The following is a 54,961-nucleotide window of genomic DNA, read 5'->3' as shown; positions in this document are numbered from 1 at the left end:
AACTCGGGTTGACCGGCCACATCCTCGATGGCGCCTACGCGAATTTCGCTGAGTCCGATTTCCGCCGACTCGTGCAATGCGTCAGCCTTCAGCTTCCGCCCGTCGCGGTAGTGCTGCACCTTTCGGACTTCGTATCCGTCGTCACCGATCTCGTTGAACAGGGTTGTGGGCTCTGACTGGAAATCGTGCAACCAGTCGACCTTCCAGTACTCCACGATCCAGCTCTTTCTTGTCCCTGCTCGCAGAGGGGTGTCTGACTTGCGGGAGTGGTCTCAGGACTGACCGGGCACTACTGGTCCTTCGTCTCCCAGACGATCACCTTGGCCGTGCCGGCGGTGAAGACATCGCCCATGGAGGTGATCGTCAGGGCGGCGACGCGGCCGGTGCGCGTCCTGACGCACAGGACGCTCTCGGTCGCCGCCTGGGCCATGAAGCCGCCGTGGGTGGCGAGCTGATCGGCGCACTGCTTCCTGCTCGGCGTTCCGGGGCCGGGCCACGCCGCCACGTCGGGAGCGCCGGATCGATTCGTCATCAGTGCGTCGCTGCTGCTGTACAGCGCGGCGTCGTAGGAGTCGTCGGTGCTCTGGGACGGGGGGAGGGAGTCGAGGTCCACTCCCGCCATGCCGATGTTGATCTCCCCCTGCCACCGTACCGGGCCGGCGGCAGCCGCCGCTGTCGTCGGTGAGGAGACGGCGGCCTGCTCCGAAGGGGAGTCCTGTGCCGGGGCGGTGACGTCGGGGCCCCTGCTCGCGATCGAGTCCGGGGGCGGTGCGGCGCCCTGCGCACTGCCCTTCCAGGGTGCGAGCGCCATGACCGCGAAGACCGCCCCTCCGACCAGCGCGGCGACGCAGACGGCCGGCAGCAGGAATCCCGATTGCCGGATGTTGATGTTGGGATTGGCGTTGAACTGCTGGCCGTTCGGCCCGACCTGCACGCCGGAAGGCCCGTGAAGGTGGTTGTGGTCGAATCTGCCGGGACCGTCCCCGCCGCCTTGTCCGAGGTCGGTCATCTGGGCGTCCCGAAGTTGTTGACCTGGTGGCCGTTGTCCCCGACCTGGACGGCCGTGTCGCCATGGAAGACATTGCCTTGCAGGGCGTTCGCGCCCTGGGCGGCGTGTTCGGGCCGGGCTGGAAGCTGGTCCAGCGCGTCCCGGAGCGACGCGGCGAAGGCCTCGTCGTGGTCGATCGCGTCCTTCAAAACGATCTGGAGCCACTGGCGGGTCTCGGGCGTAGGTTCACCGCGACCGGCCGCGGCCTCCTCGTCGAGGCGGGTCAGGGCCGTCTCCTGCCCGAGCTTCGCGCTGACCACCTCGTGCACCCGGTCCATCGCCGCGTCCAGGGCGCGGTCCGCCTCCTGGTCGGCCCGGGCCCCCACCCGGCGCGCTTTGCGAGCCGCCCATGCGAACAGGCAGCCGATCGCGATCTCCACGCCTGTCATCCCGCTCCCCCAAAAACTCCGGCTGACGACAGATCAGACCGTACTACCGGCGGGGTCGCAGACACAGGCATATGACAGAAATCGCCCGCCCTGACGGACCGCCGGCGCGGACCGATCCGAGAGCCCGACTCCGCGAGCGCTCAAGACGCTCACCAAGGCAGCGGATCGGGGCGGCGGTCCCACCACCAGCCGCGCCCCGGCGCGATGCCCCGCGCGCGGGCGAGCTCTCGGCACACCTGGTCGGTGTCCTCCACCGTCATCCGCGTGAAGAGGGTGTCCAGGGGCGCAAGAGCGTTCCCGAGCAGCGCGGTAACCGACTCGGGGAGTTGGTCACTTACCTGATCCAGTTCGTCCCTCGCCTCGAGACGTTCGAGATACAGGTCGGACGGAAACCAGCCGCCCGGCGCCCAACCGGCCTCCATCTGCCGGACGAGCTTTTCCCAGGCGCCTAGTCGGTTGCTCGCGTACCAGTGAGGCGTTCCAGGGGCTTTGGCCTCCTCCGGAAAGAGGCGTTGCACGTGTGCGGCGAAGGCGGCGCCTACAGGCGTCGCGACCTGCTGCTCGCGCACCACTTCGGCAATGCGATCGACAGGGACGTGGGGCAGTTCAGCCACCGGGGCCTCGACCACATCGATCGTGTAGCGGGGCTGCTCGTCGTCAGAGGAGTTCAGTCGTGCGCGCGTGATCACCCCGTCCTCTGCGGCCAGCCAGTAAGCGCTCGGCATGGCTTCCTCGGCAGGGAAGAGCACCGCGGATCGCGTTGCGCGGGCAAGCGCGGAGGCCAGTTCCCGCTCGCTCGGCTGCGGCTCCACGGACTCCTGGAGATAGATGTCCAGGGATGTGGACACGTCACCAAGGACCGTCTTCTTCTCGCAAAGCACCAGCGCATCCCAGTTCCGGAGGTCCTGATCGGTGGCCTCGTCGGCGACGTCCACATCCTGCACGCCCACGTGGAAGCACTGCGACAGGGCCAGCGTTACGCGGTCGAGAGACAAGGACTCCAGGATGAGGAGGTCGTACGTCATGGTGAATAGGTCCCGTTGTAGATATCCAGGGCCTTCTCTACGACCCCTGGGTTCCGTGTGAATCGTGGATTCCGCGTCAACTGGGGTGCGGCACTGATGTCACCCTTGGCCTTCACGATCTGCTGAAGAGCGGCGTACTCGTTTCGATCGAGCTTGGCGATTCCTGTGCCGCTGTCTGGATACACCCTCCCCGTGTCCTCCACGCCATAGGTGCGGCCGTTGATCTCATAGCGGTTCGATACCTTGTCGAAGTTTCCCTTGCCGGCGGCAATGTCGGCGACGTCCTGGTTGATTTCCTGTTCGTGGCCGCGAAGGACGACACTGTTGACCTCCTTGACCTCGCCGCTACCCGCTCCGGAGATCGTATGACGGGGGTGCGGGGGTTTGAGATCCTTACCTGCAGCCGGTCCCTTGATGTCGCTCGCCGCTGGCCATGGTCCCTTGCCTAGGCCCCCACTGGTGCCGCCTTCGCTGACTCTCATCGCGTGGGAGTCACCTGTCGCCAGATCACCGGTGACTCCCGAAAGATCACCAGTGACTCCTGCGAGGGCCACGCGCGGTCCAGCAAGATCGGTGTCGATCCCGTCGAAGAAGCTCGAAAGTCCCCCGCTTCGCGCCGCTCGGTAGGTCGCGCCCGCTCCTCCGAGGACGCCACCGGTGAGTGCACCGTACAGTCCCGCCTCACGGGCCTCATCGAGACTCAGCCCGTCCTTCTGCTCACCCAGGGCTATGGAAACCGGCTGGGTGACGGCGAGATCGACCGTGATGGACTCGACCCCGGCGAAGGCCGCCGTGGCCAGAGTGGTCCCTGCGATGGTGGCGATTTCCTCGGTCACCGCTATGCCCAGACCGGCGGCCAAGTCCGCGACCGTGACCGCCGCCGCCGCTGCCGCGCCCTCGGATATACCCGCTGTGAAGACGGCCAGGACGGTGCCGGCTACGACGGTGGCACCGACGATCTCCAACTCGTGTTCCAGCTTTTTCTTCGCCCCATGCACCACGTCGGCGTAGGCATCCAGGGCTTTGGCCATATCGCGCGCTGCATCGGCCAGGTCATGTAGCCACCCGTGCCCGCCGTGGTAATAGCGACGCCAGAACGGGTCGTCGAAGGCGGAGATGGCCTCGCCCTTGTTGTTCTCGATGAGGGAGCGTGCCGCTTTGTTGGCAGCGGATGTGACATCGTCGACATCATCGGCGAAGGATTTCCACGCCTTGGCGGCATCACGCAATCCGCCCTCGTCGGCGTCAGGCCACCACATGCCCGTCATGTCCTGGACGACCTTGCGGGCCTTGTCGGCGACGCTCACTGGCCGCTGTCCTTCGCGCCGTGAGCTACGTGGATCCGGCTGAACATGCCGCGGATCAGCTGCTCGTTGTCTATGTGCCCGTCAGCCATGTCGACCATGGCTTCATGGATGCTGGCCAGACCGTCGACCAGGATCTGGGTGGAGCGCTCGATGCGCTTGACGTGCGGGTCGTAGGCGTTGTGAAACTTTTCGCCCTGTTCGTCGTCCCCCCAAGGAGCGCCGGCTGCGGTCAGTCCTTGTCTCAGCCTACCGAGCGCCTTCGCAAGGGCAACGCTCTGGTGGTGGAAGTCGGGTGCTGTCGCCTTGATGTCGGCGATCTTGATTTCGAGTATCTCGGCGTCCGTACCCATGACTTGACCGGTTCCCCCGTCCGTTGACCGCCCGGACTTCCACCTTAGTAGTCGATCTTTAGTTCACTACTGCAGGACCGCAAAGGGGGAGTAAAGGTACGCCAAGTGGGCGTGATGTCGTTCACCCGCCCCTGAGGCACACACGGAAGCCCGGGCCCCCCGGACCCGGGCTTCCGTTCAGCCGGCGCTGATGTCACGGCATCGCGTGCACATGCGCCCCCACCGCGTTCGACCACGCGTTGCCGGACGAGGCGTCCCAGTTGGTGGACCAGGTCATCGCGCCGCGCAGGTCGGGGTAGGTCCTGGAGGGCTTGAAGGTGCCGCAGCCGGTGCCCTTGGAGAGGCAGTCCAGGGCGTTGTCGACGATCGTCGGGGACACGTAGCCGCTGCCCGCGCCGCTCGTCGAGGCCGGTACGCCGAGGCCGACCTGGGACGGGGAGAGGCCGCCCTCGAGCTGGATGCAGGCGAGGGCCGTCAGGAAGTCGACCGAGCCCTGGCTGTAGACCTTGCCGTCGCAGCCCAGCATGGAACCGCTGTTGTAGTACTGCATGTTGACGACCGTGAGGATGTCCTTGATGTTCAGGGCCGTCTGGAAGTAGGAGTTGGACGTCGACTGCATGTCGATCGTCTGCGGGGCCATCGTGATGACCAGCGACGAGCCCGCCTTCGAGGACAGGGAGCGCAGCGCCTGCGTCATGTACGTGGCGTTGAGACCGTTCTCCAGGTCGATGTCGACGCCGTCGAACCCGTAGGTCTGCATCAGGGAGTAGACGGAGTTCGCGAAGTTCGCCGCCGAGGCCGAGTCGCTGACCGACACCGTGCCGTTCTGGCCGCCGATGGAGACGATGACCTTCTTGCCCGCCGCCTGCTTGGCCTTGATGTCGGCCTTGAACTGGTCGACGGTGTAGCCGCCGAGGCCCGCCGAGTCCAGGTTGAAGGAGACCGCGCCGGGCGTGGTGGTGGCGTCGGCGAAGGCGACCGCGATGATGTCGTAGGCCGCCGGGACGTCGGAGATCTTCTGGACCTTCGCCCCGTTGTTGAAGTTCTGCCAGTACCCGGTCACGGCGTGCTTGGGCAGCGCACCGCCGCCGCCCCCACCCCCGCCGGTGGCCGCCGTCGTCGCCGTCACCGTGCCCGACTTCGCGGACTCGCCGGCCGAGTTGGTCGCGGTGACCTGGAAGGAGTACGAGGTCGACGCGGTGAGGCCGCTGATCGTCGCCGAGGCGCCCGTCACCGCCGTCACCTTCGTGCCGTTGCGGTACACGTTGTAGCCGGTGGCGCCGGACACGGCCGACCAGGACAGGGAGGCGGAGGAGGACGTCGTGCCGGAGACCGTCAGGCCGGAGGGTGCCGAGGGGACGGTGGGGGCCGGGTCGCCGCCACCGCCGCCGTCGGGGCCGTAGACGGAGATGTCGTCGGCGTAGTAGGGGGCCTGGCCGTACCAGCCGTGCGTGTACACCGTGACGGACGTCGTCGACGCGCCGGTGGTGAACGTCGTGGAGAGCTGCTTCCAGGACGCGGTGTCGGGGGTCCAGGTCGAGACGTCCGTCGTGCCCGTGCCGGTGACGCCCAGGTAGGTGTAGCCGCCCTGGACCCATCCGCTCAGCGAGTAGGTGGAGTTGGGCTTCACCGCCACCGACTGGGTGCACTGGGCGTTGTCCTGGCCGGCCGGGGTCGCCTTCAGGGCCGCGGCGCCGGAGTGGACGGGGGAGGAGACCGTCGTGCCGCTGGCGGCCGTACAGGTCCAGTTGCCCAGGCCCGACTCGAATCCGGCGTTGCGGGCGTTGTTGACGTCCGCGGCCGAGGCGGGGGCCGCGGCCAGGCCCGCTGCCGCGAGGGCGAGGGCGGTGGCGGCGGACCAGGTGCCGACGCGCGTGCGGCGTCTGCGTCCGGTCCGGTCCGAGGGCATGGCTGATGCACGGTCCACAGGGGCCTCCGGTGGGGGAGTCGGTGGGGAGGGTGGAGCGGGGGACGGTGGCCACCGTTGGCGTACAAGTTGGTCTAGGCCAATCCGGCTGTCAAGAGGTCCAGACCAAAACCGTCTCCGCTCGGAGGCTCAACCTGTCCGGTTTTGGCGTCACTTGTGCCCGATGAGTTCCACACGAGCTACACAAACGCTGTTCTCCGCTCATTGGGGCGTGGATACAGTGCTCAGGTAGTCACGCAATGAAGTCGTCCCGGCGCGTTGGAGTGACACCGACGAGCCGCGGTGGCGTGAAGGAGCGGGGAGCTGCGCGTGCCAACTGCCATTGCCGTGACCAGTGCCGACATGGCGCTGCCGGCGCAGGACGAACGGACCATGCCGGCCGTCGTGCTGCGCGACCTCGACCGGCGCCCGCTGGAGCAGACCCTCACCGAACTGCACGCGCTGACCGAGCAGTACGGGTACGTCGTCGTCGTGTGCTCGCAGGCCACCCCGGAGCCCGTCGTACGGCGGCTGCACACCCTCCGCTCGCTGCTGGAGAGCGACCGCGTCGCCGTCTTCCGGCCCGAACTCCCCCCGCTCGGCATCGCCGTCCTGGCCCGGCAGCTCAGGCAGCTCGCCTCCTGCGACCTCAGCCCCGGCGTGCTCGCCTCGGCCGGCCGGCTGCTCACCCACTACATCCACGCCGGCGCCGTCCTCGGCTCGGTCGCCCGCCTCGACCGGGTGCCGGTCGGGCTCAAGTCGCACGCCAAGTCCTGGGTGCCGGGCAGCCAGTTCGCCGTCGTCGCCCATCCCGAGCCGCAGCTCGTCCGGATCGCCCCCGGCGCCAGACTCAAGGGGCCCGAGTTCGGCACCTGGATGCTCGTCGCCAAGGGACAGCTGCAGAGCGACTGGATCACCGGGCTCGCCAAGGAGTGGACCGCGCACGCGCTGCGCGAGACCCCGCTGCCCGCCGAGTCGCCGCGCTGGTGGGGCACGGGCCGGATGATCGAGTTCTGCAGCTACCTCGCCGACCTGTCCGTCCTCTACCAACTGGTCACCTCGGTGCGGCAGTCCACCTGCCACTGGTGCGGCCTCGACGTCATCGGCGACCGCTGCGTGTTCTGCTCCGCCACCCCGCCCGGGCACGAGCCGCCCGCGCCGCGCGCCCTGGAGCAACGAACGCCCGCCTGACCAGCACGAACGCCAGATCACATCCCGCTCGACCGATTCCCCCAATGAGGTTGCACGGTTCATGAACTCCCGTCAGCGCCGCGGCGTGATACTCCTGATCCTGTCGGTCCTGTGCGCTCTCGGCGCGTTCGCCGGCGTGCTCTCCGTCGTCCACGACGTGAACTCCAAGGTCGGGCCCGAGGTGACCGCCTACCGGGTCAGGTCCGACGTGAAGCCGTACACCGCGCTGAACACGGGCCAGTTCGAGAAGACCGAGATGCCCAAGCGGTGGCTGTCCGGCAACGCCGTCACCGATCTGCGGCAGCTCCGCGGCAAGATCGCCGTGACCACCCTGCGGGCCGGTTCCCTGCTCCAGACCGACATGATCGTCGACCGGCCCGCCCTCCAGCCGGGCCAGCAGGAGGTCGCCATCATGATCGACGCGGCGACCGGCGTCGCCGGCAAGATCACGCCCGGCTCGCGCGTCAACGTCTATGCCACCTTCGAGGGAAAGAAGGAGGGCGACCCCGACCAGTCGAAGATCATCGTGACCAACGCCCGCGTCCTCGACGTCGGCCGGATCACCGCGCTCGAACCCGACACCGGCAGGGACCGGCAGCAGCCGACCGAGGCCGTCCCGATCACGTTCGCGCTGTCCACCCTCGACGCCCAGCGGATCACCTACGCCGAGTCCTTCGCCCAGCGGGTCCGGCTCGCCCTGGTGGCGCCCGGCGGCCAGACCGGGGTCCCGGACAAGGACCGCACGTACGAACTCGCGACGGACAAGTGAGAGGCGGTCCGCATGCCCACCAGGATCCTCCCGGCCGGCGCCGACCCCGACGCCGTCCGCTCCCTCGTGACGCTGCTCAGCCAGCTTCCCGACGCGGAACCGCAGCCGCCCGTCACCGACTCCACCCAGCTGGTCGACTCCCTCGCCCGGCTCGCCGCCGAGTCGGTCGACGAACTGCCCGAGGTCGTCGTCGTCCACGAACGCATCGGCCCGGTACCGGCGCTGGAGCTGATCCGCGAGGTCGCCCTGCGCTTCCCGGCCGTCGGCGTCATCCTCGTCACCACCGACGCGAGCCCCGGCCTGTTCGCCGCCGCCATGGACTCCGGCGCCCGGGGCCTCGTCCCGCTCCCGCTGTCGTACGAGGAACTCGCCAGCCGCGTCCAGGCCGTCGCCCAGTGGTCCACGGGCGTACGCCGCCACCTCGGGCACGGCGCCGAGACGCTCGGCGGGGCCGGCGGCACGGTCGTCACGGTCAGCGGCGCCAAGGGCGGGGTCGGCGCGACCCTCGTCGCCATCCAGCTCGCGCTCGCCGCCCAGGCCTCCGGCCGGCCCACCGCCCTGGTCGACCTCGACCTGCAGACCGGCGACATCGCCTCCTACCTGGACGTCCAGTTCCGCCGCTCGGTCGTGGACCTGGCCGCCATCAACGACATCTCCCCGCGCGTCCTCGCCGACGCCGTCTTCCGCCACGACACCGGACTCGCCCTGCTCCTCGCCCCCGCCGAGGGCGAACGCGGCGAGGAGGTCACCGACCGCGCCGCCCGCCAGGTCATCAGCGCCCTGCGCTCGCGCTACGAGGTCGTCGTCGTGGACTGCGGCGCCCAGCTCGGCGGGGCGAGCGCGGCGGCGGTGGAGACGGCCGACACCGCGCTGCTGGTGGCCACGCCCGACGTGGTCGCTGTGCGCGCCGCCAAGCGGACCGTGCGCATGTGGGACCGGCTGCAGATCCGCAAGGCGGAGGAGACGACGGTCGTCGTCAACCGGCACACGCGCGGCACGGAGATCCAGCCCCCGCTGGTGCAGCGCATCACCGGAACGGCGCTGGCGCGCACGGCCGTACCCGCCAACTTCAAGGAGCTGCAGGCGGTCGTCGACGCCGGCCGCGTCCACGAACTGGACGCCCGGAGCACCGTCAAGCAGGCCCTGTGGGCGCTCGCCGGGGAACTGGGCCTGGCGAAGGCCCCCGAGGGCCCGTCCCACCGCGGCGGCGGCCGGCCGCGCGGCGACCGCGGCCCGGTGAGCTTCCGGCGGCGGAAGGAGTGAGGGCCCCGATGAGACGCCTGCGCGGTGACGACCGGGGCCAGGTCGCCGTCGAGTTCTTGGGTATGACCCCGCTGATCGTGCTCACGCTGGTGCTGATGTGGCAGTGCGTGCTCGTGGGGTACGCCTACACGCTCGCGGGGAATGCTGCCGACGAGGGTGTGCGGGCGGGCACGGCGGCACACCGGGGTGAGCGCTTCGGCGCGTGCCGGCAGGCGGCGCTGAAGCACCTGTCGGGGGCCTGGCGGGAGGGCGCCGAGGTGACGCGGTGCGGCGGGGAGGGCTATGTGACCGCCGACGTGGCGCTGAAGGTCCCCGTCCTCTTCCCCGGCTCCATCGACTTCCCCGTCACGGTGCACGGCCACGCCGGAGCCGTCGAGGAGGTGAAGGACTGACATGCCACGCAGGGGACGCGACCTGGGCCAGGTGGCCATCGAGTACCTGGGGTTCATCCCCGTCCTGCTGGTCGTCGGCCTCGCCGGCTTCCAGATCGGGGCGATCGCCTACGCCGCCGAGCAGGCCGGCACCGCCGCGCGGGCCGGGGCGCGGGCCGAGTCGCTGGGGCAGTCCGCCCAGCAGGCGTGCGCGCGGGCCGTCAGCGGGGGACTGACCGTGACCTGCGGCGCGAGCGGGGGAGGAGCCGACTCGGTCACCGTCACCGCCTCCGTCTCCATCCCCTCGGTCGTCCCGGGCTGGCACTTCGACCCCGCCGAGAAGTCCGCCACCATGCCCCGCGACCACTGACCGAGGAGAGGCGAACCCATGAGCCTGCGGGCACGCATCAACTCCCCCGAGGAGCAGGGCACCCGGGGTGAGGACACGCATCTCGTCGCCTCCTACCGGGCCAAGCTGCTGGAGGAGATCGACCTCGCCGAGATGAGTTCGCTCGCCGCCGCCGAGCGCAGGGCGCGGCTCGAACGGGTGCTCGGGCACATCATCAGCCGCGAGGGCCCGGTGCTCTCCACCGCCGAGCGCTCCCAGCTCATCCGGCGGGTGGTGGACGAGGCGCTGGGCCTCGGCATCCTCGAACCCCTGCTGGAGGACGCCTCCATCACCGAGATCATGGTGAACGGCCCCGACGCGATCTTCGTCGAACGCGGCGGCCGCGTCGAGCAGCTCCCGCTGCGCTTCGCCTCCGCCGACCAGCTCATGCAGACCATCGAGCGGATCGTGTCGACGGTCAACCGCCGGGTGGACGAGTCCAACCCGATGGTGGACGCCCGGCTCCCCTCCGGCGAGCGGGTCAACGTCATCATCCCGCCGCTGTCCCTGACCGGCCCCACCCTCACCATCCGCCGCTTCCCGCGCTCCTTCACCCTCCAGGAGCTGATCGGCTTCGGCTCGCTCGACGAGCCCATGGTGTTCCTGCTGGCCGGACTGGTGCAGGCCAAGTTCAACATCATCGTCTCCGGGGCCACCGGCACCGGCAAGACCACCCTGCTCAACGCCCTGTCCGGGCTCATCCCGGCGCACGAGCGCATCATCACCATCGAGGACTCCGCCGAACTCCAGCTCCAGCAGACCCACGTGGTCCGGCTCGAGTCACGCCCGCCGAACGTCGAGGGCAAGGGCCAGGTCACCATCCGGGACCTGGTGCGCAACTCCCTGCGCATGCGGCCCGACCGCATCGTCGTCGGCGAGGTCCGCGGCGGCGAGTCCCTCGACATGCTCCAGGCCATGTCCACCGGCCACGACGGCTCGCTGGCCACCGTGCACGCCAACAGCGCGGAGGACGCCCTCACCCGGCTGCAGACCCTCGCCTCCATGTCCGACGTCGAGGTGCCCTTCGTCGCGCTGCACGACCAGATCAACAGCGCCGTCGACGTCATCGTCCAGCTCACCCGGGTCGCCGACGGCGCCCGCCGCATCACCGAGATCGCCCTGCTCGACAGCCACGGTGGCGACCCGTACCGGCTCGCCACCGCCGCCCGCTTCCACGCCCGGCCCATGACCGCCGAAGGCCGGGTGTACGGCGCCTTCGAGTACCACCCGCTGCCCCGCCGCGCCGCCGACCGCCTCCACATGGCCGGCCAGCCCATCCCGCAGGCCTTCGGCGTCGCCCACTCCGCGGAGCAGCTCGCCACCCGAGAAGCCAGGTAGGCCCCCATGGAACTCCACACGCTCGTACGGCTCACCACCGGTGTCGCCCTGCTGACCTGCGTCCTGGCCGTCGCCGGCATCCACACCTACGCCGCGGGCCGGGCCCAGCGCGCCGCCCTCGTCGACCGGCTCGCGCTCACCGGACCCGACTCCGCCCCCGGCCGCCGGCGCCGCTTCCACTCCCTGGACCGCCGGCTGCGCCGCACCGCACTCGGCCGGAAACTCGAACTGCGGCTGGCCGCGACCGGCCTGGACGTCACCCCGGGCGAGTTCTTCGCCTACATGCTCGCCACGGTCGCATCGCTCTGGCTCATCGGACAGGCCACCCTGGCCCCCTTCTTCGGCCCGCTCGCCGGCCTGCTCGGCATCTGGGCGGCCGTCCAGTTCCTCAACTGGCAGCGGCAGAAACGCATCGAGCGCTTCATCAACCAGCTCCCCGAACTGGCCCGCATCCTCGCCAACGCCACCCAGGCCGGCCTCGCGCTGCGCACCGCGATCGGCATGGCGGCGGAGGAACTGGAGGCGCCCGCGGGTGAGGAACTGGCCAAGGTCTCCGACCAGCTGGCCATCGGCCACTCCCTGGACGACGCCCTCGGCGAGCTCGCCGACCGGCTGCCCTCCCGCGAACTGGTCGTCCTCGTCACGACCCTGGTGCTGTCCAACCGGGCGGGCGGCCAGGTCGTCTCGGCCCTGCGCAACCTCACCGAGACCCTCGAGGAACGCAAGGAGACCCGGCGCGAGATCCGCACCCAGCTCTCCCAGGTGACGATGACGTCGTACGCCGTCCCCGTCCTCGGCATCGGCGCGCTGTTCCTGATGAACGGGGTGAAGGACGGCGCTCTGGACCGCATGACCGGCTCACCGGTCGGCCAGGCCTGCGTGATCATCGCGTTCGCCCTGTACGCCGTCGGCTTCGTCCTCATCCGCCGGATGAGCCGGATCGACGTGTGAGGGGGGCTGACCTGATGGCATACCTGCTGGCCCTGCTGATGGGCCTCGGCGTCTGGGGCGTCTTCGCCGGCGTCCGGATGTACCGCGCGGACGCGAAACTGCCCGGCGACCTCGCGCTGGCCCTGGAGGTCGGCGCCACCCGAACCGGCGCGGTGGACTCGGTGATCGACCGCATGGGCATGCGCTACGCCCCGGCCGTGCTGCGGCTGATGGGCCCGCGCCTGGTCGCCCGGTACCGCCGCAGGATCGACCTCGCGGGCAACCCCGGCGGCCTCACCATCGACCGCTACGCGGCCCGGCGCGCGGTGTACGGCGCGCTCGGCGGCGTCGGCTTCCTGGTCTTCCTGCTGCGCGGGCAGTGGTTCGTCGCCCTGCTCCTGCTGCTGTTCGGGGCGTTCTGGACGGAGGTCGGCATCTGGTCGGCGATCCGCGTCCGCAAGGACGTCATCGAGCGGACCCTGCCGGACTTCCTGGACGTGCTCGCGGTGGTGGTGAGCGCGGGGCTCGGCTTCCGCCAGGCGCTGGACCGGGTGGCCACCCGCTACGAGGGCCCCTGGGCGGACGAACTGCGCATCACGCTGCGCCAGATGGACCTCGGCATGAGCCGCCGCCAGGCCTTCGCGGAGCTGCGGCGCCGCAACGACTCCGAACAGGTGGCGATGTTCGTGACGGCACTGCAGCAGGGCGAGGAACTGGGCGCGCCGATCGTCGACACCCTCGTCTCCCTCGCCAAGGACATGCGCCGCACGGACGCCCAGAACGCCCGCCGCAAGGCCGCACGCGCGGTCCCCAAGGCCACCCTGATGATCACCACGTTCATGGTTCCGGCGACGATGCTGCTGCTGGGCGCTGGCCTGCTGCTTGGCTCCGGCGTCGACTTCGGCTCCCTGACGGGCGAGTAGGCGGGGGCGGGGTGACCACCATGACGCCGGCGAAGGGGACCACGGGCCGCCGGCACTGGCGCGGCCGGGCGGGAGCCGCGGGCCGCCCGTACCGGCGCGGCCGGGCGGAGGACGCGGGCCCGGGCGCCGGGGCCGGACGGCCCGCGGCGGGCGGTGACACCGGCCGCGGCCCCGCCGACGGCGCCGGCGGCGACGCGCACCCGGTGGGCGGCCGGGCGTACCCGCCCTCACCCGACCCCGAGAAGCTGCAGGTCCGCGCCCTGCAGGCGATGTGCAGGCAGGTCTTCGGGTTCCGCCTCGCCATGATCGTCCTCGCGGCCCCGGCCGCCCTGCTCAACGCGTCCCCCGGCCTGGGCGTCCGCCTGGTCGGCGCGGCCGTCGTCGTCACCTTCATGGTGTCCTACGTGCTGTTCCGCGACTGGGAACGCTTCGGACCCCTGCTGCTGCGCCACCCCAGCCTGCTGGCCGCCGACACCCTCTTCGGCTCCCTCCCGCTGGTCTCCGCGGGCCCGGACACCACCCTCGCCTACGTCAGCGTCTGCACCCCGCTGCTCGCCGGCCTGGTCTACGGCTGGCGGGGCGCGGCCTGCTTCGCCTCGCTCCAGTCCCTGATCCTGCTGCTGGTCCACGCCACCCTCCAGGCCGACCAGCGGGCGGGCGTCGCCGAGTCCCTGCTGCTGCCCGGCCTGTGCGTCGTCACCGGCGCGATGGGCTCGACCCTGCGCAACCTGATGCTCCGCTACGGCGCGGCGACGCAGGCGCTCACCGCGGTGCAGGCCCGCCTGGCGGCGACGGAGGCGGTGCACGCCGAACGTGCGCGGCTGGCACGCGAGATGCACGACTCGGTGGCCAAGACCCTGTACGGCGTTGCCCTCGCGGCCGACGGCCTGGCGGCGACCGCGTCGGCCGGCGCCCCGGACCCGGCCCGGGTCCGCCGCCAGGCCGACCTGGTGTCCCGCTCGGCCCGCAGGGCGGCGGCGGAGTCCCGGGAGCTCCTGGAGGACCTGCGCCGCGACGACTCCCCGGCGGCGCCGCGCACCGACCTCTGGGCCCAGGTGACGTCCCGCGCCACGGACTTCGCCGCCCGCACCGGCCTGCCGGTGACCTGCCGCCGGACGGACGACCCCCGGACCCCCCTCCCGCCCCTGGCCGCACCCCTCGCCCGCCACCTCCTCGCCATCGCAACGGAGGCGCTGGAGAACGCCCACCGCCACGCGTCGGCGACCCGCGTGGAGCTGACCGCGGGGGTCGAGGGCGATCTGCTCCGCCTGTCCGTCCACGACGACGGCGACGGCCTGCCCTCCGGCACGACACTGGACGCCCTGCGCCGCGCCGGCCACTTCGGCCTGCTCGGCATGGTCGAGCGCGCCGCCGCGGCGGGGGCCCGCATCCGCATCGGCCGCGGCGGCAACGCCCGCGGCACGGAGGTCAGGGTGGAACTGCCTCTGCGTCCGGCACAGTCGGCGGTGCCGGGGCAGGCGGCGCGGTCCGGGCAGCCAGCGGTGTCCGGGCAGCCGGCGCGGTCGGGGCAGCCGGTGCGGCCCGGGCAGCCAGCGGTGTCCGGGCAGCCGGCGGTACCGGGGCAGTCGGCGTTGTCGGGGCAGCCGGTGCGGTCCGGACAGCCAGCGGTGTCCGGCCTGCCGCCGCCGTCCGGGCAGCCGGTGCGACCCGCGCAGTCCGCTGGACCCGCGCAGCCCTCTGGGCCCGCGAGACCCGACGCCACACCCGAGAAAGCCTGAGTCCTTGAGCCCGAGAGGAGGCACCCGATGCAGCACCTGAACCCCGGCCCGGACTTCCCGCCGGGCACCGTCACGGCCCCCCTCCGCCTCGTGGTGGCCGACGACAACCCGGTCATCCGCGCGGGCCTCACCGCCCTCCTCTCCGACCGTGAGGACACCACGGTGGTGGCGGAGGCGGCGGACGGCCGCGAGGCGTACGAGGCGGCACTGGTCCACCGCCCCGACGTCGTCCTCCTGGACGTCCGCATGCCCGGAGTCGACGGAATCTCGGCATTGCCCCACCTGGTACGCCTGGCCCCGGTCATGATGCTGACGTACAGCCACGAGACGGAGACCGTACGGGAGGCGCTGCGGCTGGGGGCGGGGGGTTACCTGGTGCACGGTGAGTTCACGACGGAGCAACTGGTGAGGGCGGTGCGCGACGTACGCGAGGGACGGCCGCATGTGACGCCGGGAGCGGCGCGGGCGCTGGTGAACGGGGTGCGGGAGAGTGCACCTGCACATGCGAAGCCGGAACTGCCGCCTTTTCTGGGCCTCGTTCCACCCCAAAACCTTTCGCAACTGCAACCGGATGTGGGACAGTCTTATCGGTCGCGGTTCCAACTGAGCGGCAGGGAGGCGGAGATCATGGACCTCATCGCGTCCGGCATGACCAACCAGCAGATCGCTGCCGCCTGCTTCATCAGCGAGAAGACCGTCAAGAACCACATCAACCGCATCTTCGCCAAACTCCACAGCACGACGAGGTCCCAGGCGGCCGCCAAGTGGCTGGGGGTGGCCTGAAATGGCCGACCGGGGGCGGGGCTGGGCCCGGGAATGGGTCCTGGGGCCCTTAGAGGGGCACCTTGTCGGGGCTTACGTTTCCGGGGTCGGAAGCGAAGGCGGAGGGAAACACCGTGAGCGATCTGTTGCTGAAAACGGCTGTGGCGACCAAAGTGCGTGTGAACGGCTGGAAGAACACGACGGTCGCAGCGATTCAGCGACGGGCCGGGGACAAGGGACAGACGGCCGTCGAGTATCTGGGCATCATCGCGGTCGTGGTCGCGATCGTCTTGGCGATCACCGGTACGGATATCGGCAAGACGATTCTCGACAAGATCAAGACCAAGATCACGGAAATCACCTGATCGACCGGCGAGTCCACGGCGACTCAGGGCAGGCCTTCCCCATCTACATCACGGTGGTGGCAGGCCTGCTCTTTCTTGCGTTCGCCTACCTTGCGGTCGGTCAGGCCGCGGTGAACCGGGGCGGAGCCCAGACCGCAGCCGACGCGGCAGCGCTCGCAGCGGCTCAGGAGGCACGGGACCAGCTCGTCGGCATGTGGGTGGACGCCCTGTCGGACCCCACCAAGTGGGCGGACATCTTCGAGGGCAAAGGCGTCGACGATCCGTGCTGGCGAGCCGAACAACTGGCCGCGGAGAACGACGCCCACGTCAACTCCTGTGACCCCGAGCTGCTCCGATACACGGTCGAAGTCCAGACCGACAAGACGGTCGGAGACTCCGTCGTGCCCGGGACCGAGAACATCAAGTCGACCAAGTCCGCGACAGCGGTCATCGAGCCCCTGTGCGGGTTCGATCCTCCCGGTGAGGACGACACGACTGATGTGCTGCCCCGCCTCACCTGCAAGGGTGGGAAGGATTGGGAACCGGATCCGGACGACCGAGCGGGGCTGCCGAAACCCCAGGACCTCTTCGATGTTCACCTGGCCGACTGACAAGCGCACGACGATCGAGAAGGAAGCAGAGTCATGAGCATTCGGTTCGCTGCGCAGGCCCGCAGGGGGCTGTTCGCGCTCACCCTGTCGACCGGTCTGGTGCTCGGTGCGGCCGCCTGCGGTGGCAGTGGCGATGACGCCAAGCCGGATACTTCGACGTCCGCTTCAAAGAGCGGCGGTTCCCGGCCGAGTGCTCAGGAGGGCCAGTCCGCCGAGCCGTTGGCCGAGCTGCGAGGTCCGGACGGCTTGTCCTTGTCGATCACGTCGGCGGAGCGTGACGCCGGCGGCTTCGTCACCGTTAACGCGCAACTCAAGAACGACGGTGGTAAGGACGCGGTTCTCTCGTCACAACTCAGCGGCAACGAGACCGAGATCATGAAGAACGGCCAGTCCTTCGGCGGCGCCACGCTGGTGGACTCGAAGGGCAGGAAGCGGTACTACGTGCTCCGTGACACGGAAGGGCGCCCGCTGACCACGACCGGCGTGCAGACTGTCAAGAGTGGTGACACCGTCCCCATCTTCATGCAGTTCCCCGCACCACCTGCGGGCACAGCCCAGGTCAGCTTCCAGTTGCCGACCTTCTCCAGCGCCTCCATCCAGATCTCCGGGTGAGGCCGAAGTGACCACCACACCCCGCCTCACCCTCACCCTCACCACAGCCGTCCTCCTCGCCGCGGCCAACCTCTCGCTGGCCCGTGCCGACGACACCTCCCCCAGCGACCCCCCGGGCACGGAACCCTCCGCCACTGCGCCTGTGAAGGTGGACCCCACCGATCCGGATCTCAAGCTCCCCGAGGGGGCCACCCTCGCCGAGCCCAAGGTGCTGGACATCAAGTCGGTCGTGGAGGACCAGAGCGGGGACGAGCGGCGCGAGGACACCAACGCCGACGTCACCTTCGCTCTGCAGGCCGAGGTCCTCTTCGGCAAGGACAGCGCCAAGCTGAGCGGCGAGGCGAAGGCCCGTATCGCGACCATCGTCGACGAGATCGAGAAGCAGCACGCGACCCGGGTCCGCGTCTTCGGCTTCACCGACGACCTCGGCTCCTCCGCCCACGGCGACGTCCTGTCCCGGCAGCGCGCCAACGCCGTGCAGGCCGTGCTCGACCAGGACCTGAACGACCCGAACGTCACCTTCGAGGTGCGCGGCTACGGCGAGCAGTACCCGATCGCGGACAACTCGACCGAGGCGGGCAGGAAGAAGAACCGCCGCGTGGAGGTGTCCTTCCCCCGCACCGACGGCTGACAGGCCCCGCCCGGAACCCGAGACCCCGAACCGAGACCCCGCGCCTACGCCGGCTCCACCGCGATCTCGACCCGCGCCCCCGCCACCAGCCCCCACCCCGCCATGGCCCCCGCCTCCGCCTCCAGCACATGGCGGGACCGGAGCCGGGGCAGGCCCAGGCGGCCGGGGCTCATCGTGCGGACGGCCAGGACGGTGAGGCCGCGGTCGAGGTAGGCGACGTCGATGGGGAAGCGCATGCGGAAGGTGTGCACGCTGCTCGCGGGGGACAGCAGCATCGCCCCGGCGAGCGAGTCACGGCCCAGCAGCCCCCTCGTCCGCGCCCGGTAGGACGTCGCCGTCTCCAGCGGGACCGTGACCGCCGCCCCGCCCCCGGCCGGCCGGACCACCAGCCGCCCCCGCCCGTCCCGCCACCGCGTCATCCCGAGCCCACCTCCGCGGTGACCGTACCCGCCGGAGGACGGGCGAAGCGCTGACGGGCGCGCACGTGAAGGAGTCGTCCCGGCGGAGCCGCGGGAGGCGGACGGCGTTGTCAGTGGCGGCTGCCACACTGCACCGCATGACCGACGAACACAGCGATGTGAGGCACGGCGATGTGCGTCTGCGCGAGGTGGTGGACGACGACCTCCTCGTCCTGCACGCCTACGAGAACGACCCGGAGGCGGTCCGGCGGTCGAAGTTCACCCCCCGGCCGCTGGACGCCTTCCTGAAGCACTGGCGGGAGCGGATCCTCCGCGACCCCGACAGCCTGGTGCGCACGGTCACCGTCGACGGCGAGGTGGCCGGCAGCGTCGTCTCCTGGACCGCGAAGGACGGGCGCAGATTCGTCGGCTACTGGCTCGGCCGCCCGTACTGGGCGCGCGGGGTGGGGACGCGCGCCCTCGGCCTCTTCCTGGAGCTGGAGCGGGTCCGGCCGCTGTACGCCGACCCCTTCTCCGGGAACACCGCGTCCGTCCGCCTGCTGGAGAAGCACGGCTTCCAGCACGTCGGCACGGACCGGGACGGCGACGACGTGTTCGCCGTGCTCGCCCTCCGGAACCCTCCCGCGCAGGGCCGGTGACGGGACACCGCACCGGCCCCCGGTGGTCAGCCGGCCGCCGGGCGGTGGTCGCCCGTGGCCCCGTCGATCAGTTCCCGCATGATGTCCATGTGGCCGGCGTGCCGGGCTGTTTCCGTGGTCATGTGGACGAGGGTCCAGCGCAGGGAGACGGGCCGGTCCCGCCAGGCGGGGCGGCCCAGGGCGTCCAGGGGCAGCTCGGCGATCATCCGGTCGGCGGCGGTCCGGGCGCGGCCGTAGAAGTCGACGATGCGGCCCGTCGTCTCGTCGGGGGCGATCCGCAGGTCCTCGTCCGTGTACGGGTCGAACCACAGGGGTTCCACCTCGCCGCCGAACGTGCCCACGAACCAGCCGTACTCCACCGAGGCCAGATGCTTGACCAGGCCGAGCAGGGTGGTCCCGGTCGGTGTCATGGGGCGCCGCAGCTGTTCGTCGTCCAGGCCGTCGAGCTTCCAGAGCACGGCGTCCCGGTGGCGGTCCAGGCTCGCGCGCAGGATGTCCTTCTCTTCCGCGGGGCTGCCGGCGGGTGAGTTCGTCATGGACGCGGAAATTAGCAGGACCCCATGACAACGGGGCTGTCACGATGGCGTTCATGACAGAGAACCGCTCCGCCCGCTCGTTCGAGGACCTCGTGGCCGAGGGCGCGGCCGTGCCCACCGAGGGTTGGGACTTCTCCTGGTTCGAGGGGCGGGCCCGCGAGGCGCGGCCCTCCTGGGGGTACGCCCGTGCGGCGGGGGAGCGGCTGGGGCGGGCCGAGTCCGCGCTGGACCTCCAGACCGGGGGCGGGGAGGTGCTCGACTTCGCCCTGGCCGGTGCGGGGACGGGCCGGCCGCGTCTGGTCGCCGCCACGGAGGGGTGGCCGCCGAACGCGGCGAAGGCGACCGCCCTGCTGCGGCCGCGCGGCGTGGTCGTGGTGGCGGCCCCGGACGACGCGCCGCTGCCGTTCGCCGACGCGTCCTTCGACCTGGTGCTCAGCCGGCACCCGGTGACCCCGCACTGGGCGGAGATCGCGCGGGTGCTGCGGCCGGGCGGTACGTACTTCGCCCAGCATGTCGGACCCGGCAGCGCGTTCGAGCTGGTGGAGTACTTCCTCGGGCCGCAGCCGGAGTCCGTGCGCCGGGCCCGTGATCCCGAGGGCGAGCGGAAGGACGCGGAGGCGGCCGGGCTCGAGGTGGTGGATCTGCGGGCGGAGCGACTGCGGATGGAGTTCCACGACATCGCGGCCGTCGTGCACTTCCTGCGCAAGGTGGTCTGGATGGTCCCGGGCTTCACCGTCGAGGCGTACGAGCCCCAACTCCGCGCCCTGCACGAGCGGATCGGGAAGGAGGGGCCGTTCGTGGCGCACAGCGCCCGGCACCTCTTCGATGTCCGGAAGCCGGCCTCCTGAGAAACAGGGGAAACCGGGCTTTTCCGTCATCGGTTCACCCGCGCTTCGCCCGGGGTTTCCACATCGTTATCGGGGGCGGTTCACATGCGTCTCATCCGTCACGTAGGTTCAGGCCAAGGTAATTCGCGTCAGCAAAGCTGCGCGGGCGGCACCGCGCAGTGGAGGGGGCTGCGCGGTGCCGCGACGCCCGGCCGACGTGCCGCGGTGGCGTCAAGCCGCCGTTCGCTCGCGGGGTAGCCCGTCGGAGGGACCCCGGGACAACTCGCCGAACGTTCACCAAGACGGCCCAAACCCTCTTGATCTCGCCGATCGGCCCCGGATTTCCTGGGAATCCGCTGTGAACCGGCCATGGAACACCCCAGAATCCGGCGTTCCGCGCACACCTCGCCGTCGCCGACTGATTCCGGAGAGTAGTTGTGGGGCGCCGATGCACGCGTCCGCCCTCACGAAGGGTTATGGTGGAAACCCCCCCTCGGGCCGGTCCGTCTCCCCCCCACGGACCGGCCCGTTTTTTCTTCGGGAACCGCTCGGCGGAGGGCCGGCGTCCCCGCTCCGGGGGGGCGAGCCGCCGGCGGCGGTACCCTCGAAACCCGCCCGAACCCCCGAAGGACCTCTCCCGTGAACCTGCGCGACAAGCTGCGTGGCCTGCTCGTCGGGCTCTACGCGCGCCGGGTGGAAGGTCACCTGGACCACGCTCAGGTGCCCAAGCACATCGGCGTCATCATGGACGGCAACCGCCGCTGGGCGAAGGCGGCCGGTTCCACCACGGTCCACGGCCACCGGGCCGGTGCCGAGAAGATCGAGGAGTTCCTCGGCTGGTGCAGCGAGACCGACGTCGAGGTCGTCACCCTGTGGCTGCTGTCCACCGACAACTTCGACCGTCCGCAGGAGGAGCTGGTCCCGCTCCTCGGCATCATCGAGGACGTCGTCCGCACCCTCGCCGCCGACGGCCGCTGGCGGGTCCACCACGTCGGCACCCGCGACCTGCTGCCCGCCGGGATGCAGGGCGTCCTCAAGGAGGCCGAGGAGACCACCGCCCACGTGGACGGGATAGTGGTCAACGTGGCCATCGGCTACGGCGGCCGCCAGGAGATCGCCGACGCCGTGCGCTCCATGCTCCTCGACGCCCAGGACAAGGGCGCCTCGCTGGAGAGCCTCGCCGAGTCCGTCGACGTAGACATGATCGGCCGTCACCTCTACACGGGTGACCAGCCCGACCCGGACCTCGTCATCCGCACCAGCGGTGAGCAGCGGCTGTCCGGATTCATGCTCTGGCAGACCGCCCACTCCGAGTACTACTTCTGCGAAGTCTTCTGGCCGGCCTTCCGCAAGGTGGACTTCCTGCGCGCGCTGCGCGACTACGCCGCACGTCACCGCCGTTACGGCGGCTGACGCGGCCCGCCGCGCACACCTCACGCCCCGTCGGCCACCACGCCGGCGGGGCGTCCCGTATACCCCGGTTGGGTGGGAAGTAACAAGGAGTTCACCGGTGCGCTGTCGGCCACTTCTGCATGGCGGCGCTTTTCGCCGGGCATAAGGGAAGCAGGTCGACGCCCGAACCACGGGTGTCGGATCTCAGCGGGCGGCACGGGGCCGTCCGCCCGGGAGGCCCTTTGCACCAGCCCGACCGTGCGGTCACCGTACGGAAGCAGCCGCGGAGGTCCGGTGTCCGGCCCGTCCTGCGCGGGGGCCGGGGACCGGTCGCAATGCTCCCGCCCTCCCGGCCCGGCTTCCGCTTCGTCGCTCCCCGACCTCATCCGAGGGGGTACGTCCTTCCGTGGTGACCAGCACAAAGCGCCACAAGCCAGATCGGCGCACTTATGTTCTCGACACCAGCGTCCTGCTGGCCGACCCCAACGCCCTGACCCGCTTCGAGGAGCACGAGGTCGTGCTCCCCGTCGTCGTGGTCACGGAACTGGAGGCCAAGCGGCACCATCCCGAACTCGGCTACTTCGCCCGCCAGGCGCTGCGCCTGCTGGACGACTACCGGGTGAAGCACGGTCGCCTCGACGCCCCCATCCCGATCGGCGAACTGGGTGGAACCGTCCGTGTCGAGCTCAACCACTCGGACCCCAGCGTGCTGCCCACCGGCTACCGCCTGGGGGACAACGACTCGCGCATCCTCGCGGTGGCCCGCAATCTGCAGGCCGAGGGATACGACGTCACGGTCGTCTCGAAGGACCTGCCGCTCAGGATCAAGGCCTCCTCGGTCGGCCTGCTGGCCGAGGAGTACCGGGCCGAGCTCGCCATCACGGAGAACTCCGGCTGGACCGGGATGTCCGAACTGACGCTCCCGGCCGAACAGGTGGACGTCCTCTTCGAGGAAGGGCACGTGTACGTCCCGGAGGCCTCCGGCCTCCCCGTGCACACCGGCCTGACCATCCAGTCGGAGCGCGGCAAGGCGCTCGGCCGGGTCACCGCCGAGGGCAACGTCCGGCTGGTGCGCGGCGACCGGGAGGCGTTCGGCATCAAGGGCCGCAGCGCCGAGCAGCGCATCGCGCTCGACCTGCTGCTCGACCCGGACGTCGGCATCGTCTCGATGGGCGGCCGGGCCGGCACCGGCAAGTCGGCGCTCGCGCTGTGCGCGGGCCTGGAGGCGGTCCTGGAGCGCCGTCAGCACCAGAAGGTGATGGTCTTCCGGCCGCTGTACGCGGTCGGCGGCCAGGAGCTCGGCTATCTGCCGGGCTCCGAGGCCGAGAAGATGAGCCCGTGGGCCCAGGCCGTCTTCGACACGCTCTCCGCCGTCACCAGCCGCGAGGTCATCGAGGAGGTCACCGCCCGGGGCATGCTGGAGGTCCTGCCCCTGACCCACATCCGGGGCCGCTCCCTGCACGACGCCTTCGTGATCGTCGACGAGGCGCAGTCCCTTGAGCGGAACGTACTGCTGACCGTTCTGTCCCGGATCGGCGCCAATTCGCGGGTCGTTCTGACCCATGACGTCGCCCAGCGGGACAACCTGCGGGTCGGCCGCTACGACGGTGTCGTGGCCGTGGTCGAGAAGCTGAAGGGGCATCCGCTCTTCGCCCACGTCACGCTGACCCGGTCCGAGAGGTCCCAGATCGCGGCCCTTGTGACCGAAATGCTCGAAGAGGGCCACATCTGACGGGAGTGGTCCCGTAGGCGCCGTCCGGCAAAGGCCAAGAGCCTAGCCGGGCGGCGCCTTCGCGTGTGGGGGTTTCCTGAAAACCCCTGGGCCAAACGAGGTGTGAGCTTTCACACGCAACTCGGAATTGCCACCCGGTGTCTGGTTACGGCAGAGTCTCACTCCTGTCAGGCCCCGCATACGGCACACCTGTACCCCCAGCGGTACGGCACCACAGCAGCACCACCCCAACTCAACAGCGTCGTCGTATGCCGCCCGCGCACCACGCGGCGCTCCCCGCAGGGGAGTTGCCCACCGGGCCCGCGCCTCCCGTGACCCCGCAGTTGGGAGGCCAGTGTCAAGGGCACGATTGCGTCCGCCAGGGTCACCGAAGCGGGCGATGCTGGAAGGAAACCGTGTGAGCCGGATTTCGGTCCGGGGATTCGCAGTGGCCTCGGCCACCGCGGTCACCGCCGTCGGAAGCGTCGTCGGTGTTGCCTCGGGCAGCACCGCGCAGAACAACGACGCCGAGGCGACGGCAGCAGCCGACACCACGCTCCTCGCGGACATACCCGCGGGTCAGCAGGCCCAGGTGCAGACCGCGTCCCTGACGCAGCAGGCCGACGCGCAGGCCATCGCCGCTGACGCGAGCGCCAAGAAGGACGCCGAGGAGGCCGCCCGCAAGGCAGCCGCCGAGACCGCGGTCGCCAAGAAGGCGGCCGCCGAGAAGGCGGCCGAGGCGGCCGCGAAGGAGCGCGCCGAGGCCAAGGCCGCGGCCACCCGCTCCACCCGGGACTCCTCCAGCTTCCCGGTGCAGAGCAGCTACTCCGTGGCGCAGATCCAGGCGATGGCGCGTCAGATGGTGGCGGCCGACCAGTTCCAGTGCTTCAGCAACATCGTGAACCACGAGTCGAGCTGGAACTACCAGGCGGTCAACGCCTCGTCCGGCGCCTACGGTCTCTTCCAGGCTCTCCCCGCCGGCAAGTACGCCTCCGCCGGCGCCGACTGGCGGACCAACCCGGCGACCCAGATCAAGTGGGGCCTCAACTACATGAACGAGCGGTACCACAGCCCCTGTGGCGCCTGGTCGTTCTGGCAGGCCAACAGCTGGTACTAGGCCGGCGGCCCCCGCTCAACCCCGCGCAGCCCCTCCTCGTCCTACGAGGAGGGGCTTTCGCACTGTACGGTCGTACGCGAACTGCTCCCGGGTGAGCGGTGGCGTACACCCGGGAGGCGGGGGAAGAGGACGGATCATGTCGCGAGTGCCAGGGTGGCTGGGCCGGCTGGGTGCCGGACTGACCGAGATGAGTGAGCGGTTGGACGAGCGCCGCGCCGAAGTGGAGAAGGACACCGGGTCCGGGTCCGACCCCGCTGTCGGCCGGAAGCCCGGCCGCAGGGCCGACCGGGCCGCCGATCCGGTGCCGTCCGTCCCCCGGCCCGCCGCACCGGCCGGACCACGGCCCGACCCGGCGCAGGCCGTGCCCTGGGGTGTGCGGGTCGCGGCCGAGGCGGGCTGGCGCCTGCTGGTCCTGGCCGGCACCGTGTGGGTCCTGATGCGGGTCATCAGCGCCATCCAGCTCGTCGTCTTCACCTTCGTCATCGCCCTGCTGGTCACCGCGCTGCTCCAGCCGACGGTCGCCCGGCTGACCCGGCACGGGGTGCCGCGCGGCCCGGCGACCGCGCTGACCGCGATCCTCGGCTTCGTCGTCATCGGGTTGATGGGCTGGTTCGTGACCTGGCAGGTCATGGAGAACATCGACACCCTCTCCAGCCAGATCCAGAGCGGCATCGACGACCTGCGCAACTGGCTGCTGAAGAGCCCCTTCCACGTCACCGACAAGCAGATCAACCAGATCGCCAAGAACCTCCGCGAGGCCATCGGAGCGAACACCGACCAGATAACGTCCGCGGGCCTGGAAGGCGTTCAGGTCGTCGTCGAGGCGCTCACCGGCATCCTGCTGGTGTTCTTCTCGACACTGTTCCTGCTCTACGACGGCAAGCGCATCTGGCAGTGGTTCCTGAAGCTGGTGCCCGCCGCGGCCCGCCCGGGCGTGGCCGGCGCCGGCCCGCGCGCCTGGCGCACCCTGACGGCCTACGTCCGGGGCACGGTGCTGGTGGCCCTCATCGACGCCATATTCATCGGCATCGGCATCTACTTCCTCAACGTGCCGATGGCCGTACCGCTGGCCGTCTTCATCTTCCTGTTCTCGTTCATCCCCCTGGTCGGCGCCGTCGCCTCCGGCGCGCTCGCGGTGATCGTGGCCCTGGTGACGCAGGGCGTCTTCACCGCGCTGATGACCCTCGTGGTCGTCCTCGCCGTCCAGCAGATCGAGGGCCACGTCCTGCAGCCCTTCATCCTGGGCCGCGCGGTCCGGGTCCACCCGCTCGCCGTCGTCCTGACGGTGGCGGCCGGCGGCATGGTGGCCGGCATCGGCGGCGCGGTGGTGGCCGTACCGCTGGTGGCGGTGACGAACACGGTGGTGGGGTACCTGCGCGCCTACTCGGCGGAGGTGGAGGCCGCCCCGGACGAGCCCTCAGCCGTAGAGGACGACCAGGGCGGCGAGGAGCAGCCCGACGCAGGCCGCGACGGCCGGGAGGCGGTACCGGCTCCCGGCGGCGAGCGCGACGCAGTATGACCAGGCCCCGCCCGTGAGGGCGACGGCCCACCAGCCCGCCGACGCGTGCGCCGCCGCCAGCAGGACGGGCGCCGGCAGGAGCGTCGGCGGGACGAGGGCGAGCCGTGGCCCGATGCCCAGCCGCTCGTAGACGACGAGCAGCACGGCCAGGGAGACCGCGAACAGCAGCGGGACGGCCGTCAGGTTCCATCCGGTGACGCAGACGCCGTCGGCCGTCCCGCAGATCCGGCCGCTGCGCCGGACGGTCCAGGAGAGGTAGGCCAGGGCGCCGGCGGCCAGGACCGCTCCGGTGACGGCGGCGCCCAGCAGCCGCCGCAGGGCGGGCGTCGGCGGTGTGCGGGGGGTGGTCATGTCCTGCAGCCTTCCGTAGGCGACGCCCGGGGGCCTGAGTACCGGTACTCAGGCCCCCGGGCCGGTCGATCGGTCGCAGCTCGGAACGAGTAGTTCTTGTCACATCACTGAACGCACCGCGGCCCCCGCCCATCGGATGGGCGGGGGCCGCGGTGTTCGGGAGCGGGTTACTCGGCCGCCTGGGCCAGAGCCGCCTCCGCGTCGAGGGTCACGCCGACGGCCTGGACCACGGACGCGATCTTGAACGCCTCCTGGACCACCTCGCGCTCGACGCCGGCCTTGCGCAGCACCTGCTCGTGCGAGTCGAGGCACATGCCGCAGCCGTTGATCGCGGAGACCGCGAAGGACCACAGCTCGAAGTCGACCTTCTCCACGCCCGGGTTGCCGATGACGTTCATCCGCAGACCGGCGCGCAGGGTGCCGTACTCGTGGTCGGACAGCAGGTGCCGGGTGCGGTAGAAGACGTTGTTCATCGCCATCACCGCGGCGGCGGCCTTGGCGGCCGTGTACGCCTCCGGCGACAGGTTCGCCTTCGCCTCCGGCTCCAGCTCACGCAGCACGATCGGGGAACGGGAGGCGATGGCGGTCGCCAGCACCGTGCCCCAGAGCTGCTGGGCCGGCAGGTCGGAGTTGCCGATGACCGAGCCCAGGTTGAGCTTCAGGTCCTTGGCGTAGTCCGGGACGCGGGACTTCAGCGAGTCGAGCGACATGGGTCACTCACCGGCCAGCAGCGCGACCGGGTCGAGCGTCTCGTCGCCCTTGCTCCAGTTGCACGGGCACAGCTCGTCCGTCTGCAGGGCGTCGAGGACCCGCAGGACCTCCTTGGGGTTACGGCCGACGGAACCGGCGGTCACCATGGTGAACTGGATCTCGTTGTTCTGGTCGACGATGAAGACGGCGCGCTTGGCGAAGCCGTCCTCGCCCTCGATGCCCAGCTCGCGCATCAGCTCGTGCTTGGAGTCGGCCATCATCGGGAAGGGCAGGTCACGCAGGTCGTCGTGGTCCTTGCGCCAGGCGTGGTGGACGAACTCGGAGTCACCGGAGAAGCCGAGGATCTGGGCGTCGCGGTCGGCGAACTCGTCGTTCAGCTTGCCGAACGCGGCGATCTCGGTCGGGCACACGAAGGTGAAGTCCTTGGGCCAGGCGAAAACGATCTTCCACTTGCCCTCGTAGGTCTTGTGGTTGATCGTGTCGAACTCCTTGCCCTTCTCCAGCGAGACGCAGGCGGTCAGTTCGAACTCGGGGAACTTGTCACCGACAGTGAGCACACGCTCTCCTTGCAGCGAGGCAGCACCCGGATCGCGGGTGCTACCCATGGGTTGGACTTTCCCGATGTTGGCACAGGGTGCATTGATACGGGAAATAGCTACACTCGGTCGTGTTGATCGGAGGTATCTATCAGTGACCGTCAGTAGCGGAAAACGGCGCCAGCCCAGCCTGTCCCAGCTCCGTGCCTTCGCGGCCGTGGCCGAGCACCTGCACTTCCGGGACGCGGCCGCCGCCATCGGGATGAGCCAGCCCGCCCTGTCCGGCGCGGTCTCGGCGCTGGAGGAGATCCTGGGCGTGACCCTCCTCGAGCGTACGACCCGCAAGGTGCTGCTCTCGCCTGCCGGCGAGCGGCTGGCCGTACGGGCCAAGGCGGTGCTGGACGAGGTCGGGGCGCTGCTGGAGGAGGCCGAGGCGGTCCGGGCGCCGTTCACCGGGGTGCTGCGCCTCGGGGTGATCCCGACCGTCGCGCCGTACCTGCTGCCCACCGTGCTGGGCCTGGTCCACGAGCGGTACCCGCACCTCGACCTGCAGGTGCACGAGGAGCAGACCGCCAGCCTCGTCGAGGGCCTGCAGTCCGGCCGCCTGGACCTGCTGCTGCTCGCCGTGCCGCTCGGCGTCCCCGGGGTGACCGAACTCCCGCTGTTCGACGAGGACTTCGCGCTCGTCACGCCGCCCGACCACCGGCTCGGCGGCCGCGAGGGCATCCCGCGCGAGGCGCTGCGGGAACTGAACCTGCTGCTGCTCGACGAGGGGCACTGTCTGCGCGACCAGGCGCTGGACATCTGCCGCGAGGCCGGGCGGGAGGACGCGCCGGTAACCACCACGGCCGCCGGTCTCTCCACGCTGGTGCAGCTCGTCGCGGGCGGCCTCGGCTGCACCCTGCTGCCGCGCACCGCCCTGAAGGTCGAGACGACCCGCGGCAGCCGGCTCCGCACCGGCTACTTCGCCGATCCCGCCCCCAGCCGCCGGATCGCCTTCGCCATGCGCGCGGGCGCCGCCAGGGGAGCGGAGTACGAGGAGCTGGCGGCGGCCCTGCGCGAGGAGCTGCGGCCGCTGCCCGTGCGGGTGCTGGACGCCTGACCGCACCTCCCGTGGACCCGGCGGCGCCCCGCACGGGACGCCGCCGGACGCCTACTCGGTGCGCAGCCCGTCGGGCCGCATCAGCCGCAGCAGCGGGGGCAGGCTGAGCAGGGTCACCGCGAGCACCACCGCGGCGCCGACGCCGGTCATGGACAGCACGCTCGCCCAGTCGACCGACACCGGTGTCGCCGTCATCTTCAGCAGCACCGCGCCGAGGGTCAGGCCGACCACCGAGGACAGCAGCAGCCCGAGGACGATCGGGACGGCCGTCTGCCACAGCACCGACAGGCCCAGCGTGCGGCGCCGGGTGCCGAAGGCGACCAGCGAGGACAGCAGCTTGCGCCGCTCGCGGAGCTGCTCGAGCTGCGAGACCAGCAGGCTCGCGCCGATCAGCGCCAGCACGCAGACCGCGCCGACGAACAGGCCGGTGCGCAGCGAGGTGTACTTCGTGGACTCCTCGGTCGCCGTCCAGGTGAACACGTCCGCGGCCGGCTCCACCCGGGCAGCCGTGTTGCGCACGTACTCCTGGGCGTCGGGCACCGACTCGTCGATGCGGACGAAGACATGGCCGTGCAGTGCGGTCCTGGCCTTCGCCGGCAGCGCGGACGGCGTGAGCAGCAGGCCGTTGGCGGCGTTCTGCAGCGCGTCCTCGCGGTACGACGCCTGCTTGAGGCCGGCCGGCACCCGCCAGGGCACCTCGAGGCCGGGCTCGCCCGAGTAGCTCGGGTCGACGTAGAGCTGCCGCTCGGGACGTACGACGGAGCCGATGGAGTCGTTGTACGAGGCGTCGTAGTGCGGGTTGCGCAGCCGGAACACGTCGCCGTCCCGGCAGGAGGGCAGCCGTGCCACCTCGCGCAGGGCGGCGCAGTCACCGACCGTCAGATCGACCAGGCTCTCCGGTTCCGTGCGCTTCTCCCCGACCGACGCGGTGGACAGCGCCATCGCCACCCGCACCCCCTCGGTCTTCCGGAACGCCTCGCCCGCGGCGGCGACGTCACGGTGGTCGGGCAGCGTGATCTCCATGGACGCCCGGTTCGGGTCGCGGCCGGTGTCCTTGGTGTACTGGCTCTCCACGCCCGCGAACAGCATCTGCAGCGCGATCGCGCCGGCCACCGCCACCGCGATGCCGTTGACCATGCGGGCCGCGGTGCCGCTGCTCAACTGCAGCCGTCGTACCGCGAGTTGCCAGGACACCGGGCCGGCGCCGAGCCGGGCGACGACCCGCTCAACGATCCACGGCAGCAGCGCGGTCACGCCGACCAGCAGCAGCAGGACGCCGCCGGTCACCAGGTACTGGTTGAAGCCGCCGCTGTCCCGGCCCTTGCCGACCATCGGGTACAGCAGCGCGAGGCCCGCCAGCGGCAGCAGCAGCCGCCACCACAGCCGGCGCCGGGCCGGCCGGGCCGTCCGCACCACGCCGAGCGGTTCCACGACCACCCCGCGCATCGCGAGCAGGGTCACCAGGACCGCGGACGCCGGCACCGCCACCGCCACCAGCGCGACGAGCGCGGGGGAGGGGTCGAGGTAGCTGGGGAACACGCTCTCGCCCAGCACCTGCACCGAACCGGCGACCTGACGTCCGATCAGGAAGAAGACCGTGCCGACGGCCAGCCCGAGCAGGGCCCCGGCCAGCGCCTCGCCCGCGGCGATCCGCCGGGTCATCCCGCTGTCGGACCCGACCAGCCGCAGCGCGGCCAGCCTGCGGTCGCGCCGCTCGCCGCCGAAGCGCACGGCAGCGGCGATGAACACGGCGACGGGCATCAGCAGGACCACGAACACGACCAGCACCATCAGCAGCAGTACCGGGTCGGCCTTCTCCACGGTCGGGTGCGGATCGCCGAAATGCGCCAGCCGGTCCACCCGGACGCCGCCGCCCGCGTCCGGGTCCAGGCCCTCGGCGCCCGCGTAGTACGCCAGCTCGTGCGAGCCGATCAGCCCGCTCTCGCCGATCGTCCCCACGACCCGGTGGGGCAGCCGCTCGCGCAGCAGCCGGGCGCCGTCCGAGGCGAGCAGGTCCCGCAGCGCGGGGGAGACGACCATCTCGCCCTTCGCGGGGAAGCGGCCGACCCCGGGCGGCAACGGCGCCCGCGGGCCCTCGGGTTCGAGGAGCCGGCCCCGGACGTCCTTCGAGTGCCACTGCGTGTCGGTCGCGGCGACCAGCACGGTGTCGTCGGCCTTGGGGCGGGTGGTGCTGGAGAACGTGTAGTCGTAGCGGGCCTCCTCGACCCGGTGCCGGGCGGCGAACACGTTCGGCAGCGCGGTGGTCAGCAGCAGCAGGGCGACGCCCAGCCCGACGCCGACCGCCGTCAGCGTCATCCGCACCCAACCCTCACGCCCGCCGGTGACGGCGAACCGGGCGCCCATGACGAGGTCCCCGAAGCTCCCCCGCGCCCATCCCCGCACGCGCGGCAGATCCCCCCTGCGCGGCTTCATACGGCCCGCTCCATGTCCCGGGACCTGCCGTCCCGCACGACGATCTCGCGGTCCGAGTACGCGGCCACCCGGGCCTCGTGCGTGACCAGCACGACGGCCGCGTTGGTGGAGCGGGCCGCGTCGGTGAGCAGCTCCATCACGCGCTCCCCGTTGAGCGAGTCCAGCGCGCCGGTCGGTTCGTCGGCGAACAGCACCCGGGGCCCGGTGACCAGCGCCCGCGCCACCGCGACCCGTTGCCCCTGGCCGCCGGAGACCTCACCGGGCCGCTTGCCCCTGAGGTCGTCCACCTCGAGCCGCTCCATCCAGCCCAGCGCGGCCCGCTCGGCCTCCTTGCGGGAGGTGCCGTTCAGCCGCAGCGGAAGCGCCACGTTCTCCACGCAGGTCAGCTCCGGCACCAACTGCCCGAACTGGAAGACGAAGCCGAACTCGCTGCGCCGCAGCGCGCTGCGCTCGACGTCGTTCATGGTGGCGAGTTCCCGCCCGGCGTAGGTGATCGAGCCCGAGTCGGGCGGCACTATGCCGGCGAGGCAGTGCAGCAGCGTCGACTTGCCGGACCCGGAGGGGCCCATCACCGCGACGACCTCACCGGCGTGGATGGAGAACGCGGCGCCGTCCAGCGCGAGCGTCGGGCCGTAGGCCTTGCGCAGGTCCTCGGCGGCGAGCAGGGAGCCCGGGGGAGGGGTCATCGGGCCACCTCCGCGCGGAGCCTGTCCAGCCGGGCGGCGGTCAGTTCCAGCCAGCGCAGATCGGCCTCCAGGTGGAACAGGGCGTGATCGCAGACGAGCTGGTCCGCGAGGTCGCCCTTGCGCTTGCGGTCGGTGAGGATGCGCATGCTGCGCAGGTGCTCGGAGCGCTGGGTGTCCAGGATGTCGGCCGCGTCCCGGTGGGTCAGCAGCGCCAGGACGACCTTGGTGTAGAGGGTGGACTGGAGGTACTCCTCCGGCTTCTCCGGGGTCGCGAGCCACTGCTCGACGTCGGTGACGCCGGCGTCGGTGATGGCGTACCGCTTGCGTTCGGGCCCGCCGCCCGACTCGATCCCGTCGACTTCCACGAGCCCGTTCTTCAGCAGGCGGGACATCGTCGAGTAGACCTGGCCGTAGTGCAGCGGCCGGTCGTGACCGAACTTCTCGTCGAAGGCCCGCTTCAGGTCGTAGCCGTGTCGGGGGCCGGACTCCAGGAGTCCTAGGAGGGTGTGACCGATGGACATGGCAGCACTCTACACACGGTGTATACGTCGCGTGTATACGCGGAGTGTCCAGTGGCTGGCAGGCGGTGGCGCGACGCAGGTGGGAGCCGATTGTCCGGATTCCGTAACGACGAGGGGCCCGCCTCCGTGTGGAGGCGGGCCCGTCCTCAGGGCGCCGGCGGCCCGGCCGCGGGGCCGGCGGGCGGCCGCCCGCGGCGGGGCAGCGGACCGGTGTCCCGCGGCAGCCGCCCCGCCTCGGAGAGCGCCTTGCGCAGCAGGAACTCGATCTGCGCGTTGGTCGACCGCAGTTCGTCCCCGGCCCAGCGCGCGAGGGCGTCGTAGACCGACGGGTCCAGCCTCAGCAGCACCTGCTTGCGCTGCCGAGGCCGTCGCCCGGACGTCTCCTCCGACGGATCCGTCACTGGTAGAGGGTCCCGGTGTTGAGCACGGGCTGCGGGGCCCGGTCCCCGCACAGCACCACCATCAGGTTGGACACCATCGCCGCCTTCCGCTCCTCGTCCAGCTCCACGATGTCCTGCTCGGCGATCCGGGCGAGCGCCGCCTCCACCATGCCGACCGCGCCGTCCACGATCTGCCGCCGGGCCGCGACCACCGCGCCGGCCTGCTGGCGCTGGAGCATCGCCGAGGCGATCTCGGGGGCGTACGCGAGATGCGTGAAGCGCGACTCGACGACCCGGACCCCGGCCGCCTCCACCCGGGCCTGCAGCTCGACGGCCAGCTTCTCGGTGATCTCCTCGGCGTTGCCGCGCAGCGACAGGCCGTCCTCCTCGTGGGCGTCGTAGGGGTACTCGATGGCGATGTGCCGCACGGCCGTCTCGGTCTGGGTGGCGACGAACTCGGCGAAGTCGTCCACCTCGAAGGTGGCCTGCGCGGTGTCCTGGACCTTCCAGACCACGACCGCGGCCAGCTCGATCGGGTTGCCGTAGGCGTCGTTGACCTTCAGTACGGCGGTCTCGTGGTTGCGTACCCGGGTCGAGATGCGGGTGCGCGAGGTGAAGGGGTTCACCCAGCGCAGGCCGTCCTGCCGGATCGTGCCCCGGTAGCGGCCGAAGAGCTGGACCACCCGGGCCTCGCCGGGCGCGACCGTGTTGAGGCCGCGCATCGCGATCACGGCGGCGAGGAAGACGAGGACGCCGCACAGGATGAGCCCGGCCTTGGCGCCGTCCGCGGTCACCGCCGAGGCGGCGGCGAACAGGGCCACGGCGGCGGCGAGTCCCAGCAGGCCGAGGAGCAGGGCGAGGCCCCCGCCGATGCTGTGGGCCTGGAACTCGCGCACGCGCGGCGCGGGCATCTCGGGTACGTCGACGGCCGCGGCCGTCTGGGGTGCGGACGTGTCGGGTGCGGGCACGGTGGATCCCCCGGTTCTCGAAGGCGTCCGACTTCCCCGGGCGCCTGGTTTCCGTCTAGCTAAGTGATATCACTTTATGCCGCTGGGCAACCCAACGCCAGGGATAACCGTCGGTTCCCTGTGGGGCGGGTGCTGATTCTCACGTCCGTAAAAGAGCGGATCGAGCGTCCTTTGTCATATAGACGGGTGTTAGCTTTCGGAGCTGACCACTGAGACGGAAGCGGGAGCGTAGGACTCATGGGACGAGCGGAAGAGAGACGAGCGCGACAGCGTGGTGGTCGCCGCGCGGCGCCCAAGCGCCACCGCTCGCAGTCCACGGCCGACTCCGCGGCGGCGGCGCCCGGCGGCAAGCCCGCCAAGGGCCGAATACGCAGGCTGTTCACCTGGAAGAAGATCCTCGGCACGTTCTTCGGACTGTGCCTGCTGTCCTTCGGCGCCTTCGTCGCGCTGTACCTGGCGGTCGACGTGCCCGCCGGCAACATCGCCGCCCAGCGGCAGAGCAACGTCTACAAGTACAGCGACGGCAGCGTCCTGGCCCGCGACGGCAAGGTCAACCGCGAGATCGTGGACCTGGACAAGGTGCCCAAGGCGGTCCAGCGGACCTTCGTGGCCGCCGAGAACAAGTCCTTCTACACCGACCCCGGAGTGGACCTCAAGGGCACCGCCCGAGGCCTGATCAACACCCTCTCCGGACGCGGCAAACAGGGCGGCTCGACGATCACCCAGCAGTACGTCAAGAACTACTACCTGAACCAGGACCAGACCGTCTCGCGGAAGCTGAAGGAACTGGTCATCTCGCTGAAGGTGGAGCGCGAGAAGTCCAAGGACGACATCCTCGCCGGCTACATCAACACCTCCTACTACGGCCGCAACGCCTACGGCATCCAGGCCGCCGCCCAGGCCTACTACCGCGTCGACGCCCAGGACCTCAACGTGCAGCAGGGCGCCTACCTGGCCGCCCTGCTCCAGGCGCCGAGCCAGTACGACTGGGCGGCCGCCACCCCGACCGGCAAGCGGCTGGTCAAGGCGCGCTGGAACTACGTCCTGGACAACATGGTCGAGGAGCACTGGCTGCCCAAGGAGAAGCGCGACGGCCTGAGCTTCCCGGTGCCCAAGGAGCCCAAGGGCGCCCCGGGCATGGAGGGCCAGAAGGGCTACCTGGTCACGCTCGCCAACGCCCAGCTCGCCCAGAAGCTGATGCGCGACGAGGGCCTGTCCAGGTCCGACGCGGCGGCCAAGGTCGACAGCCAGGGCTGGACCATCACCCTGAACATCAGCCGCAAGAAGCAGGCCGCGCTGGAGCAGGCCGTCAAGGAGCGGCTGACCAGCAAGCTGGAACCGAAGAAGCGCAAGGTCGACGGCGACGTCCAGGCCGGCGCGGTGTCGGTGGACCCGAAGACCGGCAGGATCGTCGCGATGTACGGCGGCAAGAACTACTTCGACCACTGGACCAGCAACGCCACCCGCCGCGACTACCAGCCCGCCTCCACGTTCAAGCCGGTCATCCTCGCCGCCGCGCTGGCGCAGAACGCCACCACGCAGGACGGCAAGACGATTCAGGCGAGCACGGTCTACGACGGCACCAGCCGCCGCCAGGCCGTCGACCACGGCGCCAAGGTCGGCTTCGCACCGCCGAACGAGGACAACCGCAACTACGGGCCCATCACCGTCCAGCAGGCCATGAACCAGTCCGTCAACTCCGTCTTCGCGCAGATGGGCGTCGACGTGGGGATGAAAAAGGTGATGAGCACCGCGAAGCAGCTCGGCATGGACACCGAGGGCATGCAGGCGGTGCCCGCGCAGACGCTGGGCTCCATGGGCGCCAGCCCGCTGGAGATGGCCGGCATCTACGCCACCTTCGCCAACCACGGCCGTGAGGTGACGCCCGGCATCGTGAAGTCGGCCGAACAGAAGGGCCGCTCGGTCGAGATGCCCGACGCCGTCGGCAGCCAGGTGATCAGCCGCACGGTCGCCGACAGCGTGACCTCGGTGCTCACCGGCGTGGTCGACGACGGCACCGCCCGCACGTCCGTGGCGGGCAACCCGCTGCGCAACGGCCAGGAGGTCGCGGGCAAGACCGGTACCTCCGACTGCAACCGCTCGGCCTGGTTCACCGGCTACACCCCCGACCTCGTCACCTCCGTCGGCCTGTTCGGCGAGGCGGCCAAGTCCGGCGGCACCGGCTGCGACGGCAAGCCGGTCAAGAGGAACGACCACGTCTCGCTCAGCGGCGCGATGGGCGGCGGCCGGGTCAACGGCGGCGGCCCGCCGGCCGAGATCTGGGCGGCCTACACCTTCGGAGTCACCGAGAAGTCCGAGTTCGACCTGGACACCACCCAGGGCGCGGCCGTCGAGCCGACGGACACCCCGACGGTCAGCGAGTCCCCGTCCGACACCCCGTCCAGCTCGCCGAGCAGCGAACCGCCGGTGTCCGAGTCGCCGTCGCAGTCGCCGTCCCGGACCCCGTCGCGCTCGCCCAGCCAGTCACCCTCCCAGTCGCCGTCCCAGAGCCCGTCCAGCGAGCCGCCGACGGCCCCCGTCAGCGAGGACCCGCTCAACCCCGCCGACGGCTTCGGCCAGTAGGAGCACGCGAAGAGGGGCGCCCGGAACACTCCGGGCGCCCCTCTTCGCGTGCGCTCACGCCCTGTTCAGCTCGAACCAGACCACCTTGCCGGTGCTCAGCCGGGTCGCGCCCCAGCGCCGGGCCAGCTTGTTGACCAGGTACAGCCCGCGGCCGCCCTCGTCCGTGGCCCGCGCCTGGCACAGCCGCGGCAACTGGGGCACGTCGTCGCCGACCTCGCAGCGCAGCACGTCCGTGCGCAGCAGCCGCAGCGTCACCGGACGGGTGGCGTAGCGCACCGCGTTCGTGACCACCTCGCTGACCAGCAGCTCCACCGAGTCCGTCAGCTCCTCGAGGCCCCACCGGGCCAGCGCGCGCCGCGCCAGCCGCCGGGCCTCGCGCGGCGCCGCGTTCTCCGGCTCCAGCGTCCAGTACGCCACATCGCTCGGCGCGATCCCGTCGAAACGGGCCGCGAGCAGCGCGATGTCGTCGTCCCGGTCGCCCGGGCCGAGCATGTCCAGCACCTCGTCGCACAGCGCCTCGAGCGGCGGCGGATGGTCCGGGCCGGTGAGCCGGGCGGTCGCGGCGAGCTTCTCGCGCAGCTGCTCTATGCCGGTCCACACGTCCCGCAGCCGGGACTCCACCAGCCCGTCGGTGTACAGCAGCAGCGTGGCCCCGGCCGGCGCGTCCAGCTCCACCGCCTCGAAGTCCACCCCGCCCACCCCGATCGGCGCGCCCGGCGGGACCCGCAGCACCTCCGCCCGGCCGCCCAGGTGCAGCAGCACGGGCGGCGGATGACCCGCGTTGGCGATCGTGATGCGATGCGTCACCGGGTCGTACACCGCGTACAGGCAGGTCGCCATGCGGTCGGTGCCGAGCCGCTGCGCCTGCTCGTCCAGGTGGTGCAGCACCTCCTGCGGGGGCAGGTCGAGACCGGCCAGCGTCTGCGCCGTCGTGCGCAGCTGGCCCATGATCGCCGCCGAGGTCATGGAGTGCCCCATGACGTCGCCGACCACCAGCGCCACCCGGCTGCCGGGCAGCGGGATCGCGTCGTACCAGTCGCCGCCCACCCGCGCCGTCTCCGCCGCCGGCAGGTACCGGGACGCCAGCCGCACCCCGGTCGGCCGGGGCAGCGTCTCCGGCAGCATGGTGCGCTGCAGCTCGTCGGCGATGTACGCCTCGCGGCCGTACAGCACCGCCTTGTCGATGCCGAGCGCGCTGTGCGTCGCGAGCTGCGCCGCCACCAGCAGGTCGTCCCCCTCGAACGCCGGCCGCTCCGGACGCCGCAGGAACAGCGCGGCGCCGATCACCCGGCGCCGGCCGCGCAGCGGCGCCAGGATCGCGTGCCGGCCGCCCGGCACGGCCGCCTCGCCGCCCTCGCCGAGCAGCTCGGGCAGCGCCGCCCGGGCCGCGGGCGCGTCGGCGAACACCGGCCGCACCCCGCGCAGCACCTCGTTCAGGGCGCCGCCCGGCCGCACCTCGCACAGCTCGGTGGTCAGCGACGACAGCTCGCTGAGGGCCGAGGCATCCGGCTCCGGCTCGGGGAACGGCGGCGGCGCCAGGCCCTCGGTGTCGCGCTCGTCCGGGATCCGGTCCGTGCGGCGCAGCCGCAGCACCACGGGCCCGGCCGGACGCTCGTCGCCCACCGGCAGCGGGTCGCGCAGATAGACCAGGATCGCGTCGGAGAACGTCGGCACGGTCGCCCGGCACAGCCCCATCACGATCTCGTCCAGATCGAGGCCGCGCGCGATCCGCCGGGTCGCCGCCCCGACGAACCTGAGCCGGTCACCGTCGCGCCGCATCGGCATCGGCCGCCCCGGTGGCAGCCCCCGCCCGGTGCGGCGGTCCTGGCCGCCCGGCCCCCGCTCCTGCTCGGCGCCCGGCTGCGGCGGAATGGCCTCCGGGGCGGGACGCGGGCGTCCCGCGTCCGTCGGCGCGGTGGCGGGCTGGGAGTGCTCGGGGCCGTTGACTTGGGGCTCCTTCCCCTTGTTCCCCTTGCCGCGGGGCGTGGTGGCCCCCGGCGCGGAGGGCGGTCCGTCGGCCCGGGCCTGTGCCGGTAAGGCCGGGCCGGCGAGCTGCTCCGGAGTACGCAGCAGCGCCCCGCGGGAGTCCGCGGGGTCGGCGCCCGTCTGCGGGCGGTCGTAGGACGTGGGGTGCTCCGTCACGCGCGTCGAATCCATCCGTCCGGGGCTGCGCGCCGGGCGCGCACATGGTCCCGCCGAAAGTCCGATACCCGGAATACGTGCCCCAGGAACGGAATTCCCGCGTGGTCAGAGGCCGTGCCTGTGCCGCCGGGGAACCCTGCCGGGCCCGCCGGGGTGTTGCCCTCGTACCCCTCGCTCACTCCTGCCGCCCCTCGGTGACGTCTGGTCAGACCCGGTTCGCACCCCGGGAGTTGCCTTGCGGATTCTTGCGGAGGACGATCCTACGGTTGTGGGCCGGGGGCGCATCAAGGGTCTCATGAGGACACGTGCGCGGGCGTACGGTCCCAGTCCTCGGGGAGTGACGGTACAGTCCAGGACGGATCCGGGCGCCAGTGCTGCCAGCCGTCGGAGAACGGCGGACCCCAGGCGTCGATCACCTCCACCGCGGCCCGGCCGGCCGCCCGCACCCGCTCGGCGGTCGCCTGGTCCATCAGCCCGTCCCGCTGCGCCTGCGCGAACTCGTCCTCGTCCCGCCAGTGCCAACTGCGGTCCGGGTGAACGGAGATGTCCAGGAAGTGGTCCTCGGAGTCGACCCCGCCCGCCCAGCGGCTCAGCGGCTGCTCGAGGTTGACGTACCAGTTCTTGAACCGCCAGCCCGGCTCCCAGAACAGCCACACCGACCAGGGCTCGGCGGGCCGGGCCAGCTTCAGCACGCCCGTGCCGAACCACCGGTCCCGCTGCACCGAACGCGGCCTGGTGTAGCGGGTCTCCAGCGGCTCCACGTGTACCGGCGTGCCGTCGGCGAGCACCGGCTTCACGCACTCCGTACCGGGCGCCATCCACACGGCGAGCAGGTCCGCGTCGTCCCGGACGACGGTGACGGGCCGCGCGATGTGGAAGCGCGCGCCGGCGTTCTCCCGGTACCGCCACAGGATCTGGCTCCCGGGGGTCCAGTAGGTCGCAGGCCCCGCCGCCACTCGTCTCACCGCTCCGTTGTCCGCCATGAACAGATATTAGGTGCCGTGCACATACGACGCTGCGGTGAGCGTCACGCTTCTGCGCGGCGGGGCCGGCCGTCACGGCCGCGTCATCCGCAGGACGTCCAGCGCCTCGTCGAGCTGCTCCAGCGTGAGGTCGCCGCGCTCCACGTAGCCGCCCTCCAGCACGACCTCGCGGATGGTCCTGCGCTCGGCCAGCGACTTCTTCGCGACCTTCGCGGCCTCCTCGTAGCCGATGTACTTGTTCAGCGGCGTCACCACCGACGGCGAGGACTCGGCGTACTCGCGGGCGCGTTCGCGGTCGGCGGTGACGCCGTCCACGGTCCGGTCGGCCAACAGCCGCGAGACGTTCGCGAGCAGCCGGACCGACTCCAACACGTTCTTGGCGATGACCGGCAGCATCACGTTCAGCTCGAAGTTCCCGGCGGCGCCCGCGGTGGCGATGGTCGCGTCGTTGCCGATCACCTGGGCGGCGACCATGAGCACGGCCTCGGGGACGACCGGGTTGACCTTGCCCGGCATGATCGAGGAGCCCGGCTGGAGATCGGGCAGCCGGATCTCGGCCAGCCCGGTGCGCGGCCCGGACGACATCCAGCGCAGGTCGTTCGCGATCTTCGTCAGCCCGACCGCGATGGTCCGGAGCTGTCCGCTGGTCTCCACGACCCCGTCGCGGGCGCCCTGCGCCTCGAAGTGGTCGCGGGCTTCGGTGAGCGGCAGCCCGGTGACCCGCGCGACCTCCTCGATCACCGCGGCCGAGAAACCGGGCGGCGTGTTGATCCCGGTGCCGACCGCCGTCCCGCCCAGCGGCAGCTCGGCCAGCCTGGGCAGCGAGGCCCGCAGCCGCTCCACGCCGTACCGCACCTGGGCCGCGTACCCGCCGAACTCCTGCCCCAGGGTGACCGGCGTCGCGTCCATCAGATGTGTCCGCCCGGCCTTGACGACGTCCGCGAACTCCTCGGACTTGCGCCCGAGGGCCGCGGCGAGGTGCTCCAGCGCCGGGATCAGGTCGTGGGTGACGGCGGCTGTGGCGGCGATGTGCAGGGACGAGGGGAAGACGTCGTTCGAGGACTGCGAGGCGTTGACGTGGTCGTTGGGGTGCACGTCCCGGCCGAGCCGCTCGGTGGCCAGGGTGGCGATGACCTCGTTGGTGTTCATGTTGGACGAGGTCCCGGAACCGGTCTGGAACACGTCCACCGGGAAGTGCTCGTCCCACTTGCCCTCGGCGACCTCGCGGGCCGCCTCCTGGATCGCCTCCGCGACGTCCTCGTCCAGCACGCCGAGACCGGCGTTCACCTTCGCCGCGGCGCCCTTGATCCGCGCCAGCGCCTCGATGTGCGCCCGCTCGATCCGCTGCCCGGACACCGGGAAGTTCTCGACGGCACGCTGCGTCTGCGCCCGCCACTTGGCGTGGACGGGCACCCGGACCTCGCCCATGGAGTCGTGCTCGATGCGGTAGTTGCTCATGCCCGTGTCAGCGATCGGGGCGCGGTGGTTGTTCCGGACCGTGGGTCCATTGGCACCACCGGCGTCACCGGGTCGGGGGACCGGGCTCCCCGCCGCCGGGCGGGACATCACGGATAAGTGTGACCATCGGCCCAAGACGGTGGGTGATTCCCGCCGTCACCACGGCTGGCAGGAGGACCGATCGATGTCTTTCACTCCCAAGGGTCTGCTCGGCGCCATCGCGGCGGTGTCCATAGGCGCGGCGACCTTGCTGGGCGCGGGAGCCGGCACCGCCGGCGCCGCGGGCGGAGCCCACTGCGACCGCGCCGAACGGCCCGTCTGGAGCGGCGACCCCAGCCGCAATCTGACGGCCCACGGATGCAACCTGCCGTCCGGCGAACGCCGTTGGTACCGCGTCGAGATCGACGACCTGGTCGAGGCCCACCACACGACGGACTACCTGAACGGCCCGGTCGGCCGGACCGAGAAGCTGCACGACAGGACCATCAGGTGCATGGGCTTCACCGCCGATGGCGCCACGGTGAACTGGTTCGGCTGCGTGCCGCACTGACACGCGGTCCGGTCGCGGTGCCGGGGGCGGCGTTGCCCGGCCGTCCCGGGCCGGGAGAACGGCAGAGCCCCCGGCGACGCGCCAGGGGCTCCCCACGGGTGCTGCCGCCGGATCAGCCCAGGCCCGGGCCCCGCACCGGGATGCTGGTGAACGTCGGCTGCGGAGCCGGGTCCTGGAAGAAGTCGTTCCCCTTGTCGTCGACGACGATGAACGCCGGGAAGTCCTCGACCTCGATCTTCCAGACGGCCTCCATGCCCAGCTCCTCGTACTCCAGGACCTCGACCTTCTTGATGCAGTCCTGGGCGAGCCGGGCGGCCGGGCCGCCGATGGAGCCGAGGTAGAAGCCGCCGTGCGCGTCGCACGCGTCGGTGACCTGCTTGCTGCGGTTGCCCTTGGCGAGCATCACCTTGGAGCCGCCCGCCGCCTGGAACTGCTCGACGTAGGAGTCCATGCGGCCGGCCGTCGTCGGGCCGAAGGAGCCGGACGCGTAGCCCTCGGGCGTCTTCGCCGGGCCCGCGTAGTACACCGGGTGGTCCTTCAGGTACTGCGGCATGCCCTCGCCCGCGTCCAGCCGCTCCTTGATCTTGGCGTGCGCGATGTCGCGGGCGACGACCAGCGGGCCGGTGAGGGACAGCCGCGTCTTGACCGGGTACTTGGTTAGCTCGGCGAGGATCTCGTCCATCGGCTGGTTCAGGTCGATCTTGACGACGTCCCCGTCCTGCTCCAGGTGCTCGTCCGTGGTCTCCGGCAGGAACCGCGCCGGGTCCGTCTCGAGCTGCTCGAGGAAGACGCCCTCGGCGGTGATCTTGGCGACCGCCTGGCGGTCCGCCGAGCAGGAGACGGCGATCGCGACCGGGCAGGACGCGCCGTGCCGCGGCAGCCGCACCACGCGCACGTCGTGGCAGAAGTACTTGCCGCCGAACTGCGCGCCGATGCCGATCCGCTGGGTCAGCTCGAAGACCTTCTCCTCCAGCTCCTTGTCCCGGAAGCCGTGGCCGAGCGGCGAGCCCTCGGCCGGCATGTTGTCCAGGTAGTGCGCGGAGGCGTACTTCGCGGTCTTCAGCGCGTACTCGGCGCTCGTGCCGCCGACGACGATCGCCAGGTGGTACGGCGGGCAGGCGGCCGTGCCGAGCGAGCGGATCTTCTCCTCCAGGAACTTCATCATGGAGGCCTCGTTCAGGACGGCCTTCGTCTCCTGGTACAGGAAGGACTTGTTGGCGGAGCCGCCGCCCTTGGCCATGAAGAGGAACTTGTAGGCGCCGCCGTCCGTCGCGTACAGCTCGATCTGCGCGGGGAGGTTGGAGCCGGTGTTCTTCTCCTCCCACATGGTGAGCGGGGCCATCTGCGAGTAGCGCAGGTTCAGCCTGGTGTAGGCGTCGTAGATGCCGTGCGAGAGCGCCTTCTCGTCCTCGCCCCCGGTGAGGACGTTCTGGCCGCGCTTGCCCATGACGATCGCGGTGCCGGTGTCCTGGCACATCGGGAGCACGCCGGCCGCCGCGATGTTCGCGTTCTTCAGCAGGTCCAGGGCGACGAACTTGTCGTTGGCCGAGGCCTCGGGGTCGTCGATGATGCGGCGCAGCTGGGCGAGGTGGGCCGGGCGCAGGTAGTGCTGGATGTCGTGGATGGCCTCCTCGGCGAGCTTGCGCAGCGCCTCCGGCTCCACCTTGAGGAACGTCCGCCCGTCCGGCCCCTCGACGGTGGACACGCCTTCCGAGGTCACCAGCCGGTACGGGGTGGTGTCCTCGCCCTGGGGAAGCAGATCGGTGTACGCGAACTCAGGCATCTCAGCCCATTCCTCACTCTGACGGACGGCTGCCCGCCGACGTTGGCGGGCCACACCAGCGTAGAACCTGCCGTCGGCGCGGAACCTGTGAGGTGAGGCTCAGTTCGACACGCCCATGGTTGTCCACACCCCTAGTCGCGATCTATCGCGTTTCGGTACGCTGCTGCCGTGGACCTTCAGAAGCACGCCCCAGCCCGGGACGGGGCCCCTGCCCCCGCCGACCTGCGCGCCTCGGACGCCGACCGCGACCGCGTCGCCGACATCCTCCGCGAGGCCCTGGCCGAGGGCCGGCTGACAGCGGACGAGCACGCCGAGCGCGTCGAGGGCGTGCTGCACGCCAAGACGGTCGGCGAGCTGGAGGTCTTCATCCGGGATCTGCCCGCGGCCCATCAGGGCCCAGCGGCGCCGGCCTACGCGTCCGTGCCGCCCCGTCCGGCTCCCGGCGCGATACCGGCCGAGGCGGACGCCAACGTGGTGGCCGTCTTCAGCAGTGCCATGCGGCGGGGCCGCTGGCGGGCCGGGCGCCGGCTGCACGCCTACGCCGTCTTCGGCAGCGTCGAGATCGACCTGAGCGAGGCGGTCTTCGAGTACCAGCAGGTCGTCATCAAGGCCGTCTCGGTCTTCGGCGACGTGCAGATCCGCGTCCCGGAGAACGTCTCGCTGCGCGGGACCGGGGGCGGCGTGCTGGGCAACTTCGAGGTGGCCCCGCTGGATTCGGTCGAATCGGAGGCGCCCGTGATCTATGTCGACGGCTGGGCCGTGCTGGGCAACGTGGAGGCGCGGCCCAAGCGCGGCAGACTCGTGGCCGACATCCTCGACCGCGTCCAGGGCAAGGTCGACCGGAAGCTGCGCAGACACCTGGACCGTTGACGGTCGCGAATCCGCCGGTGACCGGACGGGCGCCGTCCGGTCACCGGCGGGCGCGTGGGGGCGTGAAACGGACGACGCGCGCTCGCGGTCGGAAACGCTGTGCATAGGCGCGCGCACAGCGGGTAGGCCTTGCTGCATCGTCGCTCGCTCGCGAAGCCGTCGTCAGGAGTAGACCGTGCTGCAACCGCCGCATTCGTCCCTGCAGGTAGCTGCCGTTCCGGCCCAGCGGGTGCCAGTGCGAGACAGGGATCAAGAAGCCCCCTGGCACACCGAGGCGGTGTGCCGGCGTGACGAGGCCGGCCTGTTCTTCGCCCCGTCCAAGGAGCCCACGGCCGCCCGGCTGTCCCGCGAGGAGGCGGCCAAGCGCGTCTGCGCGCGCTGCCCCGTCATGGTCGAGTGCCGCGAGCACGCCCTGCTCCAGCCCGAGCCGTACGGCGTCTGGGGCGGCCTCACGGCCGCCGAACGCCGCGTGGTGCTGGCGCGTCGCCGCCGGCGGGACCTGGAGCTGAAGAAGACGGCCCGGGCGACGACGGACCGCATAGCCGGCTGAGAACCGGAACGGGCGCCCTCTCCGCACAGAGGGCGCCCATTGCTTTCCGGGTGCTTCTCGGGGAAGCGGGGTTCACCCCGCCCGGGTCACTTCGCCCGGTCGAAGTCGATCGCGCTGTAGGCCCGCAGCTTGCTCAGCCGGTGCTCGGAGTCGATCCGCCGCACGGTGCCGGACTTCGAGCGCATCACGATCGAGTCGGTGGTGGCGGTCTCCGACCGGTACCGCACGCCGCGCATCAGTTCGCCGTCGGTGATGCCGGTGGCGACGAAGAACACGTTCTCGCCGGTGACCAGGTCCTCCGTGGTCAGGACGCGGTCCAGGTCGTGCCCCGCGTCGACGGCGCGCGCCCGCTCCTCGTCGTCCTTGGGCCACAGCTTGCCCTGGATGGTGCCGCCCAGGCACTTCACGGCGCAGGCCGAGATGATGCCCTCCGGGGTGCCGCCGATGCCGAGCAGCAGGTCGATGCCGGTGCCCTCGCGCAGGGCGAGGATGGAGCCCGCGACGTCGCCGTCGGAGATCAGCTTGATGCGCGCGCCGGTGTCGCGGATCTCCTTGATGATGCCTTCGTGCCGGGGCCGGTCCAGGATGACGACCGTGACGTCCTCGGGCGTGCGGCGCTTGGCCTTGGCGACCCGGCGGATGTTCACCGACACGGGCGCGTTGATGTCGACGAAGTCGGCGGCCTCGGGGCCGGTGACCAGCTTGTCCATGTAGAACACGGCGGACGGGTCGAACATGGCGCCGCGCTCGGCGGCGGCCAGGACCGCGATCGCGTTGGGCATGCCCTTGGCGGTCAGGGTGGTGCCGTCGATCGGGTCGACGGCGATGTCCACCTCGGGTCCGGTGCCGTCGCCCACGTGCTCCCCGTTGAAGAGCATCGGGGCCTCGTCTTTCTCGCCCTCACCGATGACGACGACGCCGTTCATCGAGACGGTCGAGACGAGGGTCCGCATGGCGCGCACCGCGGCGCCGTCGGCGCCGTTCTTGTCACCGCGCCCGACCCAGCGGCCGGCGGCCATGGCGGCTGCTTCGGTCACCCGGACGAGCTCCAGGGCGAGGTTGCGGTCGGGTGCCTCGGAGGGCACATCGAGCTCGGACGGCAGATGATGATTCTCGGTCATCGGAGCGCACCTTTCTGATACGACGACGGCCGGATGAGGGTGTTGGTCCCGACTCTATCGTTGGGCGGACAAAATGAGCAGGGGACCCCACGGATGAGCGCTCCCGGCACCTGCGACGATAGAGGGCGTGGCAGGTTCCAACGGCAAGCAGAAGACGGTCCGGGACATGATCCTCTCCCTGGGCCTCATCGGGATCGCGGCGGCGGTCATCTACGTCTTCGTCCCGCACGACGATCACGCTCCCGACATCAGGCGGGTCGACTACCAGGTCGAGCTGGACACGGCGCGCCGTGCCGCGAGCTACCCGGTGGCCGCGCCCGAGGGCCTGCCCGGCGCCTGGAAGGCGACCTCGGTGCGCTTCCAGGGTGAGAACTCCGACCGCTGGCACCTCGGCTTCCAGGATCCCGAGGGTCAGTACGTGCAGGTCGAGCAGTCGACTCAGAAGCGGTCCGACTTCATCGCCCAGGCCAGCCAGGGCGCGAAGGCGACGGAGCGGACCGAGCGGATCGGCGGCCGCACCTGGACCCGGTACACCGGCGGCCGCTACGACGCCCTGGTCCTGGAGGACACCCCCGGCTCCACCACGGTGGTGGCCGGCACGGCTCCCTTCGACCGGCTGACGAAGATGGCGGCGGCCCTGAAGATGTCCTGAGCGCTTCGACGCGCATGTGAAGAGGCCCCCGGCGCGTAGCCGGGGGCCTCTTCATGTCGCGCGGGTTCAGACGGTCGTGACGACGTCCTCGTACGCCAGGCGCGGGGAGCGCGGGTACCAGGCGTCCGGGCCCGGACGGCCGATGTTGACGACCATGAGCGGGGTGTGGTCGTCGTCCAGGAACTCCTTGCGGACGCCCTCGAAGTCGAAGCCGGTCATCGGGCCGGCGGCGAGCCCGGCGGCGCGGACGCCGACGATGAAGTAGCCGGCCTGGAGCGCGGCGTTCATCGCGGCGGAGCCCTCGCGGACCGGGCGCTCGGCGAAGAAGACGTCCTTGGCCTGCGGGAAGGCCGGGAACAGGGCCGGCAGCTCCTCGTGGAACTCGTTGTCCGCGGAGAGGATCGCGACCAGCGGGGCGGCGGCGGTCTTGGCCTGGTTGCCCTCGGACATGTGCTTCACCAGGCGCTCGCGGGCCTCGGGGGAGCGGACCAGGGTGATGCGCAGCGGGGTCTGGTTGAAGGCGGTCGGGCCGTACTTGACCAGGTCGTAGATCGCCTGGACCTGCTCCTCGGTCACCGGCTCGTCGGTGAAGGTGTTCGCGGTGCGGGCCTCGCGGAACAGCAGGTCCTGGGCGGCGGGGTCAAGAACGAGAGACATGCGTGCCTTCCTCGGGTGCGCTTTGGTCCGGGGGCGGACCGGCTGACGCGTACGACTCTACGGCAAAGTTCAACCTTCAACCAAACCGTCGGCGGGGTGAGCCCCGGCACAGCGCGGGCCGCCGCCGCGCTACTCGGCGTCCTCCTCCTCGGCCTCCTCGGCCAGCGCCGCGTCCAGCCGGGCCCGCGCCCCCTCCAGCCAGCGCCGGCACACCTTGGCCAGCTCCTCGCCCCGCTCCCACAGCGCCAGGGACTCCTCGAGCGACGTACCGCCCGTCTCCAGCCGCCGTACGACTTCGATCAACTCGTCCCGGGCCTGCTCGTACGACAGCGCCTCGTCCACCTTGCTGCTCATCCCACCCACCCTAGACATCGACTCGCACCCCGAACTCGCCCTCGGCCACCCGCGCCCGCAGCGCCTCGCCCCCGGTCACTTCCTCCGGGTCGCGCACCACGTGCCCGTCCGCACGCTGCAGCACCGCGTAACCGCGCTTCAGGGTGGCCGCCGGGGAAAGGGCCACCACGCGCGCGTGCGTGTGCGTCAGCTCGGAGTCGGCACGGTCCAGGAGGTGGCCGAGGGTGCGCCGGCCGCGGTCCAGCAGCGACGCCACATGGTCGGCGCGCTCGTCGACCATCCGGTGCGGGTCCTCCATCGAGGGCCGCGCGAGCGCGTGCGCCAGCCCCCGCTCCTCCCGTTCCACGGCCGCCGACACGCACCGCCGGGCCCGGTCCCGCAGCATCCGCACCCGCTCGAACTCCTCGCCCACGTCCGGCACGACCTTCTTGGCGGCGTCGGTCGGGGTGGAGGCCCGCAGGTCGGCCACATGGTCGAGCAGCGGATTGTCCGGCTCGTGGCCGATGGCGGACACCACGGGCGTACGGCACTGGGCCACCGCCCGCACGAGCTGCTCGTCGGAGAAGGGCAGCAGGTCCTCCACGCTGCCGCCGCCCCGGGCCACCACGATGACGTCCACGTCGTCCAGCGCGTCCAGCTCCTTGACCGCCTGCACGACCTGCGGCACGGCGTGCACCCCCTGCACGGCCACGTTGCGCACCTCGAAGCGGACGGCGGGCCAGCGGTGGCGGGCGTTCTCCAGCACGTCGCGCTCCGCGGCGGAGGCCCGCCCGCACACCAGCCCGACGAGCTGCGGGAGGAAGGGCAGCGGCTTCTTGCGCTCCGGCGCGAACAGCCCCTCGGCCGCCAGCGCCTTCTTGAGCTGCTCCAGCCGGGCCAGCAGCTCCCCCACGCCCACCGGCCGTATCTCGGCGGCCCGCAGCGAGAGCTGTCCGCGCGGCGCGTACCACTCCGGCTTCGCCAGGACGACGACCCGGGCGCCCTCGCCGACCACGTCGGCCACGGCGTCGAACACCTGCCGGTAGCACGTCACGCTGACGGAGATGTCGTGCGAGGGGTCCCGCAGGGTCAGGAACACCACCCCGGCGCCCGGCCGCCGCGAGAGCTGCGTGATCTGCCCCTCGACCCACACCGCGCCCAGCCGGTCGATCCACCTCCCGATGAGCCGCGAGACCTCACCGACGGGCAGGGGCGTCTCGGGCGACGTGTTCACAGCCATGCCGCGAGCGTAACGGCGGGCACCGACAAAAGGCCCCGCCCGCACGCGCGCCCGCGGCGGAGCCGGAGGCGGGAGGCGGACGGCGGCCGCGCGGGCACGTGATCCCGGAGCCGGTGAACGCACCCTTACGATGGGTCCCATGACCGCTTCGTCTGGCCGCCGTGTCCTGCTCGCCGCCCCCCGGGGCTACTGCGCCGGTGTCGACCGCGCCGTGATCGCCGTCGAGAAGGCCCTGGAGCAGTACGGGGCCCCGATCTACGTCCGGCACGAGATCGTCCACAACAAGTACGTCGTGCAGACCCTGGAGAGGAAGGGCGCCGTCTTCGTCGAGCGGACGGAGGAGGTGCCGCCGGGGAACATCGTGATGTTCTCCGCGCACGGCGTCGCGCCGGTGGTGCACGAGGAGGCCCGCCAGGGCCGGCTCGCCACCATCGACGCCACCTGCCCGCTGGTCACCAAGGTCCACAAGGAAGCCGTCCGGTACGCCAATGACGACTACGACATCCTGCTGATCGGGCACGAGGGCCACGAGGAGGTCATCGGCACCTCCGGCGAGGCCCCCGAGCACATCCAGCTCGTCGACGGCCCCGAGGACGTCGCCAAGGTCGAGGTCCGCGACCCCTCGAAGGTCGTCTGGCTGTCCCAGACCACCCTCTCCGTGGACGAGACCATGGAGACCGTCGACGCCCTGAAGACGAAGTTCCCCGGTCTCGTCTCCCCGCCGAGCGACGACATCTGCTACGCCACGCAGAACCGCCAGCTCGCCGTGAAGCAGATGGGCGCCGAGGCCGAGCTGGTCATCGTCGTCGGCTCGCGCAACTCCTCGAACTCCAAGCGGCTCGTCGAGGTCGCCAAGCTCGCCGGCGCCCGCGACGCCTACCTGGTGGACTTCGCCGACGAGATCGACGAGGCCTGGCTGGAGGGCGTGACGACCGTCGGCGTCACCTCCGGCGCTTCCGTCCCCGAGGTGCTGGTCGAGCAGGTCCTGGAGTGGCTCGCGGCGCGCGGCTACGGGGACGTGGAGATCGTCAAGGCGGCCGAGGAGTCCATCACCTTCTCGCTGCCCAAGGAACTGCGCCGCGACCTGCGCGACGAGGCGGCGACCCTGGTCGCCGAGCGCGGCGGGACCGGCGCCGCCGGGGAGTGACCGGTGCGTCGGGGCCGGACCGGCGGCTCCTGACGTGACCGTACGTCGCACGTCGTAACGTGGTGCCATGCAGATCTTCGGCGTGGACATCGGCGGATCCGGGATCAAGGGCGCCCCTGTGGACCTGGACAAGGGGGACCTGGCCCAGGAGCGATGCAAGGTGCTCACCCCGCACCCGGCGACGCCCGACGGCGTCGCCGACGGGGTGAAGCAGGTCGTGGAGCACTTCGGCTGGACCGGCCCGGTGGGCCTGACCTTCCCCGGGGTGGTCACGGGCGGCGCGACCGTCCGTACGGCGGCCAACGTGGACAAGAGCTGGATCGACACGGACGCGCGCGCGTTGTTCGGCGGCCGGCTGGGCGGCCTGCCGGTGACCGTGGTCAACGACGCGGACGCGGCGGGCGTCGCCGAGATGCAGTTCGGCGCCGGCCGGGACCGGCGGGGCACGGTCATCCTGCTCACCTTCGGCACCGGCATCGGCAGCGCCGTCTTCGTGGACGGCGTCCTGGTCCCCAACACCGAGCTCGGCCACCTCGAGCTGAACGGCCACGAGGCCGAGAAGCGGGCCTCCAGCAAGGCCAAGGAGGACCACGACCTGAGCTGGGAGCAGTGGGCGCGCCGGGTCGGGAAGTACCTCGCGCACGTCGAGATGCTCTTCTCGCCCGAGCTGTTCATCGTCGGCGGCGGGGTCAGCCGCAAGGCGGACAAGTTCCTGCACCTCATCGAGGGCGTGAAGGCCGAGATCGTGCCGGCCCAGCTCCAGAACAACGCGGGCATCGTCGGGGCGGCGATGCACGCGGCGCAGGCACAGGCGCGGCTCGGGGGCTAGCCCGCGGGCCGCGACGCCGCCACGGGCCCGGGCCCGGGCGGAACGCGGCGGGACCCGCCGGTCAGGAACGGCCCCGGCGGGCCCGCACCCACAGCACCCGGCGCACCAGCACGATCACCCCCGCGAGCAGCGTCCCCCCGTACAGCCAGCCCGCCTGCGTGGCGAGGCCCGTGACCAGCCCCATGAGCCGTCCCAGCAGCCCCCCGCTGCCGTCCGCGACGGGGAACAGGCCCGCCGCGAAGGCGATCGGCACGACGACCGGGGCGGTGAGCACGTCACCGCCGCGCACCCACAGCGCGGTCAGCACGCACACCGGCAGGAACAGCACGCCGTACAGCGTCAGGGACGCGCCGAACATCAGCTGGTCCAGCAGTCCGAGCAGGAGCATCGCCGCCGCGCAGAACAGCCCCCCGCCGAGCCCGGTGAGCCGCAGCCCCGCCGGCCGCCCGTCCGGGCCCCCGGCGCCCGCCGGCCGTCCGTCCGTGGCCCGCGCCCCGCGCGGCACCGGCCGGCGCGACTGCGGCGGCAGCGACGCGGGCGGTGTCCCGCGGCGCTTTCCGTTGTTCGGGGGTCGGCTTCTGCGCTGCTCCATTGGACCAACCTAGGTCTGTTTATGTGCTGAATCGGCCCTCAGACACGCCGGTGAGCAGGGCCCGGCCGGAGCTCCCGCGCTCCCGCGAACCCGCTGTCGCGGACGCCGTAGACTGGTGGATCGGCCAGTGTCTCTGGCCCCTGGCAGCCCCTGGCCCCTCTCATCTACGGGAAGTCGCAACGTGTCGCTCACGATCGGAATCGTCGGCCTGCCGAATGTCGGCAAGTCGACCCTGTTCAACGCCCTGACCAAGAACGACGTGCTGGCGGCCAACTACCCGTTCGCCACGATCGAGCCGAACGTCGGCGTGGTCGGTGTCCCCGACGGCCGCCTGGCCAAGCTGGCGTCGATCTTCAAGTCGGAGCGCATCCTCCCGGCCACGGTCGACTTCGTCGACATCGCCGGCATCGTGCGCGGCGCCTCCGAGGGCGAGGGCCTGGGCAACAAGTTCCTGGCGAACATCCGCGAGTCCGACGCGATCTGCCAGGTCATCCGCGCCTTCAAGGACGAGAACGTCGTCCACGTCGACGGCAAGGTCTCGCCGAAGGACGACATCGAGACGATCAACACCGAGCTGATCCTCGCCGACCTCCAGACCATCGAGAAGGTCCTGCCGCGGCTCCAGAAGGAGTCCCGGATCAAGAAGGACGTGGCCCCCAAGGTCAAGGCCGTCGAGGAGGCCAAGGAGATCCTGGAGAAGGGCGACACGCTCTTCGCCCACGGCATCGTCCAGGGCACCGAGCGCAACGAGCTGCTGCACGACCTGCACCTGCTCACCACCAAGCCGTTCCTCTACGTCTTCAACGTCGACGAGGACGAGCTGGTCGACGAGGACTTCAAGAACGAGCAGCGCGCCCTGGTCGCCCCCGCCGAGGCGATCTTCCTCAACGCCAAGCTGGAGCAGGACCTCGCCGAGCTGGACGAGGAGGACGCGCTGGAGCTCCTGGAGTCGGTCGGCGCCGAGGAGCCCGGCCTCGCCACCCTCGCCCGCGTCGGCTTCAACACCCTCGGCCTGCAGACCTACCTCACGGCCGGCCCCAAGGAGTCCCGCGCCTGGACGATCAAGAAGGGCGCCACGGCTCCCGAGGCGGCCGGTGTGATCCACACGGACTTCCAGAAGGGCTTCATCAAGGCCGAGGTCATCTCCTTCGACGACCTGGTCGAGACGGGCTCGGTCGCCGAGGCCCGCGCCAAGGGCAAGGCCCGCATGGAGGGCAAGGACTACGTGATGCAGGACGGCGACGTGGTGGAGTTCCGCTTCAACGTCTAGGGGCGTCCTGCCGCGCCGCGTGGCGTGGTGTCCCGCCGGACTTCCGGGTCAGGGGGTCCCGCTCTTCGGAGCGGGACCCCCTGACCCTTCCGGTCAGAGCGCCGGGACGTAGTAACGGTCGAAGGTCATGCGCCCGTTGGCCGACGCGCCCGCGCGGGTGCCGGTCGTCGTCTTCGCCAGGGTGTACCAGGAGTCGACGTAGTCCGGGTCGTCGGTCCACCAGGAGGCCGGCATCGCGTCGATGACCGCGTCGGCCAGCGGAACGTAGGCGCCCTGGTCGGCGATGGTCAGCAGCGCGGCCGCGAGCGCCTTGGCCAGCGACGAGTAGTTCGTGTCGCCGTCGTCCTCCATCATCACGACGTCGGCCAGGTCGTACTTGTACAGCGACCAGTTGACCAGTATCTGGTTCGGGTAGTACGTCGTGTCCGTGTCGTCCAGGTACGGCATCGTCACCGTGTCGACGCGCACCTTGCCGTCCGGGCCGAAGCCGGTGACGAGGTCGAAGATCTCGGCGTCGCCCTTGAACCACGGTTCCTCGAGGTCGGCGACCGTGACGGCGGTGACCCGGGTGGTCCAGAAACCGGACGCCGCGCCGGCCGGCGCCGCGAACCCGTGCGACTCCGCCCTGCGGGCTGCCGGAGTGGTCGCCGGAGTCGGGACGCCCGCCGCGGCGAGTTCCTTCTCCAGGACCTTCAGGCCGGCCCTGGTCGCCTTGTCGGTGTCGACGCCGACGAGGTAGACCGGACGGTCCGGGATCCGGTCCGCGGCGAGGTCGTGCGCGTTCCCCTCGCTGTCGTAGGCGACGACCACGTCGGCGTCGTCGTCGGACGGGGACGAGGCCACCAGGGGCTCCACGCGGGACAGCGCGGCTCCGTTCGGCCGCTTGCCGGCCAGGCTGACCCGCAGCAGGGCGCCGGCGTCGGCGCCCAGGCCCTTGGCCGCGGCGACCCGCCGGTCGGCCTTCGCGACGTCGGCGCCGAGGCCGGCAGGGGCTTCGGTGGCCGACGCGTCGGTGAGTTCGCGCAGGCCGACCGGCCCGCCCTCGGCCAGGGCGCCGGAGACCTGGCGCCGCCAGGATCTGTCGGAGAGGGAGAGCGCGAGGGCTCTCGCGGTGCTGTCCTCGATCCCGGCCACCGTCGACGTCCGGTCCGGCTTCCGTTCGGGGGCCGGGGCCGCGGACGCGAGGCCCTGGGTGGTGGCGAGGGCGAGACCGGTCAGGGTGATGCCGGTGAGAACCGTACGGAATCGCTGCGCTGCGAGCAGGGCGAACAAGGTGTCCTCCACAAGTCGTCGCCGCCCGGTTCCGGGCAGGCCATGGACACCGGGCACGGAGTGGTCCCGGCGTGATGGTTCATGGAGCGGCACCATGGTGGGGCATCGGCCTCTACGCGGATAGACCGTCTTCGGTCGGCGTCGCGCGGCCCGGGCGGACGCGAGGCGGTCCGCCGTCCGGCGGCGACTGGACGCCCGCCGAGTTGAACATCACTGGAAACGACGTAGATTCGGAGGTGGACCGCCCGCGGACCGGCCGGCGACCGACTCGTTCGAGAGTCCGCCTGGGCGCGGTTCCCGTGGGGCCCGGTCCGTCGCACAGGATTGCGGTCGTTCTTCCCCCCGTTCGTCCGAGCCGGCAACGGGACGAGCGGTCTTCGTCGCAACGGGTGGAAACCGTACCGAGGGTCTGTGGGCCGCGCCGTGCAGCGGCGGCGTCCCGGCGCGCGCATGTTCACGAGGAAGACCATGGAGACGCGGAAAGCACAACGTCGTGCACCGGCCGGCGATCAGGTGACAGCCTGGCCGGCCTTGCCGGCGGGGAAGGCTGCGTTCCGCCTCGGCCGTGGCGGGATCCGGTCGCTGGACGACCGCAGTCCGCCGGACGAGCGGAACGCCGAACCCGGCGGACTCGGCTCGAACCGGGCCTTACGGTTGAACCGGGCACTACGGTCGCGGGGCTTCGCCCCCGCCGTCAGCCCCGGGCCTGTCGCAGCGCGTGGTGCGGAGTGTGCACCCGGTCGTACCGCCAGGCGAGCGCCGTCAGTTTGTCCTCCGTCCCCGTGCCGGGCTGGGGCGTCTCGAGGATGACCCGCCGGCCCGAGCGGTCGTCGACGACGAGGACGGTCTCCTCCAGCATCATGCGCCCGACCAGTGGATGCCTGACCTCTCGGGTGGTGACCCGCTGCTTTCCTATTTCGTGCTCCCGCCACCAGGCGTGGAAATCCGCGCTGCTTTCGCTCAGTTCATGCACCAGTGCGGTGAACCACGGCTCGTGCACATAAACTCCGGTCGCCGAGCGGAACTCGGCGAGTATCGAGCGGGCGCTCGACTCCCAGTTCTGCACCAATTCGCGCATATGGTCGCTGAAGAAGAACCTCAGCAGATGACGGTGTGCCGGGGTCGCAGCGGCCGGATCGCCATATACATCGGTCCGTGCCCGATTCCAGGCAAGAATGTCGAACC

Annotated in this window: 57 protein-coding genes (2 of these 57 cut by a window edge); 29 read left to right on the top strand and 28 right to left on the bottom strand. The window is 71.2% G+C overall.

The annotated features are described in order from the left end of the window. The 7 genes from ACZ7JA_RS01935 to ACZ7JA_RS01905 form a co-directional block, all read right to left on the bottom strand. A protein-coding gene (locus tag ACZ7JA_RS01935) for a DUF6881 domain-containing protein (protein WP_470806837.1) crosses the window boundary here: on the bottom strand, positions 1–215 show its 5' portion. It extends 91 nt beyond the left edge of the window; the window shows 215 of its 306 coding nt (coding positions 1–215); its start codon is at positions 213–215; its stop codon lies beyond the left edge, outside the window. 74 nt (positions 216–289) lie between these two features. After that, positions 290–1,009 (bottom strand): hypothetical protein, encoded by a 720-nt coding sequence (locus tag ACZ7JA_RS01930; RefSeq protein ID WP_351662201.1) that lies wholly within the window; start codon positions 1,007–1,009, stop codon positions 290–292. Next, a complete protein-coding gene (locus tag ACZ7JA_RS01925; RefSeq protein ID WP_351662203.1) occupies positions 1,006–1,437 on the bottom strand; it encodes a hypothetical protein in 432 nt (143 codons plus the stop codon). Before ACZ7JA_RS01925 ends, ACZ7JA_RS01930 begins: the two co-directional genes overlap by 4 nt. A 149-nt stretch (positions 1,438–1,586) precedes the next feature. Continuing rightward, positions 1,587–2,462 (bottom strand): hypothetical protein, encoded by an 876-nt coding sequence (locus tag ACZ7JA_RS01920; RefSeq protein WP_470806834.1) that lies wholly within the window; start codon positions 2,460–2,462, stop codon positions 1,587–1,589. Further along, positions 2,459–3,769, bottom strand: coding sequence for a WXG100-like domain-containing protein (locus tag ACZ7JA_RS01915; protein ID WP_470806832.1), 1,311 nt, complete (start codon positions 3,767–3,769; stop codon positions 2,459–2,461). Before ACZ7JA_RS01915 ends, ACZ7JA_RS01920 begins: the two co-directional genes overlap by 4 nt. Beyond that, positions 3,766–4,119, bottom strand: coding sequence for a WXG100 family type VII secretion target (locus ACZ7JA_RS01910; protein ID WP_470806830.1), 354 nt, complete (start codon positions 4,117–4,119; stop codon positions 3,766–3,768). Before ACZ7JA_RS01910 ends, ACZ7JA_RS01915 begins: the two co-directional genes overlap by 4 nt. A 193-nt stretch (positions 4,120–4,312) precedes the next feature. Beyond that, the gene (locus tag ACZ7JA_RS01905; RefSeq protein WP_470806828.1) at positions 4,313–6,028 is read right to left on the bottom strand and encodes a chitinase; all 1,716 of its coding nucleotides are present in this window, start codon (positions 6,026–6,028) and stop codon (positions 4,313–4,315) included. A gap of 345 nt (positions 6,029–6,373) precedes the next feature. On the opposite strand from ACZ7JA_RS01905, the gene ACZ7JA_RS01900 reads away from it, so the two are divergent. The 14 genes from ACZ7JA_RS01900 to ACZ7JA_RS01835 all read left to right on the top strand — a co-directional run bounded on the left by ACZ7JA_RS01900 (position 6,374) and on the right by ACZ7JA_RS01835 (position 17,897). Continuing rightward, entirely contained in the window at positions 6,374–7,216 is an 843-nt protein-coding gene (locus ACZ7JA_RS01900; protein ID WP_450743191.1) for a hypothetical protein, read from the top strand. 61 nt (positions 7,217–7,277) lie between these two features. After that, on the top strand, positions 7,278–7,985 hold the full coding sequence (gene cpaB, locus ACZ7JA_RS01895; protein ID WP_351662213.1) for a Flp pilus assembly protein CpaB: 708 nt from the start codon (positions 7,278–7,280) through the stop codon (positions 7,983–7,985). Positions 7,986–7,997: 12 nt separating this feature from the next. After that, positions 7,998–9,248: a CpaE/TadZ family protein gene (locus ACZ7JA_RS01890; protein WP_351662215.1), complete on the top strand. Its 1,251-nt coding sequence runs from the start codon at positions 7,998–8,000 to the stop codon at positions 9,246–9,248. A gap of 8 nt (positions 9,249–9,256) precedes the next feature. Beyond that, complete coding sequence (locus ACZ7JA_RS01885; protein WP_389303923.1) at positions 9,257–9,640, top strand: TadE/TadG family type IV pilus assembly protein; 384 nt, start codon at positions 9,257–9,259, stop codon at positions 9,638–9,640. Between the two features lies 1 nt (position 9,641). Continuing rightward, on the top strand, positions 9,642–9,989 hold the full coding sequence (locus tag ACZ7JA_RS01880; protein ID WP_470806825.1) for a TadE/TadG family type IV pilus assembly protein: 348 nt from the start codon (positions 9,642–9,644) through the stop codon (positions 9,987–9,989). 18 nt (positions 9,990–10,007) lie between these two features. Beyond that, the gene (locus ACZ7JA_RS01875) at positions 10,008–11,345 is read left to right on the top strand and encodes a CpaF family protein (protein ID WP_470806824.1); all 1,338 of its coding nucleotides are present in this window, start codon (positions 10,008–10,010) and stop codon (positions 11,343–11,345) included. 6 nt (positions 11,346–11,351) lie between these two features. Then, entirely contained in the window at positions 11,352–12,296 is a 945-nt protein-coding gene (locus ACZ7JA_RS01870) for a type II secretion system F family protein (RefSeq protein ID WP_470806823.1), read from the top strand. A gap of 14 nt (positions 12,297–12,310) precedes the next feature. Further along, positions 12,311–13,198, top strand: coding sequence for a DUF5936 domain-containing protein (locus tag ACZ7JA_RS01865; protein ID WP_351662225.1), 888 nt, complete (start codon positions 12,311–12,313; stop codon positions 13,196–13,198). 20 nt (positions 13,199–13,218) lie between these two features. Further along, positions 13,219–14,937, top strand: a complete 1,719-nt coding sequence (locus ACZ7JA_RS01860; protein ID WP_470806822.1) for a sensor histidine kinase — start codon at positions 13,219–13,221, stop codon at positions 14,935–14,937. 27 nt (positions 14,938–14,964) lie between these two features. After that, positions 14,965–15,720 (top strand): response regulator, encoded by a 756-nt coding sequence (locus ACZ7JA_RS01855; RefSeq protein WP_470806821.1) that lies wholly within the window; start codon positions 14,965–14,967, stop codon positions 15,718–15,720. 113 nt (positions 15,721–15,833) lie between these two features. Then, positions 15,834–16,064 carry a hypothetical protein gene (locus ACZ7JA_RS01850; RefSeq protein ID WP_451792052.1) on the top strand — a complete coding sequence of 77 codons (231 nt, stop codon included), beginning with the start codon at positions 15,834–15,836 and terminating at the stop codon, positions 16,062–16,064. Then, positions 16,064–16,654: a pilus assembly protein TadG-related protein gene (locus tag ACZ7JA_RS01845; protein ID WP_470807134.1), complete on the top strand. Its 591-nt coding sequence runs from the start codon at positions 16,064–16,066 to the stop codon at positions 16,652–16,654. Before ACZ7JA_RS01850 ends, ACZ7JA_RS01845 begins: the two co-directional genes overlap by 1 nt. A gap of 33 nt (positions 16,655–16,687) precedes the next feature. Beyond that, positions 16,688–17,266, top strand: a complete 579-nt coding sequence (locus ACZ7JA_RS01840; RefSeq protein ID WP_470806820.1) for a hypothetical protein — start codon at positions 16,688–16,690, stop codon at positions 17,264–17,266. A 7-nt stretch (positions 17,267–17,273) separates the two neighbouring features. Next, the gene (locus ACZ7JA_RS01835; protein WP_393437379.1) at positions 17,274–17,897 is read left to right on the top strand and encodes an OmpA family protein; all 624 of its coding nucleotides are present in this window, start codon (positions 17,274–17,276) and stop codon (positions 17,895–17,897) included. A 44-nt stretch (positions 17,898–17,941) separates the two neighbouring features. On the opposite strand, the gene ACZ7JA_RS01830 is transcribed toward ACZ7JA_RS01835, so the two are convergent. Further along, the gene (locus ACZ7JA_RS01830; RefSeq protein ID WP_450751771.1) at positions 17,942–18,316 is read right to left on the bottom strand and encodes a DUF192 domain-containing protein; all 375 of its coding nucleotides are present in this window, start codon (positions 18,314–18,316) and stop codon (positions 17,942–17,944) included. 137 nt (positions 18,317–18,453) lie between these two features. Between ACZ7JA_RS01830 and ACZ7JA_RS01825 the strand changes: the two genes are divergently transcribed. Further along, positions 18,454–18,954, top strand: coding sequence for a GNAT family N-acetyltransferase (locus ACZ7JA_RS01825; RefSeq protein WP_450751770.1), 501 nt, complete (start codon positions 18,454–18,456; stop codon positions 18,952–18,954). Between the two features lie 26 nt (positions 18,955–18,980). Here the strand turns inward: ACZ7JA_RS01825 and ACZ7JA_RS01820 are convergent, their stop codons facing one another. Further along, on the bottom strand, positions 18,981–19,490 hold the full coding sequence (locus ACZ7JA_RS01820; protein WP_470806819.1) for a DinB family protein: 510 nt from the start codon (positions 19,488–19,490) through the stop codon (positions 18,981–18,983). A 53-nt stretch (positions 19,491–19,543) separates the two neighbouring features. Here ACZ7JA_RS01820 and ACZ7JA_RS01815 point away from each other — a divergent pair, with 53 nt between their 5' ends. From ACZ7JA_RS01815 to ACZ7JA_RS01795, 5 genes are all read left to right on the top strand, one after another. Continuing rightward, positions 19,544–20,338 (top strand): class I SAM-dependent methyltransferase, encoded by a 795-nt coding sequence (locus ACZ7JA_RS01815; protein ID WP_470806818.1) that lies wholly within the window; start codon positions 19,544–19,546, stop codon positions 20,336–20,338. Positions 20,339–20,956: 618 nt separating this feature from the next. Then, a complete protein-coding gene (locus tag ACZ7JA_RS01810; RefSeq protein ID WP_351662244.1) occupies positions 20,957–21,730 on the top strand; it encodes an isoprenyl transferase in 774 nt (257 codons plus the stop codon). Positions 21,731–22,115: 385 nt separating this feature from the next. Then, positions 22,116–23,441, top strand: a complete 1,326-nt coding sequence (locus tag ACZ7JA_RS01805; protein WP_351662247.1) for a PhoH family protein — start codon at positions 22,116–22,118, stop codon at positions 23,439–23,441. A gap of 397 nt (positions 23,442–23,838) precedes the next feature. Next, positions 23,839–24,537 carry an aggregation-promoting factor C-terminal-like domain-containing protein gene (locus ACZ7JA_RS01800; protein WP_351662250.1) on the top strand — a complete coding sequence of 233 codons (699 nt, stop codon included), beginning with the start codon at positions 23,839–23,841 and terminating at the stop codon, positions 24,535–24,537. 136 nt (positions 24,538–24,673) lie between these two features. After that, positions 24,674–26,056 (top strand): AI-2E family transporter, encoded by a 1,383-nt coding sequence (locus ACZ7JA_RS01795; protein WP_393437361.1) that lies wholly within the window; start codon positions 24,674–24,676, stop codon positions 26,054–26,056. Here ACZ7JA_RS01795 and ACZ7JA_RS01790 read toward each other — a convergent pair. The 3 genes from ACZ7JA_RS01790 to ACZ7JA_RS01780 form a co-directional block, all read right to left on the bottom strand. Then, positions 25,955–26,407: a hypothetical protein gene (locus ACZ7JA_RS01790; protein ID WP_470806817.1), complete on the bottom strand. Its 453-nt coding sequence runs from the start codon at positions 26,405–26,407 to the stop codon at positions 25,955–25,957. The genes ACZ7JA_RS01795 and ACZ7JA_RS01790 overlap by 102 nt on opposite strands. Before the next feature lie 167 nt (positions 26,408–26,574). Then, positions 26,575–27,117: an alkyl hydroperoxide reductase gene (locus ACZ7JA_RS01785; RefSeq protein ID WP_351662259.1), complete on the bottom strand. Its 543-nt coding sequence runs from the start codon at positions 27,115–27,117 to the stop codon at positions 26,575–26,577. A 3-nt stretch (positions 27,118–27,120) separates the two neighbouring features. Further along, positions 27,121–27,675 carry a peroxiredoxin gene (locus ACZ7JA_RS01780; protein ID WP_351662262.1) on the bottom strand — a complete coding sequence of 185 codons (555 nt, stop codon included), beginning with the start codon at positions 27,673–27,675 and terminating at the stop codon, positions 27,121–27,123. Between the two features lie 133 nt (positions 27,676–27,808). Here ACZ7JA_RS01780 and ACZ7JA_RS01775 point away from each other — a divergent pair, with 133 nt between their 5' ends. Then, a complete protein-coding gene (locus ACZ7JA_RS01775) occupies positions 27,809–28,756 on the top strand; it encodes a LysR substrate-binding domain-containing protein (protein WP_389303946.1) in 948 nt (315 codons plus the stop codon). Positions 28,757–28,807: 51 nt separating this feature from the next. On the opposite strand, the gene ACZ7JA_RS01770 is transcribed toward ACZ7JA_RS01775, so the two are convergent. The 5 genes from ACZ7JA_RS01770 to ACZ7JA_RS01750 form a co-directional block, all read right to left on the bottom strand. Further along, entirely contained in the window at positions 28,808–31,189 is a 2,382-nt protein-coding gene (locus ACZ7JA_RS01770) for an ABC transporter permease (RefSeq protein WP_470806816.1), read from the bottom strand. Further along, positions 31,186–31,875, bottom strand: coding sequence for an ABC transporter ATP-binding protein (locus ACZ7JA_RS01765; protein WP_351662271.1), 690 nt, complete (start codon positions 31,873–31,875; stop codon positions 31,186–31,188). Before ACZ7JA_RS01765 ends, ACZ7JA_RS01770 begins: the two co-directional genes overlap by 4 nt. After that, entirely contained in the window at positions 31,872–32,396 is a 525-nt protein-coding gene (locus tag ACZ7JA_RS01760; RefSeq protein WP_389446144.1) for a PadR family transcriptional regulator, read from the bottom strand. Before ACZ7JA_RS01760 ends, ACZ7JA_RS01765 begins: the two co-directional genes overlap by 4 nt. Before the next feature lie 146 nt (positions 32,397–32,542). Continuing rightward, the gene (locus ACZ7JA_RS01755) at positions 32,543–32,797 is read right to left on the bottom strand and encodes a type II toxin-antitoxin system antitoxin (protein WP_470806815.1); all 255 of its coding nucleotides are present in this window, start codon (positions 32,795–32,797) and stop codon (positions 32,543–32,545) included. Next, positions 32,794–33,687, bottom strand: a complete 894-nt coding sequence (locus ACZ7JA_RS01750) for an SPFH domain-containing protein (protein ID WP_351662970.1) — start codon at positions 33,685–33,687, stop codon at positions 32,794–32,796. The genes ACZ7JA_RS01755 and ACZ7JA_RS01750 overlap by 4 nt, the downstream gene beginning before the upstream one ends. 294 nt (positions 33,688–33,981) lie before the next feature. On the opposite strand from ACZ7JA_RS01750, the gene ACZ7JA_RS01745 reads away from it, so the two are divergent. Next, positions 33,982–36,327 (top strand): transglycosylase domain-containing protein, encoded by a 2,346-nt coding sequence (locus tag ACZ7JA_RS01745; RefSeq protein ID WP_470806814.1) that lies wholly within the window; start codon positions 33,982–33,984, stop codon positions 36,325–36,327. 54 nt (positions 36,328–36,381) lie between these two features. Here the strand turns inward: ACZ7JA_RS01745 and ACZ7JA_RS01740 are convergent, their stop codons facing one another. The 3 genes from ACZ7JA_RS01740 to ACZ7JA_RS01730 all read right to left on the bottom strand — a co-directional run bounded on the left by ACZ7JA_RS01740 (position 36,382) and on the right by ACZ7JA_RS01730 (position 40,910). Then, on the bottom strand, positions 36,382–38,469 hold the full coding sequence (locus ACZ7JA_RS01740) for a SpoIIE family protein phosphatase (RefSeq protein ID WP_450743158.1): 2,088 nt from the start codon (positions 38,467–38,469) through the stop codon (positions 36,382–36,384). A gap of 293 nt (positions 38,470–38,762) precedes the next feature. Then, positions 38,763–39,452, bottom strand: a complete 690-nt coding sequence (gene fomD, locus ACZ7JA_RS01735; RefSeq protein WP_351662283.1) for a cytidylyl-2-hydroxypropylphosphonate hydrolase — start codon at positions 39,450–39,452, stop codon at positions 38,763–38,765. A 72-nt stretch (positions 39,453–39,524) separates the two neighbouring features. After that, a complete protein-coding gene (locus tag ACZ7JA_RS01730; protein ID WP_351662286.1) occupies positions 39,525–40,910 on the bottom strand; it encodes a class II fumarate hydratase in 1,386 nt (461 codons plus the stop codon). Positions 40,911–41,094: 184 nt separating this feature from the next. On the opposite strand from ACZ7JA_RS01730, the gene ACZ7JA_RS01725 reads away from it, so the two are divergent. Then, complete coding sequence (locus tag ACZ7JA_RS01725) at positions 41,095–41,460, top strand: hypothetical protein (protein WP_470806813.1); 366 nt, start codon at positions 41,095–41,097, stop codon at positions 41,458–41,460. Positions 41,461–41,572: 112 nt separating this feature from the next. Here ACZ7JA_RS01725 and ACZ7JA_RS01720 read toward each other — a convergent pair whose 3' ends face one another. Next, positions 41,573–43,243 (bottom strand): fumarate hydratase, encoded by a 1,671-nt coding sequence (locus ACZ7JA_RS01720; RefSeq protein ID WP_389303961.1) that lies wholly within the window; start codon positions 43,241–43,243, stop codon positions 41,573–41,575. Between the two features lie 168 nt (positions 43,244–43,411). Between ACZ7JA_RS01720 and ACZ7JA_RS01715 the strand changes: the two genes are divergently transcribed. After that, positions 43,412–44,113, top strand: a complete 702-nt coding sequence (locus ACZ7JA_RS01715; RefSeq protein ID WP_389303963.1) for a DUF1707 SHOCT-like domain-containing protein — start codon at positions 43,412–43,414, stop codon at positions 44,111–44,113. 175 nt (positions 44,114–44,288) lie between these two features. Further along, the gene (locus tag ACZ7JA_RS01710; RefSeq protein WP_351662297.1) at positions 44,289–44,663 is read left to right on the top strand and encodes a WhiB family transcriptional regulator; all 375 of its coding nucleotides are present in this window, start codon (positions 44,289–44,291) and stop codon (positions 44,661–44,663) included. Positions 44,664–44,749: 86 nt separating this feature from the next. Here the strand turns inward: ACZ7JA_RS01710 and glpX are convergent, their stop codons facing one another. Next, positions 44,750–45,784, bottom strand: coding sequence for a class II fructose-bisphosphatase (glpX, locus tag ACZ7JA_RS01705; protein ID WP_143627361.1), 1,035 nt, complete (start codon positions 45,782–45,784; stop codon positions 44,750–44,752). Between the two features lie 127 nt (positions 45,785–45,911). Between glpX and ACZ7JA_RS01700 the strand changes: the two genes are divergently transcribed. Next, a complete protein-coding gene (locus ACZ7JA_RS01700) occupies positions 45,912–46,436 on the top strand; it encodes a DUF4245 domain-containing protein (RefSeq protein ID WP_403674843.1) in 525 nt (174 codons plus the stop codon). 66 nt (positions 46,437–46,502) lie between these two features. Here the strand turns inward: ACZ7JA_RS01700 and ACZ7JA_RS01695 are convergent, their stop codons facing one another. The 3 genes from ACZ7JA_RS01695 to xseA form a co-directional block, all read right to left on the bottom strand. Continuing rightward, complete coding sequence (locus tag ACZ7JA_RS01695) at positions 46,503–47,093, bottom strand: malonic semialdehyde reductase (RefSeq protein ID WP_351662304.1); 591 nt, start codon at positions 47,091–47,093, stop codon at positions 46,503–46,505. Positions 47,094–47,222: 129 nt separating this feature from the next. Beyond that, positions 47,223–47,447: an exodeoxyribonuclease VII small subunit gene (locus tag ACZ7JA_RS01690; protein ID WP_351662307.1), complete on the bottom strand. Its 225-nt coding sequence runs from the start codon at positions 47,445–47,447 to the stop codon at positions 47,223–47,225. Positions 47,448–47,457: 10 nt separating this feature from the next. Next, entirely contained in the window at positions 47,458–48,666 is a 1,209-nt protein-coding gene (gene xseA / locus ACZ7JA_RS01685) for an exodeoxyribonuclease VII large subunit (protein WP_389303968.1), read from the bottom strand. A gap of 130 nt (positions 48,667–48,796) precedes the next feature. Here xseA and ACZ7JA_RS01680 point away from each other — a divergent pair, with 130 nt between their 5' ends. Further along, positions 48,797–49,813: a 4-hydroxy-3-methylbut-2-enyl diphosphate reductase gene (locus tag ACZ7JA_RS01680; protein WP_351662312.1), complete on the top strand. Its 1,017-nt coding sequence runs from the start codon at positions 48,797–48,799 to the stop codon at positions 49,811–49,813. Between the two features lie 67 nt (positions 49,814–49,880). Then, complete coding sequence (gene ppgK / locus ACZ7JA_RS01675) at positions 49,881–50,642, top strand: polyphosphate--glucose phosphotransferase (RefSeq protein WP_470806811.1); 762 nt, start codon at positions 49,881–49,883, stop codon at positions 50,640–50,642. Positions 50,643–50,703: 61 nt separating this feature from the next. Here ppgK and ACZ7JA_RS01670 read toward each other — a convergent pair whose 3' ends face one another. Beyond that, positions 50,704–51,234, bottom strand: a complete 531-nt coding sequence (locus tag ACZ7JA_RS01670; RefSeq protein WP_470806810.1) for a DUF6542 domain-containing protein — start codon at positions 51,232–51,234, stop codon at positions 50,704–50,706. A 181-nt stretch (positions 51,235–51,415) separates the two neighbouring features. Here ACZ7JA_RS01670 and ychF point away from each other — a divergent pair, with 181 nt between their 5' ends. Continuing rightward, positions 51,416–52,504 (top strand): redox-regulated ATPase YchF, encoded by a 1,089-nt coding sequence (gene ychF / locus ACZ7JA_RS01665; protein ID WP_351662321.1) that lies wholly within the window; start codon positions 51,416–51,418, stop codon positions 52,502–52,504. Between the two features lie 93 nt (positions 52,505–52,597). Here ychF and ACZ7JA_RS01660 read toward each other — a convergent pair whose 3' ends face one another. Further along, entirely contained in the window at positions 52,598–53,776 is a 1,179-nt protein-coding gene (locus ACZ7JA_RS01660) for a DUF3103 family protein (protein WP_470806808.1), read from the bottom strand. A 694-nt stretch (positions 53,777–54,470) separates the two neighbouring features. Continuing rightward, positions 54,471–54,961, bottom strand: the 3' portion of a protein-coding gene (locus ACZ7JA_RS01655; protein ID WP_470806807.1) for a helix-turn-helix transcriptional regulator. Its footprint extends 385 nt past the window's final position; 491 of the gene's 876 nt are visible here — the last part of the coding sequence; its start codon lies off the right edge, out of view — the gene reads right to left on this strand; its stop codon occupies positions 54,471–54,473.

The sequence above is a fragment of the Streptomyces sp. NPDC038135 genome (genome assembly GCF_055601245.1).
Note: the sequence above shows the minus strand (reverse complement) of the source record. Positions and strands in the feature narration are given on the sequence as shown.

Coding starts and splice junctions, on each gene's coding strand:
- ACZ7JA_RS01930 (WP_351662201.1), bottom strand. CDS start 1,009: ATGACCGACCTCGGACAAGGCGGCGGGGACGGTCCCGGCAGATTCGAC.
- ACZ7JA_RS01925 (WP_351662203.1), bottom strand. CDS start 1,437: ATGACAGGCGTGGAGATCGCGATCGGCTGCCTGTTCGCATGGGCGGCT.
- ACZ7JA_RS01920 (WP_470806834.1), bottom strand. CDS start 2,462: ATGACGTACGACCTCCTCATCCTGGAGTCCTTGTCTCTCGACCGCGTA.
- ACZ7JA_RS01910 (WP_470806830.1), bottom strand. CDS start 4,119: ATGGGTACGGACGCCGAGATACTCGAAATCAAGATCGCCGACATCAAG.
- ACZ7JA_RS01905 (WP_470806828.1), bottom strand. CDS start 6,028: ATGCCCTCGGACCGGACCGGACGCAGACGCCGCACGCGCGTCGGCACC.
- cpaB (WP_351662213.1), top strand. CDS start 7,278: ATGAACTCCCGTCAGCGCCGCGGCGTGATACTCCTGATCCTGTCGGTC.
- ACZ7JA_RS01890 (WP_351662215.1), top strand. CDS start 7,998: ATGCCCACCAGGATCCTCCCGGCCGGCGCCGACCCCGACGCCGTCCGC.
- ACZ7JA_RS01885 (WP_389303923.1), top strand. CDS start 9,257: ATGAGACGCCTGCGCGGTGACGACCGGGGCCAGGTCGCCGTCGAGTTC.
- ACZ7JA_RS01880 (WP_470806825.1), top strand. CDS start 9,642: ATGCCACGCAGGGGACGCGACCTGGGCCAGGTGGCCATCGAGTACCTG.
- ACZ7JA_RS01875 (WP_470806824.1), top strand. CDS start 10,008: ATGAGCCTGCGGGCACGCATCAACTCCCCCGAGGAGCAGGGCACCCGG.
- ACZ7JA_RS01870 (WP_470806823.1), top strand. CDS start 11,352: ATGGAACTCCACACGCTCGTACGGCTCACCACCGGTGTCGCCCTGCTG.
- ACZ7JA_RS01865 (WP_351662225.1), top strand. CDS start 12,311: ATGGCATACCTGCTGGCCCTGCTGATGGGCCTCGGCGTCTGGGGCGTC.
- ACZ7JA_RS01860 (WP_470806822.1), top strand. CDS start 13,219: ATGACGCCGGCGAAGGGGACCACGGGCCGCCGGCACTGGCGCGGCCGG.
- ACZ7JA_RS01855 (WP_470806821.1), top strand. CDS start 14,965: ATGCAGCACCTGAACCCCGGCCCGGACTTCCCGCCGGGCACCGTCACG.
- ACZ7JA_RS01840 (WP_470806820.1), top strand. CDS start 16,688: ATGAGCATTCGGTTCGCTGCGCAGGCCCGCAGGGGGCTGTTCGCGCTC.
- ACZ7JA_RS01830 (WP_450751771.1), bottom strand. CDS start 18,316: ATGACGCGGTGGCGGGACGGGCGGGGGCGGCTGGTGGTCCGGCCGGCC.
- ACZ7JA_RS01825 (WP_450751770.1), top strand. CDS start 18,454: ATGACCGACGAACACAGCGATGTGAGGCACGGCGATGTGCGTCTGCGC.
- ACZ7JA_RS01820 (WP_470806819.1), bottom strand. CDS start 19,490: ATGACGAACTCACCCGCCGGCAGCCCCGCGGAAGAGAAGGACATCCTG.
- ACZ7JA_RS01815 (WP_470806818.1), top strand. CDS start 19,544: ATGACAGAGAACCGCTCCGCCCGCTCGTTCGAGGACCTCGTGGCCGAG.
- ACZ7JA_RS01795 (WP_393437361.1), top strand. CDS start 24,674: ATGTCGCGAGTGCCAGGGTGGCTGGGCCGGCTGGGTGCCGGACTGACC.
- ACZ7JA_RS01790 (WP_470806817.1), bottom strand. CDS start 26,407: ATGACCACCCCCCGCACACCGCCGACGCCCGCCCTGCGGCGGCTGCTG.
- ACZ7JA_RS01785 (WP_351662259.1), bottom strand. CDS start 27,117: ATGTCGCTCGACTCGCTGAAGTCCCGCGTCCCGGACTACGCCAAGGAC.
- ACZ7JA_RS01770 (WP_470806816.1), bottom strand. CDS start 31,189: ATGAAGCCGCGCAGGGGGGATCTGCCGCGCGTGCGGGGATGGGCGCGG.
- ACZ7JA_RS01765 (WP_351662271.1), bottom strand. CDS start 31,875: ATGACCCCTCCCCCGGGCTCCCTGCTCGCCGCCGAGGACCTGCGCAAG.
- ACZ7JA_RS01760 (WP_389446144.1), bottom strand. CDS start 32,396: ATGTCCATCGGTCACACCCTCCTAGGACTCCTGGAGTCCGGCCCCCGA.
- ACZ7JA_RS01750 (WP_351662970.1), bottom strand. CDS start 33,687: ATGCCCGCGCCGCGCGTGCGCGAGTTCCAGGCCCACAGCATCGGCGGG.
- ACZ7JA_RS01745 (WP_470806814.1), top strand. CDS start 33,982: ATGGGACGAGCGGAAGAGAGACGAGCGCGACAGCGTGGTGGTCGCCGC.
- fomD (WP_351662283.1), bottom strand. CDS start 39,452: ATGGCGGACAACGGAGCGGTGAGACGAGTGGCGGCGGGGCCTGCGACC.
- ACZ7JA_RS01730 (WP_351662286.1), bottom strand. CDS start 40,910: ATGAGCAACTACCGCATCGAGCACGACTCCATGGGCGAGGTCCGGGTG.
- ACZ7JA_RS01725 (WP_470806813.1), top strand. CDS start 41,095: ATGTCTTTCACTCCCAAGGGTCTGCTCGGCGCCATCGCGGCGGTGTCC.
- ACZ7JA_RS01720 (WP_389303961.1), bottom strand. CDS start 43,243: ATGCCTGAGTTCGCGTACACCGATCTGCTTCCCCAGGGCGAGGACACC.
- glpX (WP_143627361.1), bottom strand. CDS start 45,784: ATGACCGAGAATCATCATCTGCCGTCCGAGCTCGATGTGCCCTCCGAG.
- ACZ7JA_RS01695 (WP_351662304.1), bottom strand. CDS start 47,093: ATGTCTCTCGTTCTTGACCCCGCCGCCCAGGACCTGCTGTTCCGCGAG.
- ACZ7JA_RS01690 (WP_351662307.1), bottom strand. CDS start 47,447: ATGAGCAGCAAGGTGGACGAGGCGCTGTCGTACGAGCAGGCCCGGGAC.
- xseA (WP_389303968.1), bottom strand. CDS start 48,666: ATGGCTGTGAACACGTCGCCCGAGACGCCCCTGCCCGTCGGTGAGGTC.
- ACZ7JA_RS01680 (WP_351662312.1), top strand. CDS start 48,797: ATGGGTCCCATGACCGCTTCGTCTGGCCGCCGTGTCCTGCTCGCCGCC.
- ppgK (WP_470806811.1), top strand. CDS start 49,881: ATGCAGATCTTCGGCGTGGACATCGGCGGATCCGGGATCAAGGGCGCC.
- ACZ7JA_RS01670 (WP_470806810.1), bottom strand. CDS start 51,234: ATGGAGCAGCGCAGAAGCCGACCCCCGAACAACGGAAAGCGCCGCGGG.